At 63.2% G+C, this 56,319-nt stretch carries 52 protein-coding genes (1 of these 52 cut by a window edge); 17 read left to right on the plus strand and 35 right to left on the minus strand.

Annotated elements, in window-relative coordinates; genetic code table 11:
- Window positions 1–122: 122 nt before the first annotated feature.
- A complete protein-coding gene (locus AB0O87_RS13260) occupies window positions 123–1,001 on the plus strand; it encodes a bifunctional methylenetetrahydrofolate dehydrogenase/methenyltetrahydrofolate cyclohydrolase (protein WP_363516860.1) in 879 nt (292 codons plus the stop codon).
- Between the two features lie 20 nt (window positions 1,002–1,021).
- On the opposite strand, the gene AB0O87_RS13265 is transcribed toward AB0O87_RS13260, so the two are convergent.
- From AB0O87_RS13265 to AB0O87_RS13295, 7 genes are all read right to left on the minus strand, one after another.
- The gene (locus AB0O87_RS13265) at window positions 1,022–1,744 is read right to left on the minus strand and encodes a DUF6882 domain-containing protein (protein WP_363516863.1); all 723 of its coding nucleotides are present in this window, start codon (window positions 1,742–1,744) and stop codon (window positions 1,022–1,024) included.
- Between the two features lie 57 nt (window positions 1,745–1,801).
- On the minus strand, window positions 1,802–2,602 hold the full coding sequence (locus tag AB0O87_RS13270) for an aldolase/citrate lyase family protein (protein ID WP_363516866.1): 801 nt from the start codon (window positions 2,600–2,602) through the stop codon (window positions 1,802–1,804).
- Complete coding sequence (locus AB0O87_RS13275; RefSeq protein WP_363516869.1) at window positions 2,587–3,372, minus strand: fumarylacetoacetate hydrolase family protein; 786 nt, start codon at window positions 3,370–3,372, stop codon at window positions 2,587–2,589. The genes AB0O87_RS13270 and AB0O87_RS13275 overlap by 16 nt, the downstream gene beginning before the upstream one ends.
- Window positions 3,373–3,576: 204 nt before the next feature.
- Window positions 3,577–4,761 (minus strand): 3,4-dihydroxyphenylacetate 2,3-dioxygenase, encoded by a 1,185-nt coding sequence (gene hpaD, locus AB0O87_RS13280; protein WP_363516874.1) that lies wholly within the window; start codon window positions 4,759–4,761, stop codon window positions 3,577–3,579.
- A 164-nt stretch (window positions 4,762–4,925) separates the two neighbouring features.
- The gene (gene hpaE / locus AB0O87_RS13285; protein ID WP_363516877.1) at window positions 4,926–6,425 is read right to left on the minus strand and encodes a 5-carboxymethyl-2-hydroxymuconate semialdehyde dehydrogenase; all 1,500 of its coding nucleotides are present in this window, start codon (window positions 6,423–6,425) and stop codon (window positions 4,926–4,928) included.
- Window positions 6,422–7,108 (minus strand): GntR family transcriptional regulator, encoded by a 687-nt coding sequence (locus tag AB0O87_RS13290; RefSeq protein WP_363516880.1) that lies wholly within the window; start codon window positions 7,106–7,108, stop codon window positions 6,422–6,424. The genes hpaE and AB0O87_RS13290 overlap by 4 nt, the downstream gene beginning before the upstream one ends.
- Complete coding sequence (locus AB0O87_RS13295) at window positions 7,105–8,628, minus strand: fumarylacetoacetate hydrolase family protein (RefSeq protein WP_363516883.1); 1,524 nt, start codon at window positions 8,626–8,628, stop codon at window positions 7,105–7,107. Before AB0O87_RS13295 ends, AB0O87_RS13290 begins: the two co-directional genes overlap by 4 nt.
- A 98-nt stretch (window positions 8,629–8,726) precedes the next feature.
- On the opposite strand from AB0O87_RS13295, the gene AB0O87_RS13300 reads away from it, so the two are divergent.
- The gene (locus tag AB0O87_RS13300) at window positions 8,727–10,106 is read left to right on the plus strand and encodes an MFS transporter (RefSeq protein WP_363516886.1); all 1,380 of its coding nucleotides are present in this window, start codon (window positions 8,727–8,729) and stop codon (window positions 10,104–10,106) included.
- 219 nt (window positions 10,107–10,325) lie between these two features.
- On the opposite strand, the gene AB0O87_RS13305 is transcribed toward AB0O87_RS13300, so the two are convergent.
- Window positions 10,326–11,036, minus strand: a complete 711-nt coding sequence (locus AB0O87_RS13305) for a helix-turn-helix domain-containing protein (protein WP_363516889.1) — start codon at window positions 11,034–11,036, stop codon at window positions 10,326–10,328.
- Between the two features lie 149 nt (window positions 11,037–11,185).
- Between AB0O87_RS13305 and AB0O87_RS13310 the strand changes: the two genes are divergently transcribed.
- From AB0O87_RS13310 to AB0O87_RS13320, 3 genes are all read left to right on the plus strand, one after another.
- Window positions 11,186–13,057: an FAD-dependent monooxygenase gene (locus AB0O87_RS13310; protein WP_363516892.1), complete on the plus strand. Its 1,872-nt coding sequence runs from the start codon at window positions 11,186–11,188 to the stop codon at window positions 13,055–13,057.
- Window positions 13,058–13,145: 88 nt separating this feature from the next.
- Entirely contained in the window at window positions 13,146–14,120 is a 975-nt protein-coding gene (locus tag AB0O87_RS13315) for an ABC transporter ATP-binding protein (protein WP_363516895.1), read from the plus strand.
- Between the two features lies 1 nt (window position 14,121).
- Window positions 14,122–14,877 carry an ABC-2 transporter permease gene (locus tag AB0O87_RS13320; protein WP_363516898.1) on the plus strand — a complete coding sequence of 252 codons (756 nt, stop codon included), beginning with the start codon at window positions 14,122–14,124 and terminating at the stop codon, window positions 14,875–14,877.
- Window positions 14,878–14,919: 42 nt separating this feature from the next.
- Here the strand turns inward: AB0O87_RS13320 and AB0O87_RS13325 are convergent, their stop codons facing one another.
- The 4 genes from AB0O87_RS13325 to AB0O87_RS13340 form a co-directional block, all read right to left on the minus strand.
- Entirely contained in the window at window positions 14,920–15,777 is an 858-nt protein-coding gene (locus AB0O87_RS13325; protein WP_363516901.1) for an alpha/beta hydrolase, read from the minus strand.
- A gap of 44 nt (window positions 15,778–15,821) precedes the next feature.
- On the minus strand, window positions 15,822–17,315 hold the full coding sequence (locus AB0O87_RS13330; RefSeq protein ID WP_363516903.1) for a DUF222 domain-containing protein: 1,494 nt from the start codon (window positions 17,313–17,315) through the stop codon (window positions 15,822–15,824).
- Between the two features lie 140 nt (window positions 17,316–17,455).
- Window positions 17,456–17,890, minus strand: a complete 435-nt coding sequence (locus AB0O87_RS13335; protein WP_363516906.1) for an NUDIX domain-containing protein — start codon at window positions 17,888–17,890, stop codon at window positions 17,456–17,458.
- 41 nt (window positions 17,891–17,931) lie between these two features.
- On the minus strand, window positions 17,932–19,596 hold the full coding sequence (locus AB0O87_RS13340) for a thiamine pyrophosphate-binding protein (protein ID WP_363516909.1): 1,665 nt from the start codon (window positions 19,594–19,596) through the stop codon (window positions 17,932–17,934).
- 162 nt (window positions 19,597–19,758) lie between these two features.
- On the opposite strand from AB0O87_RS13340, the gene AB0O87_RS13345 reads away from it, so the two are divergent.
- A complete protein-coding gene (locus tag AB0O87_RS13345; RefSeq protein WP_363516912.1) occupies window positions 19,759–20,268 on the plus strand; it encodes a phosphoribosyltransferase in 510 nt (169 codons plus the stop codon).
- A 22-nt stretch (window positions 20,269–20,290) separates the two neighbouring features.
- On the opposite strand, the gene AB0O87_RS13350 is transcribed toward AB0O87_RS13345, so the two are convergent.
- The 8 genes from AB0O87_RS13350 to AB0O87_RS13385 form a co-directional block, all read right to left on the minus strand.
- Window positions 20,291–21,814, minus strand: coding sequence for an ATP-dependent DNA ligase (locus tag AB0O87_RS13350; protein WP_363516915.1), 1,524 nt, complete (start codon window positions 21,812–21,814; stop codon window positions 20,291–20,293).
- Window positions 21,815–21,867: 53 nt separating this feature from the next.
- Window positions 21,868–22,638, minus strand: a complete 771-nt coding sequence (locus AB0O87_RS13355; RefSeq protein ID WP_363516918.1) for an enoyl-CoA hydratase/isomerase family protein — start codon at window positions 22,636–22,638, stop codon at window positions 21,868–21,870.
- A 42-nt stretch (window positions 22,639–22,680) separates the two neighbouring features.
- Window positions 22,681–23,880, minus strand: a complete 1,200-nt coding sequence (paaE, locus tag AB0O87_RS13360; protein WP_363516921.1) for a 1,2-phenylacetyl-CoA epoxidase subunit PaaE — start codon at window positions 23,878–23,880, stop codon at window positions 22,681–22,683.
- A 1-nt stretch (window position 23,881) separates the two neighbouring features.
- Window positions 23,882–24,403: a 1,2-phenylacetyl-CoA epoxidase subunit PaaD gene (paaD, locus tag AB0O87_RS13365; protein WP_363516924.1), complete on the minus strand. Its 522-nt coding sequence runs from the start codon at window positions 24,401–24,403 to the stop codon at window positions 23,882–23,884.
- Window positions 24,397–25,353 (minus strand): 1,2-phenylacetyl-CoA epoxidase subunit PaaC, encoded by a 957-nt coding sequence (gene paaC / locus AB0O87_RS13370; RefSeq protein ID WP_363516927.1) that lies wholly within the window; start codon window positions 25,351–25,353, stop codon window positions 24,397–24,399. The genes paaD and paaC overlap by 7 nt, the downstream gene beginning before the upstream one ends.
- Window positions 25,350–25,655: a 1,2-phenylacetyl-CoA epoxidase subunit PaaB gene (gene paaB, locus AB0O87_RS13375; RefSeq protein WP_029262355.1), complete on the minus strand. Its 306-nt coding sequence runs from the start codon at window positions 25,653–25,655 to the stop codon at window positions 25,350–25,352. Before paaB ends, paaC begins: the two co-directional genes overlap by 4 nt.
- Window positions 25,655–26,629 carry a 1,2-phenylacetyl-CoA epoxidase subunit PaaA gene (gene paaA, locus AB0O87_RS13380; RefSeq protein WP_363516930.1) on the minus strand — a complete coding sequence of 325 codons (975 nt, stop codon included), beginning with the start codon at window positions 26,627–26,629 and terminating at the stop codon, window positions 25,655–25,657. The genes paaB and paaA overlap by 1 nt, the downstream gene beginning before the upstream one ends.
- Window positions 26,630–26,714: 85 nt before the next feature.
- Window positions 26,715–27,134, minus strand: coding sequence for a pilus assembly protein CpaE (locus AB0O87_RS13385; RefSeq protein WP_363516933.1), 420 nt, complete (start codon window positions 27,132–27,134; stop codon window positions 26,715–26,717).
- 92 nt (window positions 27,135–27,226) lie between these two features.
- On the opposite strand from AB0O87_RS13385, the gene AB0O87_RS13390 reads away from it, so the two are divergent.
- A complete protein-coding gene (locus AB0O87_RS13390; protein ID WP_363516935.1) occupies window positions 27,227–29,347 on the plus strand; it encodes a DEAD/DEAH box helicase in 2,121 nt (706 codons plus the stop codon).
- Between the two features lie 27 nt (window positions 29,348–29,374).
- Here the strand turns inward: AB0O87_RS13390 and AB0O87_RS13395 are convergent, their stop codons facing one another.
- The gene (locus AB0O87_RS13395; protein ID WP_363516938.1) at window positions 29,375–30,142 is read right to left on the minus strand and encodes an IclR family transcriptional regulator; all 768 of its coding nucleotides are present in this window, start codon (window positions 30,140–30,142) and stop codon (window positions 29,375–29,377) included.
- 154 nt (window positions 30,143–30,296) lie between these two features.
- Here AB0O87_RS13395 and dhaK point away from each other — a divergent pair, with 154 nt between their 5' ends.
- From dhaK to AB0O87_RS13430, 7 genes are all read left to right on the plus strand, one after another.
- The gene (dhaK, locus tag AB0O87_RS13400; protein ID WP_363516941.1) at window positions 30,297–31,289 is read left to right on the plus strand and encodes a dihydroxyacetone kinase subunit DhaK; all 993 of its coding nucleotides are present in this window, start codon (window positions 30,297–30,299) and stop codon (window positions 31,287–31,289) included.
- Complete coding sequence (dhaL, locus tag AB0O87_RS13405) at window positions 31,289–31,930, plus strand: dihydroxyacetone kinase subunit DhaL (RefSeq protein WP_363516944.1); 642 nt, start codon at window positions 31,289–31,291, stop codon at window positions 31,928–31,930. Before dhaK ends, dhaL begins: the two co-directional genes overlap by 1 nt.
- A complete protein-coding gene (ptsP, locus tag AB0O87_RS13410; protein WP_363516947.1) occupies window positions 31,930–34,455 on the plus strand; it encodes a phosphoenolpyruvate--protein phosphotransferase in 2,526 nt (841 codons plus the stop codon). Before dhaL ends, ptsP begins: the two co-directional genes overlap by 1 nt.
- 134 nt (window positions 34,456–34,589) lie before the next feature.
- On the plus strand, window positions 34,590–35,873 hold the full coding sequence (locus tag AB0O87_RS13415; RefSeq protein WP_363516950.1) for a hypothetical protein: 1,284 nt from the start codon (window positions 34,590–34,592) through the stop codon (window positions 35,871–35,873).
- Window positions 35,874–35,987: 114 nt separating this feature from the next.
- Window positions 35,988–36,416, plus strand: coding sequence for a hydroxyphenylacetyl-CoA thioesterase PaaI (gene paaI, locus AB0O87_RS13420; protein ID WP_363516953.1), 429 nt, complete (start codon window positions 35,988–35,990; stop codon window positions 36,414–36,416).
- A gap of 97 nt (window positions 36,417–36,513) precedes the next feature.
- Window positions 36,514–37,767, plus strand: coding sequence for a phenylacetate--CoA ligase PaaK (gene paaK, locus AB0O87_RS13425; protein WP_363517410.1), 1,254 nt, complete (start codon window positions 36,514–36,516; stop codon window positions 37,765–37,767).
- Window positions 37,768–37,791: 24 nt separating this feature from the next.
- Window positions 37,792–38,439, plus strand: coding sequence for a TetR/AcrR family transcriptional regulator (locus AB0O87_RS13430; RefSeq protein ID WP_363516956.1), 648 nt, complete (start codon window positions 37,792–37,794; stop codon window positions 38,437–38,439).
- 21 nt (window positions 38,440–38,460) lie between these two features.
- Here the strand turns inward: AB0O87_RS13430 and paaZ are convergent, their stop codons facing one another.
- The 8 genes from paaZ to AB0O87_RS13470 all read right to left on the minus strand — a co-directional run bounded on the left by paaZ (window position 38,461) and on the right by AB0O87_RS13470 (window position 48,515).
- On the minus strand, window positions 38,461–40,554 hold the full coding sequence (paaZ, locus tag AB0O87_RS13435) for a phenylacetic acid degradation bifunctional protein PaaZ (RefSeq protein ID WP_363516958.1): 2,094 nt from the start codon (window positions 40,552–40,554) through the stop codon (window positions 38,461–38,463).
- A gap of 14 nt (window positions 40,555–40,568) precedes the next feature.
- Window positions 40,569–41,435, minus strand: coding sequence for a 3-hydroxyacyl-CoA dehydrogenase family protein (locus AB0O87_RS13440; RefSeq protein ID WP_363516961.1), 867 nt, complete (start codon window positions 41,433–41,435; stop codon window positions 40,569–40,571).
- Window positions 41,432–42,187, minus strand: a complete 756-nt coding sequence (locus AB0O87_RS13445) for an enoyl-CoA hydratase/isomerase family protein (protein WP_363516964.1) — start codon at window positions 42,185–42,187, stop codon at window positions 41,432–41,434. Before AB0O87_RS13445 ends, AB0O87_RS13440 begins: the two co-directional genes overlap by 4 nt.
- On the minus strand, window positions 42,187–43,389 hold the full coding sequence (locus AB0O87_RS13450; RefSeq protein ID WP_363516967.1) for an acetyl-CoA C-acyltransferase: 1,203 nt from the start codon (window positions 43,387–43,389) through the stop codon (window positions 42,187–42,189). Before AB0O87_RS13450 ends, AB0O87_RS13445 begins: the two co-directional genes overlap by 1 nt.
- A gap of 151 nt (window positions 43,390–43,540) precedes the next feature.
- Complete coding sequence (locus tag AB0O87_RS13455) at window positions 43,541–44,860, minus strand: MFS transporter (protein WP_363516970.1); 1,320 nt, start codon at window positions 44,858–44,860, stop codon at window positions 43,541–43,543.
- Window positions 44,861–44,992: 132 nt separating this feature from the next.
- Window positions 44,993–46,369, minus strand: a complete 1,377-nt coding sequence (locus tag AB0O87_RS13460) for a dihydrolipoamide acetyltransferase family protein (RefSeq protein ID WP_363516973.1) — start codon at window positions 46,367–46,369, stop codon at window positions 44,993–44,995.
- Window positions 46,366–47,400, minus strand: a complete 1,035-nt coding sequence (locus AB0O87_RS13465; protein ID WP_363516976.1) for an alpha-ketoacid dehydrogenase subunit beta — start codon at window positions 47,398–47,400, stop codon at window positions 46,366–46,368. Before AB0O87_RS13465 ends, AB0O87_RS13460 begins: the two co-directional genes overlap by 4 nt.
- Window positions 47,400–48,515, minus strand: a complete 1,116-nt coding sequence (locus tag AB0O87_RS13470; RefSeq protein WP_363516979.1) for a thiamine pyrophosphate-dependent enzyme — start codon at window positions 48,513–48,515, stop codon at window positions 47,400–47,402. Before AB0O87_RS13470 ends, AB0O87_RS13465 begins: the two co-directional genes overlap by 1 nt.
- Window positions 48,516–48,665: 150 nt before the next feature.
- Between AB0O87_RS13470 and AB0O87_RS13475 the strand changes: the two genes are divergently transcribed.
- Window positions 48,666–49,103, plus strand: coding sequence for an Lrp/AsnC family transcriptional regulator (locus AB0O87_RS13475; RefSeq protein WP_363516982.1), 438 nt, complete (start codon window positions 48,666–48,668; stop codon window positions 49,101–49,103).
- Here AB0O87_RS13475 and AB0O87_RS13480 read toward each other — a convergent pair.
- On the minus strand, window positions 49,100–50,536 hold the full coding sequence (locus tag AB0O87_RS13480) for a PH domain-containing protein (protein WP_363516985.1): 1,437 nt from the start codon (window positions 50,534–50,536) through the stop codon (window positions 49,100–49,102). The genes AB0O87_RS13475 and AB0O87_RS13480 overlap by 4 nt on opposite strands.
- The gene (locus tag AB0O87_RS13485; protein ID WP_363516987.1) at window positions 50,529–50,906 is read right to left on the minus strand and encodes a PH domain-containing protein; all 378 of its coding nucleotides are present in this window, start codon (window positions 50,904–50,906) and stop codon (window positions 50,529–50,531) included. Before AB0O87_RS13485 ends, AB0O87_RS13480 begins: the two co-directional genes overlap by 8 nt.
- Window positions 50,907–51,519: 613 nt before the next feature.
- On the opposite strand from AB0O87_RS13485, the gene AB0O87_RS13490 reads away from it, so the two are divergent.
- Entirely contained in the window at window positions 51,520–53,118 is a 1,599-nt protein-coding gene (locus AB0O87_RS13490) for a DUF222 domain-containing protein (protein ID WP_363516990.1), read from the plus strand.
- Here the strand turns inward: AB0O87_RS13490 and AB0O87_RS13495 are convergent.
- The 4 genes from AB0O87_RS13495 to AB0O87_RS13510 are packed head-to-tail and all read right to left on the minus strand — an operon-like array spanning window position 53,038 to window position 55,391.
- The gene (locus tag AB0O87_RS13495; RefSeq protein ID WP_363516993.1) at window positions 53,038–53,451 is read right to left on the minus strand and encodes a DUF202 domain-containing protein; all 414 of its coding nucleotides are present in this window, start codon (window positions 53,449–53,451) and stop codon (window positions 53,038–53,040) included. The genes AB0O87_RS13490 and AB0O87_RS13495 overlap by 81 nt on opposite strands.
- Complete coding sequence (locus AB0O87_RS13500; protein ID WP_363516996.1) at window positions 53,448–53,804, minus strand: DUF202 domain-containing protein; 357 nt, start codon at window positions 53,802–53,804, stop codon at window positions 53,448–53,450. The genes AB0O87_RS13495 and AB0O87_RS13500 overlap by 4 nt, the downstream gene beginning before the upstream one ends.
- Before the next feature lie 54 nt (window positions 53,805–53,858).
- Complete coding sequence (locus AB0O87_RS13505) at window positions 53,859–54,509, minus strand: HAD-IA family hydrolase (protein ID WP_363516998.1); 651 nt, start codon at window positions 54,507–54,509, stop codon at window positions 53,859–53,861.
- A 9-nt stretch (window positions 54,510–54,518) separates the two neighbouring features.
- Window positions 54,519–55,391 (minus strand): SDR family oxidoreductase, encoded by an 873-nt coding sequence (locus AB0O87_RS13510; RefSeq protein WP_363517001.1) that lies wholly within the window; start codon window positions 55,389–55,391, stop codon window positions 54,519–54,521.
- 142 nt (window positions 55,392–55,533) lie between these two features.
- Here AB0O87_RS13510 and AB0O87_RS13515 point away from each other — a divergent pair, with 142 nt between their 5' ends.
- A protein-coding gene (locus tag AB0O87_RS13515) for an ABC-F family ATP-binding cassette domain-containing protein (RefSeq protein WP_363517004.1) crosses the window boundary here: on the plus strand, window positions 55,534–56,319 show its beginning. Its footprint extends 1,077 nt past the window's final position; only the first 786 of its 1,863 coding nucleotides appear in the window; the start codon lies at window positions 55,534–55,536; its stop codon lies off the right edge, out of view.

Consider the following 56,319-nt stretch of genomic DNA (forward strand, 5'->3'; position numbering starts at 1 on the left):
TGCACGGCTTGTTCACGTGAATAAGCCGTGCACTCGCACCCAAGGCGTGCACTCGGCGACGGGGGAGAGGGGGAGAGGGCGGGGGAGTTCAGACGTTGAGGAGAGGAAAGAAGAGGAAGAGTATGGTTGCGACGATTTTGGATGGAAAGGCCGCTTCGGCGGCGATTCGGGCGGAGCTTTCGGAGCGGATTGTCGCGCTGAAAGAGAAGGGCGTGACGCCGGGCATCGCTACCGTGCTCGTGGGAGCCGATCCGGCGTCCCAGCTTTACGTCGGCATGAAGCATCGGCAGTCTGAAGCGATCGGCATGAACTCGATCCAGCGCGAGCTGCCGGCGGATGCCTCACAGGCCGATGTCGAGGCGCTGATCGATGACCTCAACGCCGACCCCACCTGCCACGGCTACATCGTGCAGCTGCCGTTGCCGAAGCACCTCGACACCGACGCGATCCTCGAGCGGATCGACCCGGCGAAGGATGCCGACGGCCTGCACCCCACGAACCTGGGGCGGCTGGTGCTGAACGTGAACAGCCCGATCGACACTCCACTGCCCTGCACGCCGCGTGGTGTCATCGAACTTCTGCTACGTAACGGGTACGACCTTAACGGCAAGCATGTGGTCGTCGTCGGCCGAGGGGTCACCATCGGCCGTTCGATCGGACTGCTGCTGACCCGCCGCGACCTCAATGCCACCGTGACGCTCACCCACACAGGCACGGTCGACATGCCATGCTACCTGCGTGAGGCCGACGTGATTGTGGCTGCGGCTGGGGTCAAGCATCTGATCCGCGCAGAAGACGTCAAGCCAGGTGCCGCTGTACTCGATGTGGGTGTGACCCGCGAAACCAACGAAGAAACCGGCAAGAGTGTCGTCTTCGGCGACGTGCACCCCGATGTCGCCGAGGTCGCAGGCTTTGTCTCCCCGAACCCCGGTGGGGTCGGTCCGATGACGGTCGCGCTCCTTATGACGAACGTCGTAGAGGCGGCAGAGCGCCTTATCTAGTGGAGAGAGCCGCTGAGCGGTTACGCCTGACCGTTCAGCGTGCTTTCGATGCCGCTGATGCGCGCGTGCTCATCGAAGAGGAACGTTGCGGTGCCAGTGTCATCAGAAACCGTGGCTCCGGAGAACGCCTCATCTGTCCAGCTCAGGGTCCAGCCAGCGAGCCGCGCGAGATCCCAGACTGCTGTGCGCGCGTCGGTGAGGTTGACCGTTGCCAGCACGCCAGGCAGTGCGACGATCGCATCGGCGAGCGTCAATGGAGCGATCGGGGCGTCGAGGAGGAACACAGCGCGGGTTCCATTGCCGACGGGGGCGGAGTAGTAGGGAGAGCGTCCTGTGAGCTCGACTGCGACGCCGCCGACGGTGTGCGCAGCCTGCGCGATCCACTCATCATCACCGGTGGCATCGGTGGGGAACGGAAGCTCGGAAGCCGTCAGCTCTTCGATGCCGTGATCTGTCCCGTACGCCTGCAGCTGCGCGGCGACGCCGTGCGGGTCGCCGCTCGGATGCGCCCACGCCCAGAGGAGCGAGCGGGGCCCCGGAGCAATCGTCGCGACAAGATGTGCGCGCGTCACAAGCTGCCGCGTGGGATCGTCGTGCGCCGTAAAGGTGAGTGTTCCGGCGGCGGTGTCCGCATCCCAACGGTGCTCGCCGAGAGCATCGGCAGCAGCAGAGAGAGCGTCCTGTCGGAGTGCCACAAACAGGGCGGCACGGTCGGCGAGGGGCTGGAGCGCGGCGAAGGTCATGCCGACAGTCTCTCGGGAGTTGCTATGAATCCGCTAGTCGAACCTCATCTGGTGACGTCAGTAGCTGGCGCGGTCAGCACCGGTCGTCCCGAGAAAGCGAGCGGCCAGGGCCTCAGAGGCACGCGCCAACAACGCGACATCGGCGCCCACGGCGACGAAGTCCGCTCCAGCGGCAAGATAGGCATCTGTTGCTGTGGGGTCGAACGTGTTCACGCCGACGGGCTTGCCCGCAGACTTCACCGCCGCAAACACCGCAGAGACCGCGGCGGTGACATCCGGGTGGGCCTGCTGTCCGAGTAGTCCCATTGACGCTGACAGGTCGGCAGGGCCAACAAAAACGGCATCCACGCCATCGACCGCAGCGATATCGGCCGCTGCCGCGACACCGGCGGCCGTTTCGATCTGCACCGTCAGCGAGGTGTGCTGCGCGGAGTCCTGGAGGTACTGATCGACACGATTCCAGCGGGCGCTTCGCGCCAGCGCACTACCGACACCGCGCACGCCCTCCGGCGGGTAGCGCGTGGCGGCCACTGCCGCTGTGGCCTCTTCGACAGAGGACACCATCGGAACGATGAGGTTCTGCGCACCGAGGTCGAGCACCTGCTTAATCACGACGGTGTCGTTGGACGGCACACGCACGAGCGGCGTGATGGGGTAGGCCGCGATCGCCTGCAACTGGTGGAGCACCGAATCGAGCGTGTTGGCGGAATGCTCCATATCGATGAGGATCCAGTCCAGCCCTGATCCTGCGGTGACTTCGGCGAGGAGCGGGCTGCCTGAGCACACCCACATGCCGATAAACGGATGGTCGGACGCCGCCAGCTGTTCGCGGAAAGAAGGTGCTAAACGAAGCGGCATGTGATTGTTCCCATCGGTCCGTAGTCGCACAGCACTTCATCGCCGCGCGACACCCACATTGGGCGTGTGAATGATCCTGCCAGGATGATCTCCCCGGCCTCGAGACGCGCGCCGTGCTGGTGAAACTTGTTCGCCAACCAGGCAACCCCTGTCGCCGGATGACCGAGGACTCCCGCCGCAACACCCGTCTCTTCAATCTCGCCGTTACGAGAAAGAACACCAGGCACCCAGCGGAGGTCGATCTCATCCGGGCTCTTGTGGACAGACCCCAGCACCATCGCTCCATACGCGGCGTTGTCGCTGATCGTGTCGATAATCGTGCGCCCTTCGAGCTCAATGTGCGAGTTGAGCACCTCGAGAGCTGGCACGGCGTAGTCGATGGCGGCGAGGGCATCGTCCAAAGTGCAGTCAGGACCTTCCAGCGGGTGCTTGAGCACGAAGGCGAGCTCCACCTCGATGCGCACATTCGAGAAGTGATCGACCGGGATCGCCGCGCCCGATTCGTAGACCGTGTCGTCGAACATCACGCCGTAGTCGGGCTCGGTGATACCGGTGGCCTGCTGCATCGCTTTCGAGGTGAGTCCGATTTTGCGTCCGACAAGTCGTCGCCCCGCTGCGACCTGCGAGTCGCGCCAGACACCCTGGATCGCATAGGAGTCCTCGATTGTCGCATCGGGATAGCGCTGAGTGATGCGCGGGATCACCGAGTGCGTGCGGTCGGCTTCTGCCAGCTCTGCCGCAAGTAGCGTGATCGTTTCTTCTGACAACATCCGTGTCTCCTTGTGTGTCCTTCGACAGGCTCAGGAACCCATCGCGGGGACTGTCGTCCCCACGCCGGGGCCGCTGAGCTTCCCGGGGCCGCTGAGCTTCCCTGGGTCGCTGAGCCTGTCGAAGCGTCGTTCCATCTCGGGTCGCTGAGCCTGTCGAAGCGTCGTTCCATCTCGGATCGCTGAGCCTGTCGAAGCGTCGTCGGATTAGAGCTGGTGCCCCAGCTTGTACTCGCCCTGCTTGTATTCGGGCATCGAATCTTCGCCCTCGTCGGCGCGGGTATACGAGAAGCCATCAGCGCCGATCGTCACCGCCATCTCGCTGGAGTCGGTGCGTGCGATCACGGGCTGCGGGTTGCCGTCCAGGTCAAGCACGAGGGAGGCGTCGGTGTACCAGGAAGGTACGACGGGGGTTCCCCACCAGTCGCGGCGCTGGTTGTCGTGGACATCCCAGGTGACGACCGGGTTGTCTGGGTCGCCGGTGTAGTAATCCTGGGTGTAGATCTCGACGCGGTGGCCATCTGGATCGCGCAGGTAGAGGTAGAAGGCGTTGGACACCCCGTGGCGGCCAGGGCCGCGCTCGATCGCGTCGGACCGACGCAGCGCACCGAGCTTGTCGCAGATCGCGAGGATGTTGTGCTTTTCGTGCGTCGCGAACGCCACGTGATGCATGCGCGGTCCGTCTCCTCCGGTGGCTGCGGTGTCGTGGACTGTGGGCTTGCGACGCATCCACGCGGCATAGACGGTGCCTTCATCGTCTTGGATGTCTTCTGTGACGCGGAAGTCGAGGTCTTGGTAGTGACGCACGGCACGAGGGACGTCGGGGGTGACCTGGTTGAAGTGGTCCAAACGCACAAGTTCGCCAGGGGTGTGCAGGTCGTAACGCCAGGAGAGCCGCTCGACGTGCTCGGTGCCATAGAAGAATTCGTAGGGGAATCCCAGCGGGTCAACAACACGCACCGAGTCTCCGATGCCCTTGACGAAGCCATCCGCGTTGCGGCGCACATCGCATCCGAGTTCGGTGTAGAAATCGACAGCACGGTCGAGGTCTTCCGGCGTGCGCACGCGGTAAGAGAAGGCGGCGACAGCCGCGATCGGGCCTTGGCGCAACACCAGGTTGTGGTGGATGAACTCTTCGGTCGAACGCAGGTAGATCGCCTGCTCGTCTTCTTCGGTGATGTGCAGGCCGAGAACGTCGACGTAGAACTGGCGCGAGGCGGCCAGATCGGTAACGACAAGCTCCATGTAGGCGCATCGCAAAATATCTGGCGGCGTGCTCTTCGGTGTCGCTACGGGATTGTCTGACTGGATCTGGGCCTCCTGCGAGACGTAGTACCCCGAAGAGGTCAGCGTCTTGCCCGTGTTGCCTGTCTTGCCTGTCGAGTCGGTCATATCAGCGTCCTTGCGTGATGGTTTCCGTCGCACTTTCTGTCGCTTGCACGGCGCCGGAGCGACAGAAAGTGCGACGGGAGCGGAAAGGTGGGGGAGGTTTGGGGGAGGGGAAGGTGGGAAAGGTGGTGGAGGTTTGGGGGATGGAGAGGATAGAGGGAGGGGGGTCAGTGCTTGCCGAAGGTGGGGTTGTGGGAGGTGGCGGCGAGGGTGATGTGCACGCTCTGCTGATCGGTGTAGAAATCGATCGAGCGGTAGCCACCCTCGTGGCCGAGACCGGAGGCCTTCACTCCACCGAACGGAGTGCGAAGATCGCGCACGTTGTTGCTGTTCAGCCACACCATGCCGGCCTCCACTGACTGGGAGAAGTTGTGTGCGCGCTTCAGATCATTGGTCCAGATGTAGGCGGCGAGGCCATATTTGGTGTTGTTCGCGAGGGCCAGCGCCTCCTCGTCCGAATCGAACGGTGTGATTGCGACGACGGGGCCGAAGATCTCTTCTTGGAAGATACGAGCGTCAGGGGCAACATCGGCAAAGACTGTCGGTGCGACGAAGTTTCCCTCCTCGAAGCCTTCAGGGCGACCGCCTCCCGCAACCAGGCGGCCCTCTGTCTTGCCGATCTCGACGTAGCTCATCACCTTGTCGTAGTGCTCTGGATGCACCAGCGCGCCGACTTCGGTCGCTGGATCGTGCGGGTAACCGACCTTCACCCGCTGGGCCTGGGCGGCATACCGCTCTACGAACTCCTCATAGATGGAGCGCTCGACCAGGATTCGTGATCCCGCAGTGCAGCGCTCGCCGTTGAGGGAGAACACACCGAAGATCGTCGCATCCACCGCGGTTTCAAGGTCGGCATCAGCGAAGACGATAGCGGGCGACTTGCCACCCAGCTCCATCGACAGTCCTTTAAGGAAGGGGGCGGCATTGCCGAAGATGAGCTGTCCTGTGCTGCTCTCGCCCGTGAACGAGATGAGCGGCACATCTGGGTGCTTCACGAGCGCATCGCCCGCGTCTTCACCAAGTCCGTTGACGAGGTTGAAGACGCCCGATGGCAGTCCAGCTTCTTCGAAAATTCCGGCCCAGAGTGATGCGGAAAGGGGCGTGAACTCGGCCGGCTTCAGGACAACCGTGTTGCCAGTGGCGAGCGCAGGACCGAGCTTCCACGACTCCAGCATGAACGGTGTGTTCCACGGCGTGATGAGGCCGGCGACGCCGATCGGTTTGCGGTTGACGTAGTTCATCTGCCGACCAGGAACCTTGAAGGCGTCGTCTGACTGCGCCACGATCAGGTCTGCGAAAAAGCGGAAGTTCTCCGCGGCGCGGCGGGCCTGGCCCAGCGCCTGCGTGATCGGAAGCCCGGAGTCATACGACTCCAGCTCCGCGAGACGGGCATCGCGGGACTCCACGATGTCGGCGATGCGGTGCAGAACTCGTGAACGCTCACGCGGGAGCATGCGCGGCCACGGGCCCTCGTCGAATGCACGCTTGGCTGCGGCGACGGCGAGCTCAATGTCGGCCTTCTTGCCTGCAGAAGCTGTGGTGTAAGTCTTGTTGGTGACGGGGTCGAGCACATCGAACGTGTCGCCGTCGACGGAATCAACGAATGCGCCGTCGATGTAATGCTGGATGTGGTCTGGCAGGTCGGCCGGGATGCGTGACGCGGTCATGACAGTTCTCCTGAGGCTTGAGCGGTACGGGTATGTAGGGCGTCGAGGAACGCGTCCCTCGTGCGCCAACGGTGGTTGCGTGCGGCGAGTTCGATGTCGATCGACTCGGCACCTGATCTGATGAGTTCGAGGATCTGGGTGTGCTCGTCGACCGAATGGTGTGCGCGTCCTGGTACGTACGCGAACGTGGAGTCGCGGATGCCGGAGAGGCGGGCCCACCCGCGGTGCACGAGATCGAGGAGATGCGGGTTCGGGCACGGCAAGAACAGCACGGAGTGAAAGCGGCGGTTCAGCTCGGTGAAGGTGTGCGGGTCGAAGTGGTCGAGAAGGCGCGTCATCTGCTCGTTCACCTCTGCCGCTTCGGCGATCGCATCGGCGTCAAGAAACGGGGCGGAGAGGGCAGTCGCTGCCCCTTCGACGAGCCCGAGTGTCTGCATCGTGTGGGCGTACTCGCTCTCGTCGACGAGTGTGACCCTGGCGCCGACGTTGCGTTCAAATGTGACGAGCCCTTCGGCTTCCAGTCGGCGGATCGCCTCGCGCACTGGAACGACGCTCATGCCGAGTTCGTCGGCGATGGAGCCGAGCACCAGCCGGTACCCAGGGCCGAAAGCGTGGCTCGAGATGCGGGTGCGGATCCAGGTGTAGGCCTGTTCGGACTTGCTTGTCGTGACCAGCGTGCTCATACCGTGGTCCGCTCGGCCATGGCCGCGTTGTAGCGGGCGCGCCATTCGGCGTTCAGGGGGAAGAGCCCGTCGACGGGGTGGCCAGCGGCGACCTGCTCTGCGATCCAGGCGTCTTCGATCTCCTGCGCGACGGCGGCGGTGGCAACTTCATCGGCGAGAGCTGGGGGGATGACGATCACGCCGTCGCTGTCTCCGACGATGATGTCGCCGGGCTGGACTGTCGCGCCGCCGCAGGAAACGGTGACATCGACATCCCACGGCACATGCTTGCGTCCGAGCACAGAGGGGTGGGCGCCCTGGGAGAAGACGGGTAGTCCGATTTCGGCGACGGCATCGAAGTCGCGGACTCCACCATCCGTGATCACCCCGGCGGCCCCGCGGGTCTTCGCGCGCAGAGCGAGAATGTCCCCCAGTGTGCCGGTCGTGGCATCGCCTCGCGCTTCGATCACGATGATCTCGCCGTCTGCGACAGCGTCGAATGCCCGTTTCTGCGCGTTGTAGCCGCCACCGTGCGAAGCGAACAGATCTTCGCGGAACGGGACGAACCGCAGCGTCTTCGCTGTGCCGACGATCTTGGTGCCGGGGATGTTGGCGGAGACTCCATCGATAAAGCAGGAATGGTGCCCGCGTTTGCGCAACTGGGCGGAGAGTCCGGCGGTGGGAGCTTCCATCAGAGCAGCGTGGAGTTCGGGGGAGAGGCCTGCGGGCTGCTCTGCAGGAGGGAGGCCGGCTTCTTCGCGCGACCCCCATGCCTCGGTGCGCTGCAGGTCGTCCACTGCGGGCAGTGAGCCGAGGTCGCCGTCGAAGGGAATTTCCCCCTGTGTCACCGTCGTGATCAAGCGGCCCGAAGTAGGGGCGCCAGGGGCATGGGGAGCGTCAACTTCGATCTCGACCGTGTCGCCTGGCACGATGACCGAGGAGCCGGCTGGGGTGCCGGTGAGGATCACATCTCCCGGTTCAAGAGTGAAGTGCTGGGAGAGGTCGGCGACGAGCTGGGCGAGGGGAAAGATGAGCCCTGCCGTCGTGTCGTCTTGGCGCAGCTCGCCATTGACCCACGAGCGTACGCGCAGCGCTGCAGGGTCGATCAACTGGGCGTCGATGACCGACGGCCCGAGAGGGGTGTAGCCATCGCCACCCTTTGAGCGGACGTTGGAGCCCTTGTCGTTCGCTCGTAGATCGTAGAGTCCGAGATCGTTTGATGCGGTGACGCCGCCGACGTGCTTCCATGCGTCGTCGAGCGAGACATGACGCGCTGGCGTGCCGATGATGAGGGCGATCTCGCCTTCGAACGCGAGCAGTTCTGTGCCGGCAGGACGCTCGACCGTGCCACCAGTGACCGCCACGGAACTCGCCGGCTTGAAGAAGTAGGAGGGGGTGGCTGGGCGCCTACCGCGCTGGTCAGCACGCGACGCATAGCTCAGGTGGATCGCGATGATTTTGCCTGGGCGGCCAATGGTCTCCGTCATGGGGCGACTCCTCGCGCTCGTCTTCGTTGTCGTGCTGGACGCCTTGTGCGTCATATTTGAAATCATATATGATCCTGTCTATCGTCGGCAAGCATCGGATTCACATCCATTGCTTGCCGTGACAATGCCGTCACAATCAAAGGAGACACCCCATGAGTGGGCAGTCAGAGGGTGGGTTCACGCCCACCGGAACCATCGCGACAGCGGCCGACCGGCGCCGCGTCGTCTTTGCCACCGTCGTGGGAACCACGGTCGAGTGGTACGACTTCTTCATCTACGCCACGGCTGTCGGTCTGGTGTTCGGACAGCTGTTCTTCGAACCGCTCGGCGCCAATAGTGCGCTGATCGCCTTCGCCACCGTCGGTGTCAGCTTCCTCTTCCGGCCGCTCGGAGCTTTCCTCGCTGGTCACTACGGCGACAAGCTCGGGCGCAAAACAGTGCTCATGTGGACGCTGATCCTGATGGGGGCGGCGACCGCGCTCATCGGTGTCCTTCCCACCTACGAGACGATCGGGATCACGGCTCCGATCCTGCTGGTGTTGCTGCGCATCATCCAGGGAATCTCGGCGGGCGGTGAGTGGGGCGGAGCTGTACTGATGGCTGTTGAGCACGCTCCCCGCAAGAAACGCGGCCTTTTTGGTGCGTCGCCGCAGATCGGTGTGCCGCTCGGGCTGCTGCTCGCTTCTGGCGTGATGGCGCTCATGACCCTGATCGCCCCCGGTGACCAGTTCCTGTCATGGGGATGGCGGGTGCCGTTCCTCCTCAGTGTGGTGCTGATCTTGGTCGGCTACTACGTGCGACGCAAGGTGGAGGAGAGTCCGGTCTTCACCGAGCTCGCCGCACGTAAAGAGAAGGCGCAGATGCCGATCGCGCAGCTGTTCCGCAAGCACCTGTTGCTTGTGATCATCGCGGCCCTCGTCTTCGCAGGCAACAACGCCGTGGGGTATATGACCACTGGCGGATATATCCAGGGCTACGCCACGAACCCGGACGGCCCCATTGGTTTCGAGCGCGGCCCAGTGCTGTGGGCCGTGGCTGGGTCTGCGGTCACCTGGCTACTGACGACACTCATCGCCGGGTGGTTGTCTGATCGCATTGGTCGCCGCACCACGTACATCCTCGGTTGGGTGATGCAATTGGTTGGGGTGTTCACGCTTTTCCCGTTGGTGAACTCCGGTGAGATCGGTCTTCTGTTCGCGGGTCTCGCCATTCTCACCATCGGACTCGGGTTCACCTACGGGCCGCAGGCGGCGCTCTACGCAGAACTGTTCCCCGCCAGCATCCGGTTCTCTGGTGTGTCGATCTCGTATGCGATTGGTGCCATCGCCGGTGGGGCATTCGCGCCGACGATTGCGACGGCCATTGTGAGCGCAACAGGCTCGACCGATGCCGTCACCTGGTACCTGGCCGGTATGACGCTCCTCGGCCTCGTGGCGACGCTGCTGCTCCGTGACCGTTCCGGCATTCCGCTCGGACCCGACCACGAGGTCGAGCAGACCGTGAGCCCGATCTACGGTCTCACGAAGGCCTGACGCCCCGCCGCCTTCTTCCCCACCCCATCCCCTCCCATCCCATCCCATCCACCCCATCCACCCCATCCCCATCCCCATCCCCATCCCCATCCCCATCTGCTCCCGTCGCATTTTCTGTCGCTTGGCAGCCACGAGAGCGACAGAAAATGCGACGGGAGCCTGGGTATGGGTGGGTGGGTATGGGGGAGGGAGGGGGAGGGAGAAGGGGTGGGAGGGGGGTTAGCCGTCGAGGGCGTGGCGGATGAGGGCGGCCGAGTGCTGCAGTCTGGTGGCGATCGCTGCGTCGTCGAGGTCGCTGGCTACGTGCACGACGGCGATTGCTGACGGTCGTTGCCCGCGAAGTTGAAGGGGGACGGCAACGGACTGCACCGTCGGGATGACCTCGTCGTGACTTGTCGCGTACCCGTCGGTTGTGGCTGCGGCGACAGCGGCACGCAGTGCTTCAGATGCAGCTTCTGGCCACTGCGCTGCTGGCACCTGCGTGAGGATCGCTTTTCCAGGAGCACCGACGGTCACGGAGTGCCTGGCGCCGGGCCGTTGGGCAACGCTTGCGACCGCATGTCGGGGCTCGACGCTTGCCAGTGTGATGCACTCTGCGCCATCCAGCACGGCGAGAAAACACGTCATCCCGAGCTCATTCGCGACCGCGGTGAGTTCGGGGAGCGCTTCTGCCTGGAGATCGTGGGCAACTCCAGCCGCGAGCGCTGCCATCCGCGCCCCGAGACTCACCGTTCCTGCCGCATCGCGAGCAATAAGTCGGTGATCTTCAAGTGTTCGCAATAGTCGATAGGCGATGGAGCGATGCACATCGAGACGCTTCGCGATCTCGTCGATTGTCAGTGGTCCACGCGCGTCTGCCAGTACTTCGAGTATTCGGATGCCGCGGCTCAGGGTCTGTGAGGCAGGGGAGGGCTTTGAGGTCTCTGGCATGCGTGTGCTCCCTTGCGAAGGCGGATCCGTCAGAATATGATCTGTTCAATAGTAGAACGGCATGTTCGAATATAGAACACGCTGTCCCGGATGCAACACCTGTCCCGGATGCAACACCTGACGAAGACGTCTGGAAGGAATCGACGACGATGCAGTTCCACAACCACGGATATGTTTCTGCGGACCCCCGAGTGCAAGACGCCGCCGGGATTGGAGAGAATCGCCCCGCCGATCTTCCCGATGAGATCGACGTGCTGATCGTCGGTTCGGGCCCCGCAGGGATGCTGCTTGCCGCTCAGATGGCCCAGTACCCCGACATCTCCAGCCGCATCATTGAAAAGCGCGATGGCCGGCTGCCGCTGGGGCAAGCTGACGGCATTCAGCCGCGCAGCGTCGAAACTTTCCAGGCATTCGGCTTTGCCGAACGCATTGTCGCCGAGGCGTACAACATCGGCTGGATGAACTTCTGGGGCCCCAACCCGCAGAAGCGTGACGAGATTGTGCGCACATCCCGCACTGCCGATTACGCCTATGACATTTGCGAGTTTCCGCACCTGATCGTGAACCAGGCACGGGTGCTGGACTACTTCGCCGAGGCAGCGGCCAATGCCCCGGGACGCATCGTGCCTGACTACGGTGTCGAGTTCCTCGGACTCACCGTGCACGACGAAGGCGAGTACCCGGTTGAGGTGCGGCTGCGCCACGCTGCGGGGGAGCGCGCCGGCACCGAACGCACGGTGCACGCCAAGTTTGTTGTGGGTTGCGATGGAGCTCGTAGCGGGGTGCGGCAAGCGATCGGACGCACACACGTCGGCGCGTCCGCTGCCCACGCATGGGGCGTCATGGATGTTCTCGTCAACACTGACTTCCCCGACTGGCGCACGAAATGCGCCATCAATTCGGAGGCAGGAAACATCCTGCACATTCCACGCGAGGGCGGATATCTGTCGCGCATGTACATCGACCTCGGCGAGGTCGCAGACGATGACGACCATCGGGTGCGGCAGACGCCGATCGAGGAGATCATCCGCAAGGCCAACGAGATTCTGCACCCGTACACGCTCGACGTGCGCGAGGTGGCCTGGCACAGCGTCTACGAAGTCGGGCACAGAGTCACCGACGGTTTCGACGACGTGATCGACGACTCCGGTCGCACGCCGCGGGTGTTCCTCACCGGTGATGCCTGCCACACCCACAGCGCCAAAGCGGGCCAAGGCATGAACGTTTCGATGCAGGACGGTTTCAATCTCGGCTGGAAGCTCGGCTCTGTTCTCACCGGCCGTGCGCCCGAGACGCTGCTCGCCACCTACGGCGCAGAACGGCGCCCGGTAGCGCAACAGTTGATCGACTTCGACCGCGAGTGGTCGACCCTCATGGCCCGCAAACCAGAAGAAATCTCTGACCCCAGCGAACTGGCTACCTACTATCTGGCCACCGCAGAATTTCCCTCTGGATTCATGACGCAGTACACCTCGTCGATGATCACCGGCACTGACGCGCACCAGGCGCTCGCCGCCGGGTATCCCCTGGGCAAGCGGTTCAAGTCAGCGGAAGTGGTGCGCGTCGGTGACGGCAACGCCGTTCATCTGGGGCACCACGCCAAGGCGGACGGACGCTGGCGGGTCTACGCTTTCGCCGACCGCACCGGAGAGGCGCTCGCCGCCTGGGCGGCGCGGTCTGAACCCGTGTTCGCGCGACTCACTCCTGCGGCAGCAGATGTCGACTCCGTCTTCGATGTGAAGGCGGTGTACCAGCAGCCGTTTGAAGAGGTGGAAGTGACCGCGGCTCCGCAGCTGTTCCAACCCAAGACGGGACCACTCGGGCTCACTGACTGGGAGAAGGTCTATGCGGCTGGCCCCAGCAAGTGGACGGAGACGGATATCTTCGCGGCGCGGGAGCTGTCTCGAGATGGCGTGGTTATCGTGGTGCGCCCCGACCAGTATGTGGCGGCAATCCTGCCGTTAAGCGACAAATCCGAGTTGGAGAGCTTCCTCGCAGGAGCATTCCTGCCCGCACGCTGAGAAGCGGCGAGTTGAGAGACGTCGAACGGGGAGACGGCGAGTTGATCTTGCGGGAGCCAAGGCGCCGAGAATCCGGGAGACTGGAAGAATGACCCACTCTTCCGTGGAGCGGCCGACCACTCGGGCCGACGCACGATTAGCAGCCGCCGAACCGATCGATGGACCTCTCGCGCTGGAACTCAGCGCTGTGACGCGACACTTTGGCGCCGGAGATCGTCGCGTGCAGGCGGTCAGGGGAATCGATCTGTCGATTCGGCGTGGTGAGGTTGTCGCGCTCCTGGGGCCAAATGGGGCCGGGAAGACGACCACGCTCGACATGTTGCTCGGGCTGACGTCTCCCAGTAGCGGCACTGTTCGTGTGCTGGGGGCGAAGCCAGAGCAGGCCGCCGCGAGCGGTGCGATTGGCGCGGTACTGCAGACGGGTGGGCTCCTCAGTGACCTGACCGTGGGGGAGACCGTTCGTCTTATCGCCTCCCTGTTTGGTGCTGAGGCTCTGGGTCGCGTAGACGAGGTGATGGCTCGCGCTGACCTGGAGCATCTCGCTCGTCGGCGGGTGTCGAAGTGTTCTGGCGGAGAGCAGCAACGGGTCAAGTTCGCGATCGCAATGGTTCCTGACCCCGCCATTGTCGTCTTGGATGAGCCGACGGCAGGCATGGATGTCACCGCCAGACGGCATTTCTGGGACTCGATGCGAGCGGATGCCGATGCCGGACGCACGATCCTTTTCGCCACGCATTATCTCGAAGAGGCCGAACAATTCGCGCATCGGACGGTGGTGATGCACCGCGGCACGATCGTCGCCGATGCCCCGACGGCAATGTTGCGCGCGAGCCTGGGTCAGCGCACTGTCTCTGCGACAGTGCCCGCAGATTCGCACCAACTCGTTGAGCGCCTGCAAGCGACCGAAGGGGTCACTGCCGTGCGGTTGGACGGCGATCGGTTGAGCCTGCGCGCCGCCGATTCCGATGCGATCGCCCGCCTGCTTCTCGATAGCGGTGCTTCGTATCTTGAAGTTGCTGCCCCCAATCTTGAGACGGCCTTTACGGCCCTGACGGAGGACTGAGATGCTCGTCTCACCAACCATGCTGCGCATCGAAGGCGTGCGTCAGCTGCGCAATCCCTACACGCTCGGGTTCACGCTCGGCATGCCTGTCGCGTTGTATCTTCTGTTCGGCACCGGCGAGGACTATGACACACTCTCGGCGGGAAACGGAAACCTGTCGTTCTATGTGATGACCTCGATGGCCGCATACGGAACGGCCGTCGCGATGAGCACACTCACCTCCCTCGCCGCCGCCGAGGCAAAGCAGGGGTGGGGGCGCCAGCTGGCGATGACTCCGCTGACCACGGCAGGGTACGCGTTGACCAAACTCCTGACGGCGGTTACTTTCGCCGCCCTCGCTCTGGTGGCAGTGTTTGCGGCAGGGTTCCTCACGGGAGCGGCAGCCGACGACCTATGGCGTTGGGGGGCCACCGCGGCCATCATCCTCGGAATCGGCCTGATCTACGGACTCTTCGGGCTGGGGGTGGGACTCTTTTTCGGATCGGACCCCTCCGGAACTCTTGCCTCAATCTCGATGACGTTCTTCGCGTTCTTCGGCAACGTCTTCATGCCCCTCGACGGCGTGATGCTCGACATTGCACACTTCACCCCGCTCTATGGCTTCGTCGCCCTCAGTAGGTGGCCGCTCACTGAGGGGCTGCTCACGACAGGCCAGACCGACGAGATGTGGATGCTGATCCTCAACGTTCTCGTGTGGCTCGCGCTGTTTGCTGTGCTGGTGGTGCTGGGGGTGCGGCGCTCGCGGGCACGTCAGTAGAAGCTGACGTGGCACAGAGGTGCACCCCGAGCGAGGAGCAGGCTATGCGCCGGGTTTCATGCTTGTGAAGATCTCTTCGGCGTGGGTGAAGATGATCAGATGACCCTCGCTTGGATAGCGGACGAGTGAGGCATGGGGGATCTTGTGTTGCATGGATTGTGCCCATTGGAGGGGCACGTTGTTGTCGAGTTCGCCCTGCCAGAATGTGGCGGGGACATTTATCTCTTCTAGGTCGAATCCCCAGTCTCTGACGAGAAGGTGTGAGATTTCATAGGCGACGCCATCGCTGCCGTTGCGGAATGCTTCGGTGAACATTTTGGCGATGACGTCCATGACCTGAGGGTTCTGCAATACGGCTTGGTCAGGAGCGCTCATGATTTTCAGAAACCCGCGGAGTGCTTTGTCGGGGTTTTTGTGGAGTCCAGCGGCTTGGGTTTTCAGCATGCTTTTCAGGAGCCACGGTGCCGAGCGTGCGAGCCCGAGCATCACTCGCACATCTTTGCTGAGATGTTCTCTGCTCTCTGAGGTGTAAGGGGCGAAGCCGCTGATGATCCCGACTTTGCTGACCTTGTCCGCATGAAGGTGCGCGATGCCGAGCGCGAAAGGGCATCCTGCGGACATGCCGACGACGGCGAAGTCGTGAACATCGATGGCTGCCATGAGCTGACCGACATCGTCAGCGAAGCTCAGAATCGATCCGGTGGGATTGAGGTCAGAGAGCCCGTGCCCTGGGCGATCGACCGTGATGATGCGAAGGCCATGATCGGCAGCGAAGGCCATGTCGTAGTGCATCTCTAACCGCGAGCTTTGGGAGCCGTGGCAGTAGAGCACCGGGTACCCGGCCGGATCACCGTGCTCGGCGTACTCCAGAGCCCGGTCGTCGCTGAGTGTGATCTTCATGCTTTTCATCCATCTTTCTCTGTTATCGCACTCGGATAGTGGCACTATCTTAGAGCGAGTTGATGTGAACGGGGTGCAGTGGGTGTGCGCCATTTGTGGGTGGGGTCCCACCATCCGGGTCCTTGGATTTGGGGGATGCCGTGTTTCATGCGGATGTGCCATCCGCTGGTGTCGAGGGTGCGGTGGTGGTGCCAGCAGAGGGCGACGCCGTTGTCGGTGTGGGTGGGGCCGTTGTTGGTGTGTTCGGTGACGTGGTGGATTTCGCACCAGGTGGCCGGGACGTGGCATCCGGGGATGAGGCATGTGTGGTCGCGGAGGGTGATCGCACGGCGTTGGTGGGCAGTGAAGATACGGTCGGTGGTGCTGATGCCGATGATGCGTCCTGCGGGGTCGAATAGCACTCGTTGTACCCCACCGGCGCAGGCGGTGTGGGCGGCGGTGCGCACAGGGACGGGGGTGTCGATGCCGTCGATGTGTGCCCAGCCGGAGTTCGCGGCGTAGTCTTCTGCGGTCACCGACACGATCAGGGTCGGGGCTGCACCACCCAGTCGGGGCATGTCGTCATGTCGGGCCGCGATCCCGAGTGCTGCCGCGAGCGTGTCGTGCTGTTTCTGTGCACGACTACGCGGGTCCACCATGTGTCCTGGATCGCCTTCGGGCAACAACCCGGCTTCCATGTCGTCCGTGTCGTCCGTGTCGCCCCGAACGCCGGAATCCGTGTCGTCTGAGGGGCGGAAGGTAACGCCGGGGAGTGGGGGGCCGTCGACTTTGGGGTTCAAGTACGCGTCGAAGATGCGTTGCAACTGCCCCGCCGTCTCTGGGAGTAACCCGCCTCTGATCGGGATGACACCATCTTTGGCGCGTCCGAGCACAATCCCGCGGGCACGCATCGCAGTGTCTTCGGCGGGTTCTGCCCCGTCAGGATCCAGGTATTGCACGATCACCAACGACAGCACCCGCAAATCTTCCGGCGTCGCCACCGGCCCCGCACCACTGTTCGGATTATCTTCTGCAGTGTCGAGGTCTGCAACAAGCCCCCGCGCATGCGCAGCAAGTTCCACGTCGGCCCGTAACCGGTCCTCGACACGAACCCGGGCCCCGGCCTGCTCCACAGGCCCGATTGCCGCCAACACGCCCGTGACCCCGACAACACCATCGACCATCGCAGACCGCAGTGCAGGCCACCGCGCCGGCAACCACTCCCCAGAAGAAATACAGATCTCGCGGCGCACTGCTTTCGCGGCTTTCACTACCCGACCCGCACCGGCTGCATCGACTCGCAACACCCGTTGCAACAGCTCGCCGACGCTCCGGCAGCCAAACAGCCCGCAGAAACCAGCTTCACCCGACCCCGCAGGCCGCGCATCTACCGACGCCACCGTCTCAACGATGACCGCTTCCACGCGACGTTGCACCTCACCAGCCGCACGCAACAACTCCATCTTCGCCGCCACCGACAACCCGGCAACCACGTCAGAACGCAACACCACATCAAGGTCAGACGAGACCTTCTCAAGAAGCTGCACCGGGTTGCTCATACCCCTCAGTCAACACAGGGCCACCGACATTCCCACCCCAATAACCCCAGCTCAGAGCAATATTCCAGCACACGCGAAAGAACCCACTCGTCCTCCACAAACGCGCCGAACAGCACCGACCGAAACGATCCAGGGAATGGTCAAAAACTGGAGGCTTGAGGGAGCAATTCCGGCGCTCCAACGGGGAACAACGGTCGATCTCCGGTGAGTACTTCATTGAAGGGGAACCACCGCACCGGGCTGCCCTCGTCGAGGATGTGCAATGTAGCGTCAAGCGGAATCGCATCGAGCTCGGCCGAGTGAAGTGCGAAGATGTGCGCAATCTCGTGCCCAGCGACGCCTTCGTACGTGAAGATGTCCTCGCGCACTCCGAGCAACTCGACAGCATCGAGATGAACGCCTAGCTCTTCCATGAACTCCCGATGAAGAGCGTCTTCTGCGCGCTCTCCGAACTCAATTCCGCCGCCGATTGCGCGGAAGAAATTGAGTCCGCGAGCATGATCGGTGCCTTCGAGAGCGAGTACGTGACCCTGTTTACAGGGGAGCCCCACGGCGATGTTGCGAATAGTAGGCACCCGGACACACTATCTGCGCTGCCACGCTCACCACCGTGCGGCTACGAGTTCACGCGAATGATCTCCTCTTGGTACGGCGCGATGACGTCGCCAGATATGCGCAAGTCAAGCAAGAGGAAGCGGCGGGAGTTCGGGTCTTCTTCTGCCCAGGTCGCAAGGCGCTCAAGATCGGCGAGAGTGCGCACCGCCACGCCTTCCGCTCCGACAGCGGCACCGAAGGCGGCGAAGTCCACCTCGGGGATGCGCATCGGCCCGTCGGCCAGCCCCTTCAGGCCGTAGAGGTTAACCTCGGCGCCGTAGGCTGCGTCATTCCATACGACCGCGATACCGCGCCCGCCAGCCGCGCGGACCGCCGACTCCAGGTCGGCAATCGCCATCAGCCCTCCGCCATCGCCGGTTGTCAGCACGACCGTCGACTCGCGGCGAGCGAGCGACGCACCCACAACGCTCGGCCAGCCCAGCCCGATCGACTGGAAAGCTGTGCCGACCATCATCATGCGATCCGGCGCCGCGACCGGCCAATACATGTTGGCCCACCCGATGAAATGTCCGCCGTCTGAGACGACGACCCTGTCTTCCGGGAGCAGCTCAGCTATGCGACGGGCAGCGGCCCGAGGGTCCAGGCGGCCATCGGCAGCGAACTCCTCGCCGGCATCGTAATTCCGCGCGCCGGCGACATCGACGCTTTGGCGCCAGGGAGTCGCGGGGGCGTCGTGCTTCGCTGTGTCCGCACCGACGCGAGAAACGAGAGCTTCTGCGGCGAGGCGGGCATCGGCCCGCACGAACCCGCCGACGTGCGCGTGGGTTGCAGCGGGCGTGACATCGATTTGGAAGACGCGTGTTGTGGGAGCGAAAAGGTCGCCGAACCGCATCGTGAACTGGTTCAACGCGGCGCCAAAGACGACAACAACGTCGGCTTCACGGATGAGCTCCATGGCGCCATGCGCTCCAAAACCTCCGGTCACTCCGAGGTCATACTGCGTGTCAGGAAAGACGCCACGACCGAGTGCCGTCGATGCGGTCAGCGCGCCTGTGAGGGTAGCCAGCTCGCCGAGCGCGGCACTTGCGCCAGACAGCCATGCGCCGCGACCAGCCAGGAGGAAAGGCCGTTGTGCGCCAGCGAGCGTTTCGGCAATCTCGTCGAGCATTCCCTCCGCGAACTCGCCGCGCGGAGCGAGCGGTGCGGGAACGCGCGGAGACGGTGCCTGGGGCACTTCTCCGGCCTCAAGGGCAGCAACGTCGTAGGGAATTGCGAGCACCACGGGGAGGCGGTAGGTGAGGGCGTGCTCGATGGCGATGACCGTCGTTGCCGCGGCGTCGGCATGGCCGACAGTGTAGGTGCGGGCTCCGACGGCCGAGGCCAGGGCGATCTGGTCGACGTCCCAGGGGCGGGGGCCAGAGGTCGGCTCGTCGCCGACGACGAGTACGAGCGGCACGCGTGCCTGCACCGCTTCAGCAAGCGCTGTCAGCGTGTTCGTGAATCCTGCACCATAAGTGGAGGTGCCTGCGGCGATGCGTCCTGAGGCGCGAAAGTGGGCATCGGCCGCGACAACAGCGCCCTGTTCATGCCGGACCGCCGTGAACACTGCGTCCGTCTGCGTTTCAATGGCATCGAGAAAGTAGGCGTTGCCATTGCCCATAACGCCGAAGACGGCATCGGTGTGCTGGGCGAGAGTGAGGGCGACATGCGCGGATACGTTGGGCATACGAGAGCCTTTCGAGACAGGGACGGAATAGCGGAGGATCCGTATGTGTCTCGCCTTCGCGCCTACGCGAAGATGCTTCGTGCCTCTTTTTCAGGCACCGGCAGGGCCGGACTGGCCCAGTATACCGGCGGAGGGCTTCGCAGTATGGGGGAGAATGCAGGAATGACTGATGCAGCGATCGAGCGGGAGACTCTCACCTGGGACGGCTTTGGGGAAGCGACGCGTGACTTAGCGCGGAACATTCTTGGCAGTGGATTTGTGCCGGAAGTCGTCGTGGCGATCGCGCGCGGCGGACTTCTCCCGGCAGGAGCAATCGCTTACGGGCTTGGCGCCAAGAATTGCGGCGCGATCAACGTCGAGTTCTATACAGGGATTGGCACCGTGCTCGATGCTCCAGAGGTGCTCCCCCCTGAACTGGACATGGCCTATCTTGACGGTCGCCGCGTATTACTCGTCGACGATGTCGCTGACTCGGGCCGCACCCTGGCTCTCGCCGTGCAGCTTTTGAAAGACAAGGGCGCTGACGTGCGTTCGGTCACGATCTATACCAAGCCGTCGACGATCATCCAGCCAGATTTCGCGTGGAAAGACACCGATCTCTGGATCAACTTTCCCTGGTCGTTTCGCGGCACGGTCGCGGAAGAAGATCAGGGGCTCGATCCCTCCGCCTGATCCGATTCACCTACAGCCAGCCTTACTCGCGCAGCAGCGCACGAAGAGTCTGAATCGTGTCGGCTTCTGCCACGGTCTTGTCGGGGCGGTACCCCTTGACGCGCGCGAACCGCAAGGCGATGCCACCGGGATAGCGGGGCGAGCGTTGCACACCATCGATCGCTATCTCGACGACGATCCCTGGGCGAAGAAAAACAGTGGATGCTGTGCGACGGGACTCATGCTGGGGGAACTCTTCGGTTTGCCAACGCAACAGCGCATCGGTGAGCCCTTTGAACGTCTTTCCGACCATGACGAATGCAGCGGGATCTCCGAATTCACCGGACGGATCGCGGGCGCCGAGGTGCAGGTTCGAGAGCAAGCCGCTGCGGCGGCCTGAACCCCATTCCGCGCCCAAGACGACGAGGTCGAAGGTCAGCACAGGTTTCACCTTGACCCATGACTTGCCTCGACGTCCCGCCATGTACGGCGCATCGATGGCCTTCACCACAACCCCTTCGTGACCGGCCTTCAAGGCGTCGACCGAGAGCTGTTCTGCGGCGGCGGGATCTGCGGTGACGATGCCGGGCATGCGCCACTCTCCGGCTACCCGATCAAGCTCGACCAGCCGTGCGCGGAGCGGCTCGTCGATGAGATCCCTTCCGTCGATGTGCAGTACGTCAAAAAACCAGGGGCGCAGCACGAGCTCGCGCGCGGCATCTGCGCCAAACCGAGACATGGTTTCTTGGAACGGCCGTGGTCCGCCGTCTTCATCGAGCGAGAGCGTCTCGCCATCGAGGATGATGTCGTGCACAGGCAATGAGCGCACGATCTCGACCAGCTCAGGTACCCGATGTGTAACGTCGGCAAGGCTTCGGGTGAACACCCTGACCTCTTCGCCATGCCGATGCACCTGGATGCGGGCTCCGTCGAGCTTGTACTCCACAGACGCGATGCCCGTGATCTCGAGCGCTGCAGACGCGGTGGCCGCCGAGGACGCCAGCATCGGCGATACCGGACGCCCTACCTGAAGACCGACAGCACTCAGCTCATCTTCCGAGCTGTGGAGGGCGACCAGCGCGGTCTCGCCGAGGTCTCCGGAGAGCATCGCCGCGCGCCGAACAACCGCGATCGGTCGATTCGATGCGCGGGCAATCGCGTCAAGCATCACCCCAGCCAGTGCGCCGGTTCGCAGCTCACCGAGCATCGAGCGGGAGAGGAAGTCCCATTCGGCCGTGGTAGCGCGAGCGGCGAGTTCGCCAAGCACACGACTACGCGTGACAGCGGATCCTGAACCTGAGGTGGACACGAGGGCGTTGAGCGACTCGTCGACGTCGGCGATAGTGAGCGAGGAAGTGTTTGCGTGCGTGACAGTGAGAGCTTCAAGGCCGCGCCACCCCACGCCGAGCTTGCCCTGTCGAGGAGCCGCGAGAAGTAGACCGACCACAGCGGTGACTTCTGAAGGCTGAGCGCGCGACAGAACTTCTGCGATGGCCTCGATTTTGGCAAGTCTCGACGGCGTCGCGGCGACGCGATCGGCGGTGGAGACGAGCTCGGTGAGCTTCATCTTTGTATTGTGGCACCGGCCTCCGACATCCGGTTCTGGGGCCGGATCGCCTTCTAACGCCCCTGAAACTCTGGCTTCCGCTTCTGCTGAAAGGCGGCGAAGCCTTCGCGGTAGTCGTCGGTGTCGCAGAGGGCAGCCTGTGCCGCATTTTCGATGTCGACGGAATCCCAGAGCGCCAGTCGCTCATCTCTCATGCGCGCGATGAGGTCCTTGCTCGCGAGGAATGCCGCGGTGGCCCCTCGCGCCGCGTTGGCTGCGGCCTCTGTCGTTGCGTGCACTACTTCTTCATCGGGGAAGACCCGCGAGAACAGCCCAGAGGTGACGGCTTCGGAACCACTCATCAACCGACCGGTGTAGATCAAGTCGAGCGTTTTATGTGCGCCGAGACGTTCTAAGAAGAGCGCATGCCCTCCGGAGTCGAGCGTCGCGCCGAGCGCAGCGAAAGGCGAGCCGATCTTTGCCGATTCAGCGACGTACACGACGTCGGTGGCGATGAGGAGGCCAAGGCCAACACCAAGGCACGCCCCGTGGGCGACGGCGAAGGTGGGAGCAGGGAATCTCGCCATCCGCTGCAGAAGGGGAGTAACGAGGCCGCCGAGGTAGCCCTGCACATCGTCGTTGCGGGGATCGACGCCAGAGATGTCGCGTCCGGCGCAGAATGCTCGCCCCTCGCCGCGCAGCATGAGGGCACGCACGCCGGCAACCTCTGCCGTTTCGTACGCCGCGTCTAAATCGACGAGCGCCTGCTCGTTGAGTGAATTCAGCTTTGTGGGTGCATTCAGCACAACGGTCGCGACGTCGTCGGCGATGGTGAGGTCGATCATGAAATCTCCTGTTCAAACGCCGTGTGTTCAGACGTCGTGTGTTCAGACGTCGTAATCGACAACAACGCGTTCGCTGGTCGGGTGCGACTGGCAGGTGAGCACGAAGCCGCGATCGATTTCGTCTGGCTCCAGCGCGTAGTTCTCCGTCATCGTGACGCTGCCCTCGATGACGCGTGCCCTGCAGGTGCCGCAGACGCCGCCTGCGCAGGCGAACGGCGCATCTGGTCGCACGCGCAGCGCCGCGTTGAGTACAGACTCGTGTGCGTCAACTGGGCTCTCGACGGTCGATGAGACACCATCGAGCGTGACCTCGATGCGGACGGTTTTCTCGCCTTTTCGCACTTCTACCGGACGCGCGGTTCTGGCTGGTTCGTCGCCGGTGGTGAACAGCTCGAAGCGGATGTGGGAGCGATCGACATCCATATCAGCCAGTACCTCGCGGCAGAGGTCGACGAGAGCCAGGGGCCCGCACAAGAACCACTCGTCCACGCTCGCTGGCGGGATGAGGCCAGCGAAGATAGTCCGCAACTTCTCTTCGTCGATGCGGCCAGAAAACACAGGTGCCGTGCGCTGTTCGCGCGACAACACGTGATGAAGGACAAGGCGAGTCGGGTAACGGTCTTTCAGATCAGCGAGATCTTCAAGGAACATCACATCGAGGGTGGCTCTGTTTGTATAGAGCAACGTGAACCGTGATGTGTCTGACCTGGTGAGAACGGTGTGGGCGAGTGACATCAGTGGGGTGATGCCTGACCCCGCCGCGATCCCCACGATGTGCCGGTTGTCGAGGTCATCGAGCGTCGAAGTAAAGGTGCCTTGAGGGCTCATGACATCGATCTCGAAACCGGCGTGGAGCCCGGTCTGCGCCCAGGTGGAAAAAAGTCCGCCTTCATCGCGTTTTACGGCGACGCTGAGTCGAGTGTCTCCACCGTCGTTGCGATGCTCCGGTGCGCGGCACAGGGAGTAAGAGCGACGCACTTCGACGCCGTCGAGCGTGGTGCGCAAGGCGACGTACTGACCGGGGAGATGGTCGTATTCGTCGGCGAGTGCCGCGGGCACTGTGAAGGTGACTTCGACCGAATCGTCTGTCAGTGGTCGCACGTCTTCCACGGTGAGAGTGTGAAAGCGGGCGCGCGTGCGAGCGGCGGCGGTTGGGGTTGTTGGTGCTGTCGTTGCTGCTCGTGGTGGCGTTGTTGCTCGTGGTGGCGTCACGGGCGCCGGAGCTGAAGTGAAGAGTGGCATGTCAGTGCACCTTGAAATGGTCGAAGGGCTCGAGGCACGCGCGGCACTCGAACAGCGCCTTGCACGAGGTGGAGCCGAAGTGTGAAACCTCACGAGTGTCGAGCGAGCCGCAACGGGGGCACCGCACGCTCAGCGCGAGCTTGATAGGACCATTCGTGCCCCGGGATCCGACAGCGGCGCTGCCAGAAGGCGGCGCGATTCCATAGGCTGTGAGCTTTGCTTTTCCGGCGTCAGACATCCAGTCGGTCGTCCACGCGGGGGAGAGGACGAGCCGCACATTGACCTCGTCGTATCCGGCAACCGTCAGAGCGAGAATGACATCGTCACGGATGGTCTCCATCGCAGGGCACCCGCTGTAAGTGGGGGTGATATCGACGTGAACGCGTGCACCGTCGACGACTACCGCGCGGAGCACCCCGAGGTCTTCGATGGTGAGGACTGGCACTTCGGGGTCTGGCACAGCCGCCGCAATGCGCCACGCCTCGGCCTGGCTCGTGGCTTGTGAGTGGGCGGGGGTCACCATGATGCCCCCGGGTGCCGCCGCGCGAGCACCTGCATTTCGGCAAGAATGTGGCCGAGAGGCGTCGCGTGCGCCCCCTGCCGTCCGCCGGCAGACGAAGCAGCGATCTTTGCGAGACCGAGGGTTTCATCGAGAGTGGCCTCGGAGAGAACGGTGTCGACGACCCGATCGAATTCCACGCGCAGGCTGGAGGGTCGCACCGCAGCGTCACCCAGACGATCGATCAGATCGTCGTCGCGGAACAATTCCTCGACGTATGGCCACACATCGCGAAGCGCACGAATGATGCGCGTGCGCGATTCTTCGGTCCCGTCACCGAGACGCAGCACCCACTGCACAGCATGGTCGCGGTGGTAGTCGACCTCTTTGAGTGACTTCTCTGCGATTGCCGCGAAGGTCTCGTCGCTGCTGCTTCGCAGGGCCGAGTACAGCTCGAACATGTAGCTGGCGACGACGAACTGCCTGGCGATCGTCTGCGCGAAGTCACCGTTTGGCTGCTGCACGATCCATGCGCAACGGAACTCTGGTTCATCGCGAAAGAAGGCGAGATCGTCTTCGCTGCGCCCATCGAACGAGCCAGCGTAGTGCAGAAACGAGCGCGCATGGCCGAGAAGGTCGAGGGCGATGTTGCCCAGCGCCACGTCTTCTTCGAGCTCAGGGGCGTTGGAGATCCAGGCGCCCAGCTGTTGGGAAAGGATGAGGGCGTCGTCGCCCAATCGCAGCGCGTACTCGGCGATATCGGCTGATGCCGCAACCGCACCGGTCCCCGAAAGCTCCTGTGCGAGGCTGAGCGCGTCGACAGCCACATCTCCGTGGATGTCGAAGTCTTCGCCTGCGGCGTCGTCCGGTCCCTGAGCCTGTGCGATTTCGTCCGGTCCCTGAGCCTGTCGGACTTCGTCCGGTCCCTGAGCCTGTGCGATTTCGTCCGGTCCCTGAGCCTGTCGAAGGGTCATAGGTGAGGCACCCCCTCCGATGCCGTGTAGTACACGGCGTGGCGGTAGTTCTTACCCGCAGGGCTCTCGAAGTATGCGCCCTTGGCGTCGGGGTCGCTCGTGGTGATTGCCTCGGCTGGAGCGACCCAGATGGATACGCCTTCGCCTCGGCGCGTGTAGAGGTCGCGTGCGTTGCGGATCGCCATCTCGGCATCCGGCGCATGCAACGATCCGACGTGCACGTGGCTGAGCCCGCGGTTGGCGCGCACGAAGACTTCCCACAGTGGCCACGGTTCGCGTTCGTCTGCGCCGGGGGTCGCCATCATGCCACCACCTTCGACGTCGAAGAGCGCTTGCGGGCGTATTCCGCCGCGGCCTCGCGCACCCAGGCGCCTTCTTCGTGTGCGGTGCGTCGGCGCTCAAGTCGCTCGGCGTTGCATGGCCCGTTGCCGCGCAGAACTTCATAGAACTCGTCCCAGTCGATTTCGCCGATCTGGTATTGCCCCGTCGTCTCATCGAAGCGCAGGTCAGGGTCTGGCAGGGTGACGCCGAGCATCTCAGCCTGCGGCACCAGCATGCCAACGAAGCGCTGGCGGAGTTCGTCGTTCGAGAACCGCTTGATTTTCCACTTCATCGACTGTGCCGAGTTGGGGGACTGGTCATCGGGCGGCCCAAACATTGCCAGGCTCGGCCAGTACCAACGGTTCACCGCGTCCTGTGCCATCTGACGCTGTTCTTGCGTGCCCTGCATCAGGGTGAGAAGGATCTCGAATCCTTGACGTTGGTGGAAAGACTCTTCTTTGCACACCCGCACCATCGCACGACCGTATGGTCCGTACGATGCGCGACAGAGCGGAACCTGGTTACAGATCGCCGCTCCGTCAACGAGCCAGCCGATCGCGCCCATGTCGGCCCATGTCGGGGTGGGGTAGTTGAAGATGGACGAATACTTCGCCTTGCCGCTGATGAGCTGGTCCATCATGTCGTCGCGGGTGGCGCCGAGCGTCTGAGCAGCGGAGTACAGGTAGAGGCCATGGCCCGCTTCGTCTTGCACCTTCGCCATCAGAATGGCTTTGCGCTTGAGACTGGGTGCACGGGTGATCCAGTTTCCCTCCGGCTGCATACCGATGATCTCGGAGTGCGCATGCTGGGAGATCTGCCGCACGAGGCTTTTGCGATAGGCGTCTGGCATCCAGTCGCGTGGTTCGATGCGTTGCTCGTTCGCGATGAGTTCGTCGAACAGGAGCTCCTCATCGGAGACCTCGCTCACCAGGGACAGGTCTGCGGGACTGGTCATCATCGACTCCTCAGAATCCGGCCTACTTTACTGACCGATCGTTAGGTAATTCTGACACAGAGCACGACGCTATTCAAGATGCGGTTTAGCGGGAGCGCGAGATCAGTTCCAAAAGCGCTTGTCCGTAGGCCTCAGCGGGGTCAGGGTGCTCAAACACGAAACGTGTGTCTGCGATCTCGATCTCCACACTGAAGGTGTCCTCCAGGCGTACGAGCGTTCGAAACGTACCGCGCAGCAGGTCACGCAACTGGTCTTCGCGGGGTAGCCAAACGGCGTCAGCGAGCGTGACCGCATCGAGCGCCCACTCGGTGGTCCCGTTGAAGGCGAGATCAGTGCCGCTCGGCGTCTGGCGTGCCTCAATCGTCATCTCGCTGACGGTGAAGACGTCGGCCTCTGCCTCCAGCTCCACCTCTTCCGGCAGATCCAGCTGGAAGCGGTCTCCTTCGGCCGGGTGCCAGATCAGCCCGGATTCTCGGAGGGCGACCGCTAACTCGCGCGTGATCATCCTTTTACGCTAGACGACTGCGGCCACCCCAAGGTCGGAGGAACGGGGACAAACAGCGTCGGCATGTCGGTCGTCTGAGGCAGAGTGGGGGAATGAGTTCCACAGCCGCAACCGACACGCGTGAGGCAGCGCTCGCCGCACTTCGTGAACTCGTCGGACGCACAGACGTCGACTTTCATGATGGGCAGTTCGAGGCGATCGAGGCGCTGGTAGAGAGCCGCCGCCGTGCGCTCGTGGTGCAACGCACCGGGTGGGGCAAATCTGCGGTGTATTTCGTGGCGACGCTGTTGCTGCGAAGGCAGGGCGCGGGGCCGACGGTGTTGGTGTCGCCTTTGCTGGCGCTGATGCGCGACCAGATTGCTGCCGCAGAGCGGGCAGGCGTCCGCGCGGTCGCCATCAACTCCACGAATGCGCACGAGTGGTCTGATGTGTTGCAAAAACTCGACCGCGATGAGGTCGACGTACTTCTGGTGTCGCCAGAACGACTGAACAATCCTGCGTTTCGTGAGCAACAACTCCCCGCCCTTGTGCGTCGGATCGGGATGTTGGTGGTCGACGAGGCGCACTGCATCAGCGACTGGGGTCATGATTTTCGTCCGGACTACCGGCGGTTGCGCGACCTCATCGCGCAGATGCCGGCCAACGTACCGGTGCTTGCGACAACGGCCACAGCGAACAGTCGTGTCGTCGCCGATGTGGCAGAGCAATTGGGCAGTCTTTCCGACGAGGGTGCCGGGACGGCGTCTGTCTTGACGATCCGCGGGCCACTCGCGCGCACGTCATTGCGGATGGGGGTGCTCCGGCTTCGTGACTCGGCGAGCCGCTTGGCCTGGCTCCTCAGTCACCTCGACGATCTGCCTGGCTCTGGCATCATCTACACGCTGACCGTTGCCGCTGCGGTGGATACCGCGCGACTGCTCCGCGATCATGGCCACGAAGTGCGGGCGTACACGGGTCAAACAGATACCGAAGAGCGCGCAGAGTCAGAGGGAATGCTCAAGCGCAACGAGGTGAAGGCGCTGGTGGCCACCAGTGCGCTGGGGATGGGGTTCGACAAACCCGATCTGGGATTCGTGCTGCATTTGGGTGCGCCGTCGTCTCCTGTGGCGTACTACCAGCAGGTCGGTCGTGCGGGGCGTGCGAGCGAAAGCGCCGACGTCCTGCTGTTGCCCGGCGTTGAAGACCGAGACATCTGGCACTACTTCGCAACCGCATCAATGCCGGATCGTGAGCGGGCGGAGCGCGTGATCGGCGCGCTCGGAACTGCCCCGATATCGACCCCGGCGTTGGAAGCGATTGTCGATATTCGTCGCACACCGCTGGAGCTGCTCCTGAAAGTGCTCGACGTGGATGGTGCGGTGCGCCGGGTGCAGGGCGGCTGGGTGGCAACGGGGGAACCCTGGAGTTATGACGCCGAGCGCTATCAGCGCATCGCCGCAGAACGCGTCGCAGAACAGCAACACATGATCGAGTACGAGCAGACAGACGCATGTCGGATGGCGTTCTTGCAGCGTGCGCTCGATGACGACACAGCCGCGCCCTGTGGTCGCTGTGACAACTGTGCTGGCGGCTGGTTCCCTCGCGAAATCGGAGAATCAGCGAGCGCTCAGGCCGCAGAGTCGCTTGACAGGGTGGGGGTTCCGATTGAACCGCGTCGTGCGTGGCCGACCGGTGCAGAGCGCCTTGACGTGCCGGTCAAGGGACGCATTCCCGCAGGAGAACAAGCGAGTGAGGGGAGGGCGCTCGCACGGCTCACCGATTTGGGGTGGGGCGGAACGCTCCGCGAGCTGTTCGCGGCTGGTGCCGCAGACGCCGCCATCACGCCTCAGCTCCTTCAGGCCTGCATTCGGGTGCTCGCGGGGTGGGAGTGGCAAGACCGGCCAGTGGCTATCGTCGCCATGCCTTCACGTTCGCGGGCATTGCTTGTCGACTCCCTCGCTCGTGGCCTCGCCGAGGTCGGACGCCTGCCGTACCTCGGGGCACTCGAACCTGTCGATGGCGGACCCACGGGGCAACCGGGCGGAAACAGCGTTTTTCGGCTGGCAGGCCTCTGGGGGCGTCTCGGCGCCACCCACCTCGAAGTACCAGCGGGACCGGTACTACTGGTTGACGACTTCGTCGACAGTCGATGGACGATGACCGTCGCCGCACGCACCCTTCGCCAGGCCGGAGCTTCGGAGGTATTGCCGTTCGCCCTCGCCTTACGTGGATAACGCCGTTCGCGAATAACGCCGTGCGGCCTAGTCTTCGGCAGGGGCGACGCGTGGCGGCCACGAGGTTGCGCCGAGTTCACGGGAGATGTTGCGTGCCGTTTCCCTCAGCGCGTTGAGAACTGCGTCGGATGCGGGTGTCTGTGATGTCGGGAGAACCACCGCTACCGCGGCCACAATGTCGTTCGACGCGTCGGCGACTGGCGCGGCGATCGACGATTCCCCGAGCACCGCTTCATCGAATTCTCCTGCGGTGCCCCGTTCGGCGATTGCCGGGAGTTCCAGCGTCAATCGTGCGATATCGGTGACGGTGTCACCGGTGAGGCTGCGAAGAGGCGCGGCAAAGACAGTGTGCTGAAAGCCCAGGTCGTAGGCGAGGAGCACTTTGCCCATCGCCGATGCGTGCGCGGGAATAGCCACGCCGGTTTCGAGCATCTGCTGGCTGTCATCCGGGCGCAAGTTGTGATGAATGACGAGCACATCCGCAAAGTGCGGAGCGCCGAGGCGCACCGAGAGATTGGTGCGGCGCGCAAGCTCCTGGGTCCATCGCATCGCCCTGGCGCGCACATCGAGCGTGTCGAGATAGACGTTGCTCAGCCGCAGAAGTGTCGGACCGAGCATGTAACGCTGGCCACCGCGTTCCTTGGCAACCAGGCCATGCGATCGCAGTGATTTCACCAGCCCGTGCACAGTCGACGGCGGCAGGCTGAGTGCAGCCGCAAGGTCGGTAATGCCGAGGTGGCGTGCTCCCTGGAGCAGTTCGAGGATCTTTGCCGCGCGATCGATTGCCTGAATCACGGTCCCCTCCTTCCGGTGCGTCTTCGAGCCGGGGTGAATTCTGCCGGGCTTCAGGATTGATCTTGACAACCAGGCAGGCTCCGAGCATATTCGACATTAACGAATTGCTTTCCGATTTTTGCGAAAATCATGATGGATCAAAGGAGATCGAACGATGAAAAAGCTCATCAACGCCCCAGAAGACGTACTCGTCGAGTCGCTGAAGGGCGTCGCGCTCGCTCATCCCGAGCTCTCGGTCGACCTGGAAAACCACGTCATCACGCGCACGACGCCGAAGGCTCAGGGCAAGGTGGCGATTGTTTCCGGCGGCGGATCCGGGCACGAGCCACTGCACGGCGGTTTCGTTGGCGCCGGGATGTTGGATGCGGCTGTGGCTGGCGAAGTCTTCACCTCGCCGACTCCTGACCGCGTGCAGGTGGCGACGAAGGCTGTCGATCGAGGAGCCGGCGTCCTGCACATCGTCAAGAACTACACCGGTGACGTGTTGAACTTCGAGATGGCGGCCGAGCTCGCCTCGATGGAGGGCATTGAGGTCGGCAGCGTCGTGGTTGACGACGACGTCGCTGTGCAGGACTCGCTGTACACCGCCGGGCGCCGCGGAGTGGGGCTCACCGTGTTGCTGGAGAAGATCGTCGGCGCGGCAGCAGAGGAGGGTCGCGACCTCGCCTCGATCGTGGAACTGGCCAAGAAGGTCAACGGGCAGGGGCGCTCGATGGGCATGGCGCTCACCAGCTGCACCGTGCCTGCGGCAGGAAAACCCACATTCGAGCTGCCAGACGACCAGATGGAAATCGGTATCGGCATTCACGGCGAACCCGGCCGTCACCGCGAACCCCTTGCCCCGGCATCAGAGATTGCACGACAGCTCGTCGAGCCGATTCTCGCGGACCTCGATGCGAAGGGCCCCTCGATCGTCATGATGAACGGCATGGGTGGCACACCCCTCATCGAGCTCTACCTGATGTACAGCGAGGTAGCGGCGATCCTCGAGAAGTCCGGCGTACAGATCGCCAGGAACCTGGTGGGTAACTACATCACGTCCCTCGACATGGCCGGTTGCTCTGTCACTGTGCTCAAGGCGGACGACGAGCTGCTGCAGCTGTGGGACGCGCCAGTGAACACGCCAGGACTGCGGTGGGGCGCCTGATGGCCGCTGTTGACACTGCTGTCCTCGCTGACTGGGTTTCCCGTTTCGGCGCTGCTGTGACGGAAAAACGCGATTGGCTGACCGAGCTTGATTCCGCGATCGGCGACGCCGATCACGGAGCCAATATGGCGCGCGGGATGGGCGCTGTGAGCGAAAAGCTCGCCGCGGGAACACCTGCCACCGTCGACGAGTTGTTGAAGACCGTCGGGATGACGCTTGTGAGCTCGGTTGGCGGCGCAAGCGGACCGCTCTACGGCACATTCTTCCTCCGGATGGGAATGGCATCTGGTGCCGTCACAGAACTCGATGGGCCAGCGTTGGGAGCATCGCTGCGCGCAGGCCTCGACGGCATCGTCGCCAGAGGCAAGGCCGAGGCTGGCGACAAGACAATGTACGACGCGATGGCACCGGCAGTGGATGCCTTCGATGCGGCGCTCGCCGCGGGGTCGTCTCTTTCTGATGCCGTTGCAGCAGCGTCGGACGCTGCCGCATCTGGTCGCGATGCCACCCTCGCGCTTGTCGCTCGCAAAGGCAGGGCGAGCTACCTCGGAGAGCGCAGCGCCGGGCACCTCGATCCAGGCTCTGCATCGACGGCAATCCTCTTCGAATCGCTCGCAGCGGCGGTCGTTGGTAACGCCTGATGATCGGGATCGTCGCCGTCTCCCACAGTGCACGACTGGGTGAGGCAGCTCTGGAGCTTGCCATGCAAATGGTCCAAGGAGGGGGAGCGCGGGTGCTGGTCGCCGCAGGCGCTGGCGTCGATGCAGACGGCGCACCTATCCTCGGCACCGATGCGGTAGCGGTGGCGACAGCGATCGACGAGCTCGCGGCGGACTGCGACGGAGTGCTGGTCTTGATGGACCTTGGATCCGCTGTCCTCAGTGCCGAGCTTGCCTTGGAACTGCGCGTCAGCGATGTGCCGGTACGGCTCGCGCCAGCTCCGTTCGTTGAAGGATTGCTGGCGGCCGTTGTCGCCGCTGCCGCTGGCGGAGAGCTTGACGCCGTCGCGGCAGAGGCGGGTGCTGCTCTCGGTGCGAAGGCCGGGCAGCTCGACGTGCCAGAAGCTGCGCCGGAGGCTGAACAAAGCACTGCGCCGGATACTGCACCGGATGTAGCGTCGGATTCCGCCGCAGCGGGGACCCTTGTGCGGCGTCTCGTCGTGCGCAACCCCTTGGGGATCCACGCGCGTCCTGCGGCGCTGATCGCCGAGGCTTCGGCCGGTGCCGATGTGCGTCTGCGACGACTTCCCGATGGTCCGGATGCCCCGGCCTCAAGCCTCTCTCGCGTGCTTATCCTCGGCGCACGACAGGGCGATGAGTTGGAAGTGACAGCGACAGGGCCGCACGCGGTAGCTGTGCTCGATCGGCTGAGTGAACTGTTCGTCGATGGGTTTGGTGAGGGCACAGAAACCGTCCGTACGAAGAGCCAGAAGGCGGCGCCATCGGCGAAGTCGCAACAGACAGCACCGCCACTGCAACACAACGCCCCGGTGGTGGAGGCGGGGACTGTGCTGCGCGGACGTGGCGTGAGCCCAGGGCGGGTGGCGGCTCCCGTCGTCTATCTCGCACCAGCCGTGGGGGAACCCGATGCGAACACCCTCGTTGCCGAGCAAGACCGCGACGCCGAAGTGTCGGCAATCGAGTGGGCCGCTGTTGCCGTGGCCGATCAGCTCCGCGTTCGTGCAGAGCAGGCGACAGGCGAAGCCAAAGATATTCTCGATGCGTCTCGGTTGATGGCCGCTGATCCGGAATTGGTTGCAGAGGCAGCGGCTCTCGTTCGTTCCAAGGGGCGCACCGCCGCACGCGCTCTCTGGGAGACCGCCGCAAAACACGAGCAAGGACTCGCCGCACTCGGTGGGCGAATGGCGGAGCGTGTCGCTGACATTCGCGATGTCCGAGACCGCATCGTCGCCGAGATTCTCGAAGTCGATATGCCGGGGGTGCCAGAGCGCGACGAACCGTTTGTGCTCGTGGCAACCGACCTCGCGCCTGCCGATACCGCTTCACTTTCTGGAGGCCAGTGCGTTGCACTGGTGACGGAGCAGGGCGGACCAACGTCACACACCGCGATCATCGCGCGTTCGCTGGGGTTGCCCGCTGTGGTTGGCGCCACGGGGGCAACGGGGATTCCCATCGGAATGACTGTTCTCGTCGATGGCAGCGACGGCACCGTCGAGGCCGAACCGACGGAGTCGCGTATTGCCGAGGCAGTTGCCGCCGCCAGAATCGTCGAGTTCGACGGCGCGGGAACCCTTGCAGATGGGCACCGGGTGGCATTGCTGGCAAATGTGGGCGGAGCCCCAGATGCGGCCAACGCCGTCGCCGCTCGCGCAGAAGGCGTGGGTCTTTTTCGCACAGAGTTCTGCTTTCTTGATCAGACAGAAGCGCCGTCTGTGCAGGAACAGGCCGCGGCCTACCGGGGGGTAGTCACGGCCTTCCCCGATCGCAAGGTGGTCGTGCGCACCCTCGATGCCGGGAGCGACAAGCCGCTCCCGTTTGCGAACGACGATGAGGAAGAGAATCCGGCGCTGGGTATCCGCGGACTGCGTATCGCTCGTCGCCGTCCCGAGCTGCTGCACGACCAACTCGCTGCCCTCGCATCAGCCGCCGCAGGGCAGTCAGCGCACGTCGAGGTCATGGCCCCGATGGTGGCCACAGTCGACGAGGCAGCGGAGTTTGCCGAGCGTGCGCGTGCTGCCGGGATCGAACGGGTCGGCATCATGATCGAAACACCCTCGGCCGCACTGCTCGCCGCAGAGCTTTTTGAGGTGATCGATTTTGTGAGTCTCGGCACCAACGATCTCGCCCAGTACACGCTTGCGGCAGATCGCATGCTCAGCGAACTCGGTGATCTGAACGACCCGTGGCAACCCGCCGTCCTTCGGCTCATCGGAGTCGTCGGTGACGCCGGGCGCGCAGCGGGCAAGCAGGTAGGGGTCTGCGGCGAAGCCGCAGGCGATCCGGCGCTGGCAGGTGTGCTCGTGGGACTCGGTGCGACCTCGCTGTCGATGACTTCGCGCTCACTGGGGCGAGTGGCTGAAGTGCTCGCGGGAGTGACGGAGGCGGACTGCCAACGCGCGGCAGAGGCTGCTGTTGCCGCGCCGACGGCAGAGAAAGCGCGAATGGCTGCGCGAGCGATACTCGGAGCGGCGGCCGGGGCGCAATAGTGATATATGCGGCGGGTGGAATCCGTTGTGTCTCGTTCGGATATCGACATGCCTCCACGCGCTTTATTCACTTCGATGGCGTCTACGATTTTCCCAATGGCTCGTTCGTGCCATTGGGAACTCCGGGGGGAAACATGTCAAAGTCGATGCCGTTTGTGCGAGGTCTCCTCGGAGCTCTCACGGTAGGAGCATTGGCGGTAGTCGCCGGGTGCGCGACCACCCCTGAGCCGCAGGCTACTTCGACGCCCTCTGCATCGGCGGCGCCAGAAACACCGGAACCCTATGCGGGGCCCATCGCCTTCGTCGGCGACGAGCTGGAGTGGTTTCTGTTCAGCGCAGACGAAATCACTGCCATCTTCCCCAACGTGGGGAACGTGAATGCGCCTGACGCGGCTTTCGAGCAGATTTCTGACGGTGGGGGACCGAACCCCGATCCGGAAATCTGCAGTGCGCTCATCGCTGAGCCCTCGCTGGGTTCGATCGGTACGCGGTCAGTGAGCTGGACCAGTTCCGCCTCAGACGACCAAGACGGAAGGCTGGAGGTGCTGCAGTTCGCCGACGAAGAAGCGGTGCAATCCCGTATGGATCAATACGTCAAAGCGGCGTCGCAGTGTGGCGAGTTCCGTTTCAACAACGCCTCGACCTTCGATTCGACCGTTCTGGATTCGGAAGACGGCGTGCAAGCGATTGCTGGATCCCTGGTGATCGATTCCGGCTCGTACCAGTCGTATCAAGGGTATGCCGCCGTCGGCAACGTCCTGGTGAGTTTCTGGCAACCATTCACGGGTGATTCTGCCCTCGATAGCGATGCGGTGGCGGCGTCGTTGATGGAACGTGCCAGTGAGGCAAAGACGAAGCTGATTGACGAGCTCACAGCTAACCCGCCTGTGCCAGCCGAGGTTCCGTCCGAAGTCGACGCGTCTGCTCCCTGGAGCGAGTGGCAGATCACCGCGGCAGGAGTCGGACCGATCCGTCTGGGAGTCGAGTTGGATGAGGCGATTGCTTCCGTTCCCGACGCGCGTGTCGAAGAGCCGGAGTGGGAGGGCGGCCCGACGCGACTGGTCTCTCCAGACGGCAATGCCTCCGTTGTGCTGCAGCGTGCAGAGGGACAATCTGCCGTCTCGGCGATCGCGGTTGGGTTTGCAAACGTCGCTGGCGATAGGAACCATGACGGCGCCGCGCTCCCTTCGGCAGACGGTGTTCGCGTCGGCGATCCCGTTGCTGCCGCCGTTGAGGCGTTCCCGGAAGGCACGATGCTGCGCGTCGTCTCCTCGGCCGAGGACTTCTATGTCTGGTCTACGCGTGAGGGCGTGCTGTTGCGTTTTCGTGCTGATCGTGACGTGACAGAGGAAGGCGCCGTCATCACAGGGATTCAGGTAGAAGACGCCACTCTTCAGAAGGCCCCTGTCTTCGGGTAGCTCTTTCGCGTCACCGAGAACTTCTGCAAAAGACTTCTTTACTGACCGATCGGTCGGTTAGTATGGGCGCACGGGCGTCGCTGTTGCGGCGTCCGTGCGACAAGGAGGTCGACGATGGCAGAGTCTGCAGAAACAACGGAGACGGCAACGCACTCCACGCGTGCCATGATGCAGCGTGATCGTGCATCGGCGTCTCTGGGACTCGTCGTCGAGCGCGACGATGCCGGCCACGCCGTCGTGTCGATGCTCGTGCGAGACGACATGACCAATGGATTCCACATCACGCACGGCGGATTCGTCTTTGCGCTGGCAGATACGGCTTTCGCTATCGCCTGCAATGAAGACGAGAGGGTGACAGTCGCCGCCGGAGCAGACATCTCGTTCCTGAAGCCCACGACCGCAGGCCAAAGGCTGACAGCCACCGCGATACGTCGTTCTCGAACGGGGCGCTCTGGCATCTATGACGTCACCGTCACCGATGAGCAGGGCGACCCTGTGGCGGAGTTTCGAGGTCGCTCACGCACCACCAACCAGACCTTCTGACCGCACACCGACGTACGGAGCAATCGTGTCAACGACGACCGCAACAACCTCCCGCATCCACCCGCCCGTCGCCGATGAGCTCGACGCCGCTGAGCGGATGAGCCGCGCAGAGATCGAAACGCTGCAACTGGAGCGGCTTCAGCAGACGGTGCGCCACGCCTACGCAAACGTGCCGCTGTACACGCGCAAGTTCGACGAAGCAGGAGTGCATCCTGACGACATCCGCTCGTTGGATGACGTGCAGCGCCTCCCGTTCACGACCAAAGAAGACCTGCGCGAGACATATCCGTTTGGGATGTTCGCCGTTCCGATGGCCGACGTCGCGCGCATTCATGCGTCCAGCGGCACAACGGGGCGGCCGACCGTGGTCGGGTATACGAAGGGCGACCTCGAACGGTGGGGGTCGCTCGTGGCGCGCTCGCTGCGAGCCAGCGGTATCCGTGCGGGCATGAAGGTGCATAACGCCTACGGGTACGGGCTGTTCACCGGAGGACTCGGCGCACACGCGGGGATCGAGTCGTTGGGGGCCACTGTTATCCCGATGTCGGGCGGGCAGACAGCGCGCCAGGTGCAACTGATCTGTGATTTCGAACCAGACGCCATCCTGTGCACTCCCAGTTACTTGCTCACCATTGCCGATGCGATGGCCGCGCAGGGTATCGATCCTCGTTCCACATCGTTGAAAGTCGCTGTCCTGGGGGCAGAGCCCTGGTCGAACGAGATGCGGAAGGAGCTTGAACAGCGCCTCGGCATCGATGCGCTCGACATCTACGGCCTCAGCGAGGTCATGGGCCCTGGTGTCGGAAGCGAATGTGTGGAGACCAAAGACGGCCCGCATTTGTGGGAAGACCATTTTTTGCCTGAGGTCATTGGCGCGGAGACGCAGAGCGCCCTGCCGGACGGCGAGTTGGGTGAACTCGTTTTCACCTCTCTGACCAAAGAGGCTTTTCCTGTCATTCGCTACCGCACCCGCGATCTCACCCGGTTGCTCCCCGGCACTGCTCGTCCAGGGATGAGGCGGATGGAGAAGATCACAGGACGCAATGACGACATGATCATCTTGCGCGGTGTGAATCTGTTCCCCACCCAAATCGAAGAGCTCGTGTTGGGGATCGAGCAGTTGACGCCGCACTTCATCCTGGAGCTTTCCAGGGAGGGGCGGATGGATGCTCTCACGGTCCGCATTGAACGCCACCCTGAGCTCTCTGTCGAGACGTGCCAAAGCGCTGCAGCGGTCCTCGCACAGCGGATCAAGATCTTCGTCGGATCCACGGTTGCTGTTCATCTGGAAGAGCCGGGGGCGCTGCCTCGCAGCGAGGGCAAGTACAAGCGGGTCTACGACCTGCGGTAACTCTTTCTGGGAGACTGAGGGGTGATGTCAGAGATGCAGAGCACGCGACGCGGCCGCCCCGGTTATGACCAGCAGGGAATCCTCGCTGTCGCTATTGCCGCGTTCAACGAGTACGGATACGACGCGACCTCGATCGGCATGCTCGCTGAGCGCCTCGGCTTGTCGAAATCGGCGATCTACCATCACTTCGGCTCGAAAGACGAGATGCTTGCGCTCGCGCTCGACTCCGCCCTCAGCGGGCTCGAAGCCGTCGTAGAAGATCCGTTACCAGCCACCGCAGATGGCGAGGGTGAAACCAGCGCCGTCGATCGGCTGGAGGATGTCCTGCGCGGCGCCGTCCACGTCTTAGTGGAGCAGTTGCCAGCGGTCACGCTTTTGCTCCGGGTGCGGGGCAACACGGAGGTCGAGCGCAGCGCCCTGCTGCGACGACGCGCCTTCGACCGCCGCATCACTGCGCTTGTATCCGAGGCGCAAGACGAAGGAACTCTGCGTGGCGATATCGATGCGAGTGTTGTGGCACGTCTCGCGTTCGGAATGATCAACTCCATCGTCGAGTGGTATCGGCCTGGCGGACGCGAAGGCGCTGACAGGCTGGCCGACGACGTGGTCGCCATCGCCCTTGACGGACTCCGCAAGCGCGGCGGCGCAAACGCCGAAGCCCCGGTCAGCTGACCGAGGCCTCGACTCCGCGTTTTACGCCGTCTGTTCCTTCGCGACCAGGGTGAGCACGTCGTAGGTGGCGACGGTGTCGTCATGCTGGTTCTTCAGCACCGCATCCCAACGCACCTCGCCATACTCATCCGTCTCGCGAGGGGTAATCTGTTTGGCCGTGAGCTCGACACGAATCTCATCACCGGGGGAGACTGGGGTCATAAACCGCAGGTTCTCCAGCCCGGAGTTTGCGAGGACAGGGCCTGGTGCTGGTTCGACGAAGAGGCCAGCAGCCCACGACACCAACAGGTAGCCGTGCGCGACGCGTCCGGGGAAGAACGGGTTGGCCGCCGCCGCTGTCTCATCCATGTGCGCGTAGAAGGTATCGCCGGTGAACGCGGCAAAGGTCTCGATGTCTTCCAGCGTGACGGCCCTGGAACCACTGGCAACCTGGTCGCCCACATGGAGTTCGGCGAGCGACTTGCGGAAGGGGTGCACCCCACCACTCTCCTGATACGGGCGTGCGGCCGCACCCTGGTGCCAAACTCCGGTGAGCGCAGTGAGCATCTCGGGAGACCCCTGCACTGCGGTGCGCTGCATGTGGTGCAGCACGGCGCGAATGCCACCGAGCTCTTCGCCGCCGCCTGCGCGGCCAGGGCCACCGTGTACGAGGCCAGGAAGAGGGGATCCGTGCCCGGTAGAGCTGCGCGCATCGTCTCGGTCGAGGAAGAGGATGCGCCCGTTGTACGCCGCCATTCCTTCGGCTAGCGCAACCGCGACCTCTGGATCGTGTGTGGCCACGCTCGTCACGAGTGATCCGCCGCCGCGGGCAACCAGAGCGCTCGCCTCTTCGACGCTCCGATAACCGACAATGCTGGAGACCGGCCCAAAAGCTTCGATCTCGTTGACGGCGTCGCTCTCGGCATCGCGAAAACGCAACAGCATCGGCGCAACGAAAGCCCCGTCTGGTGCGGGTGCCTCACTCCCGTCGAGGTGACGAACGTCGGGGACGTCGGTCGTGCCGATCACCAGCTCACCGCCGCCAGCCTGCAACCGGCCCACCTGACGCAGCACCTCTTCGCGCTGCGCTGTGGATGCGAGTGGTCCCATCGTGACGCCTTCCGCGCGCGGATCACCCAGAACCACGCGCTCCGTGAGACGTGCGCGCACTGCTTCGATCACCTCGTCGACGGCATCCGCTGGTACGATCGCTCGACGAATGGCTGTGCACTTCTGTCCGGCCTTCGTCGTCATTTCTGCGACGAGCTGCTTGACGTAGGCCTCGAACTCCGGTGTCCCCGCAGTCGCATCTGTGCCGAGAATCGATGCGTTGATCGAATCTGTCTCACTGGTGAAGCGCACGCCTCCCGTCTGCACAGCGTCGTGGGAGCGCAGGCGCTCAGCAGTCGATGCAGAGCCGGTGAAGGCGACCAGGTCACCCAGACGCATCTCATCGAGGAGTCCTGGAACGCTCCCAGAGACAAGCTGCAGAGATCCGGAGGGAAGAAGCCCGGATTCGACCATCACGCGCACCATCGCCTCGGCGAGGTAGCCGGTTGGCGTGGCAGGCTTCACCACAGTGGGCACACCGGCGAGGAACGCGGGAGCGAACTTCTCCAGCGAACCCCACACCGGAAAGTTGAAGGCGTTGATCTGTACGGCGACACCTTTGAGTCTTGAGTAAATATGGCGCCCCAGGAATGAACCGTCTTTGGAGAGGTTCTCCACTGCGCCGTCGACGTACACCTTCGCGTTCGGCAACTCTCGCCGACCCTTGCTGGAGTAGGCGAAGAGCACACCGATGCCGCCATCGATATCGACCCAGGAGTCTTGCTTCGTGGCTCCGGTACGGCTCGAAATCTCGTAGAGCTCCGCCTTGCGCTCGGTGAGTACCAACGCCAGTTTCTTCAGCAACACAGCGCGCTGGTGGAACGTCAGTTCACCGAGCGATGTCTGACCCACCGTCCTGGCATAGTGCAGCGCACCGCCAAGATCGAGTCCGGCTGTCGATACCCGTGCGACGACCTCTCCGGTGGATGCATCGCGCACCTCGGCGGCCTCAATGGAGTCAGCAGCGGAGTCAGCGGTAGGCGTCCACCACTCTCCCTGAACGTAGCTGGGGAGGATCTCGGTCATCTCAGTTCCCTTCATCAGGCGTCCCATTCATAAAATCCGCGCCCGCTCTTGCGGCCAAGGTGGCCTTCAGCCACGAGCTGGCGTAGCAAAGCGGGGGGCTCGAAGCGCTCGCCGAGGTGGGCGGCGAGATACTCGGCAATACCGAGGCGTACATCGAGGCCCACGATGTCGGTGAGGCGGAGCGGCCCGATCGGATGCTTGTACCCCAGGGTCATCGCGGCGTCGATGTCTTCTGCGCTGGCGACGCCCTCTTCGAGCATGCGGATTGCTTCGAGTCCGATCGCAACGCCGAGCCGCGACGACGCGAAACCTGGAGCGTCGGCGACAACGATCGGAGTCTTTCCTATCGACTCCACCCATGCGCGCGCCGACTCCATGAGCACAGGGGCGGTTGCAGCACCCCGCACGATCTCGACCATGGTCGACGCGGGTACCGGGTTGAAGAAGTGCATGCCCAGGAACCGCGCTGGCCGTTCGAGCACTGCCGCGAGCTCGTCGATTGAGATCGAAGAGGTGTTGGAAGCCAGTACTGTTTCTGGACCGATCTGTGCCTCGACGCGAGTGAGCGCTTCGATCTTGAGGCCAAGGTCTTCCGGCACCGCCTCGATGACCAGGTCGCAGGAAGCGAATTGTGCGGCATCGATGCCTGTGCTGAAGCGCGTGCGGTACGAATCCAGCGACTCGGTCGCGGTGCCGCGGGCGATTGATGAATCTACGGATGCGAGAACACGAGCGGCTGCGGCCGCCGCCGCGTCATCGTCGCGCTCGATCACCACCACCTCGCATCCGGCAAGGAGAAAGGCGTGGGCAATACCGGCGCCCATTCGGCCGCCACCCAGCACTCCGACGTGCGCGGGGGCAGCGGGAGGAGTCGTACTCATCGTGATTTCCGCTCCAAAAAGTCGGTCATGCGTCTGAACTTTTCCGGGCTCTCGAACAGCTCGGCCTGTGCCTCCAGATCGACGGCGGGGTGCGCGGCGCGCGGCGCGCGGAACACCCGTTTGGTGGCGATCGTTGCTGCCTGGTCGTTGCGCGCGACGCGGTCAGCAAGAGCGTGCGCTGCAGTGAGAAGTTCGGTCGGCTCGTACAGCGCGGAAACGAGGCCTATCTGCAGAGCTTCCGCGGCTTTCACCGTGCGCCCTGTCAGCAGCAACTCCATCGCTCTGGCGTCTCCGATGATCTCTTTCAGGCGCCAACTTGCTCCTGCCGCTGCGAGGATTCCTAAGCCTGTTTCCGGGTTTCCGATGGCGAGCGACGAGGTGGCGATGCGGATGTCTGCGGCGTAGGCGAGTTCGGCGCCTCCGCCGAGGGCATAGCCGTCGATGGCCGCGATGACAGGCATGGGAAGCTCGGCAAGCCGCACGAACGCGTGGGCATTGATTCCTCGCAACGCATCGGCCGCTCGGCGTTCGCGGAGCTCAGCGATGTCGGCGCCAGCGGCAAAAACACCGCCGGCGCCGGTGAGGATAAGCGTGCGAGGATCCGACTCGAGCTCAGCGCAGAGCGTGTGCAACGCATCGATGGTGGCTTGGTCGATGGCATTGCGCTTGTGCGGACGGTTGAGCGTTGCGATCACACGGTCGCTCTGTCGCTCGATGAGCAGGGGATGCTCAGAGGGAGAATCTTCTGGCATCACATTTTCTCCACGATGAGGGCTGCGCCCTGTCCGACGCCGACACACATGGTCGCCAGACCGTAGCGTGACTCTTCGCGTTCCATGCGGCCGAGCAGCGTGACCAGCAGGCGGGAACCAGACGAGCCGAGCGGGTGCCCGAGGGCGATAGCGCCACCGTCAAGATTTACACGCGATTCGTCGATCCCCAGGCGGCGCATGCAGGCGATCGACTGGGTGGCGAAGGCTTCGTTGAGTTCGACGGAGCCGATGTCATCGATGGTGAGTCCCGCTCGGTGCAACGCCTTTTGCGTTGCGGGGACAGGGCCGAGGCCCATGATCTCCGGCGCGAGACCTGCGCTGGTCCCCACCACAATTCGCGCACGTGGCACAAGGCCATACCGCTCAACAGCGTCTGCGCTGGCGACGACGATCGCCGAAGCGCCATCGTTGAGCGAGCTGGAGTTGCCGGCTGTCACCACCTGCCCTCCCGCAACGACGGGTCGCAAGCGCGCGAGCGCCTCCATCGTGGTCTCAGGGCGAGGCCCCTCATCGATGAGCACTTCGTCGGACGCTCCCGAGGTGCCCACCGAAACTCCGACGATCTCCGATTCAAACCTGCCGCCAGCGATAGCTGCTGCAGCGCGTTGCTGCGATCGCACCGCAAAGGCATCTGCCTCGTCGCGGGTGATCCCGTCGACCCTGGCGACTTCTTCTGCGGTCTCTGGCATCGAGAAGGTGGCCTTTTCTCGCGCGATCAGCTGGGGGTTCGGAAACCGCCAGCCGATCGAGGTGTCAAACGTTGCGCCGGGTTTTGCCCATGCCTTCTCCGGCTTTGCCTGTACCCAGGGCGCGCGCGTCATGGACTCGACCCCACCGGCGAGAATGAGATCGGCATCGCCAGCCCTGATCGCTTGGGCGGCCATCGTGATGGCAGACATGCCAGAAGCGCAGAGGCGATTCACGGTGATGCCAGGGACGCTATCGGGAAGACCGCCCAGCAGCACCGCCATCCTGGCGACGTTGCGATTATCTTCGCCTGCCTGGTTTGCTGCGCCCAGGATGACTTCGTCGATATCGGCCTGGTGCTGATCGATCCCCGCTCGCCGCACCGCCTCGCGGACGACGAGGGCGGCGAGATCGTCTGGACGTACGCCAGACAGAGCGCCGCCGTATCGCCCGACTGGCGTGCGAACGCCTCCGACGAGGTATGCCTCTGCCATGCGGATCTCCTGACTGCGTTGTCTCGACGGTGGCCCGTTGCCCTACCGCTCAATCCTGAATTGATGAACGTCAATCCTGAATTACTGAACGATCGTATAGTAATTATGACATAGGCGCGGGGCCACCGCTGTGGCGAGTTTCTCTCTGCTGTTAGGAGAAGAGGTCGACGTCCTTCGTCTCCTTGACCAGTGACACTCCGATAAGCGAGATCACGGAGGCGACGGCGATATACACGCCGATGGTCCAGGCCGCTTCAAAGCGGTTCAGCAGAAGCTCGGCGATTGTCGGAGCGAAAGCGCCACCCAGAATCGCACCGAGGGCGTAGCCGATCGACACGCCGGAGTAGCGCACGTTCGCCGGGAACATTTCGGCGTACAGCGCAGCCTGTGGTCCGTATGAGAGGCCGAGTGCAAACGTCATCACAAACAGAGCGACGAAGTACCACAGGATGTTGGCCGTATCGATGAGGAACCACATGGGGACCGCCCACACCGCGAGTGCGATGTAGCCGATCTGGAAGGTGCGGATGCGCCCGAGTCGATCAGAGAGGTGGCCACCCCACAGGGTGAAGATCAGCCATCCGAACGATGCGAGCGTTGTCGCCAGCAGTACCGGAGGGCGGTCCATGCCGAGGGCCGTGACAGCGTAGGTCGCGAAGAAAGCGATGAGCAGGTATCCGGCTGCGTTGTTGGCGATGAAGATGATGGCCGTGAGGATGACCTGCTTGCTGTTGTTCTTGAACAGGCGACGCAACGGAGCCGAAGCTTCTTTGCGGCGACGCTGGAGATCTTCGAAGACCGGGCTTTCATCAACCGCACGACGAATCATGTAGCCGACCGCGATCAGCACGATCGACAGCAGGAACGGAATGCGCCAGCCCCACTCGAGGAACGCTTCGGGGGACATCGAGCTGGTGAGTACCCACAGGGTTGACGTCGCGAGGATCATGCCAACGGGCACGCCGATCTGGGGGAAAGCGCCGAAGAGGCCTCTCCGGCCACGCGGTGCGTGCTCGACGGCCATCAGCGCGGCACCGCCCCACTCGCCACCAGCAGAGAATCCCTGCAGGATGCGGAGCAGGATCAGCAGAATCGGGGCTGCGACTCCGATCGCGGCGTACGTCGGCAAAATGCCGATGAGCGAAGTAGAAAGCCCCATCATGATGAGGGTGAAGACGAGCATCTTCTTGCGTCCGAGTTTGTCGCCGAGGTGGCCGGCAACGATGGCTCCGAGCGGACGGAACAGGAAGGAAATGCCGATCGTGGCGAACGAGATCACCTGGGCAAAGCCCGGGCTCTCCTCTGCGATGGGAGCGAGAAACAGCGGGGCGAGTACGAGCCCGGCCGCCTGGGCGTAGATGAAGAAGTCGTACCACTCGATCGAGGTGCCGACCAGGGTGCTGGCAAGCACCCTCCGCTCTTCGGCTGGCATCCGTCCGGTGGATGGGTTTTCGGAGACTGCTGACGTCATGCGAACTCCATTGTTCTGCGATTCGGGAAAGGTGACATAGCACCGCGGGTATTCATAACCGAATGATCGGTCAGTAATTGCCGAGCGTAGCGCATCGACCCCATCGAGATCGAGACTTTTTGGCGGATTCGATCAGACTCTCCCGAACGCGCGCAGTGGATGTTCGATGAGCTCGGTGACGCGACGGATAAAGCCAGCCGCGTACCCGCCGTCACACACGCGGTGGTCGAAAGCGAGCGAGAGCTGCATGATGCGTCGGGGCACGATGGCGCCCTCCACCACCCACGGGCGTTCGATAATGCGGCCGATCCCCAGAATCGCAACGTCAGGGTGATTGATGATCGCGGCCGACCCGTCTACTCCGAGTCCGCCGTAGTTGTTCAGCGTGAAGGTCGAGCCGCGCAGGCGCTCTGGCGGCATGCTTCCTGCGCGCGCGGTAGCGGCGAGTTCGCGGAGCGCTGCATCGAGCTGCTCCACACTCAACGCATGTGCCTGAGGAATGACGGGCACCATCAGGCCGCGTTCAGTGTCGGCGGCGACCCCCAGATTCACTCCCTCGAAAGAGATGAGCTCGTCGCCGTCGTCGCTCAGCCGCGATGCCAGCACGGGGTAGTCCTCTAGCGCCAGAAGCACAAAGCGAGCGAGCAACGAGGTCACAGACGGCGCCTTTTCTCCTGCGGGAGCCATCTCTGAGCGGAGATCCCACAGCGCAGTGGCATCGACATCGACCCACACCGTCGCCTCGGGAATCTCTGACCGGCTGCGGGTGAGTTTTGCGCTGACGGCTCGACGCAGCGGCGACATCCGCTCGCGTGAGACCACAGGGAGGCCGTCCACGACGTGGCCAGCTCCCGCCGCGGAGCGGTGCTGCTCGTGCGCGCCATCGACCGCCGTGTCGACGGCGGCGCGCAACACATCGGCGCGGGTGATTGCACCGTCGGTGCCGGTCGCGGTGATGCTGCGGACGTCGACGCCGAGGTCTCGCGCAAGCCGACGCACAATGGGAGAGCGAACGGCGATGGGGGATCGAGCGGCGATGGGGGAGTCCGTTCGCTCCACGGGAGCTGGCGCTGACGCAGCAGCATCGGGGCGGCGTTCTCTGCTCGAAGATACGGCGGGACGCCGTCGTCCCTTTGTGGTGTTGCTCGTGGTGCCGTACCCGATCAACACATTGCCTGAGCCGGCGCGTTCTTCCTGGCGATAGTTTTCGTGCTCCACGTCGGCTGCGTCTGCGGCTGCGGCTGCGGGATCAGCGACTTCCAGAACGGGAGCGCCGACGTCGATGGTGTCGCCAGCGTCACCATGCAACGCGGTCACGACTCCGGCGAACGGCGATGGCAACTCGACGATGCTCTTCGCCGTCTCTACCTCAGCGATGGGCTGGTCGGTGGTGATGGTGTCGCCGACAGCGACGAGCCACTGCACGAGCCCTGCCTCGGTGAGCCCCTCGCCAAGGTCGGGAAGACGGAAAACCTTCGCGGTGCTCTGCGGTTTTACGTGGGTGCTCATGCGTCCTCATCAAAGTGCAGCGTGTCGATCGCATCGAGTACGCGATCGATGTCTGGGAGATACCAGTGCTCGAGCTTGGGGGGTGCATATGGTGTGTCAAAACCCGTGACCCGGCGTACCGGTGCTTCAAGAAACTCGAAGCACCGCTCGAACACCCGTGCTTGAATCTCGGACGCCACGCTGACGTAGCCTGGCGCTTCGGCGATCACAACAGCGCGGCCAGTCGACTTCACCGCCGCCATCACCGTGGCGTCATCGAAAGGCGAGAGCGAGCGCACATCTACCACCTGCACGCTTCTTCCCTCACTTTCCGCGACCTCGGCCGCTTCGATCGCAAGTGATACGGCTGCCCCGTAAGCAAGCAGGGTGACGTCTGTCCCCGCACGAGCGATGCGAGCCGTGCCCAGCTCGGCCGTGACCGAGGTGTCGACTTCGCCCTTAGTCCAGTAGAGCTTTTTCGGCTCAAGAAAGATCACAGGGTCGGCAGACGCAATAGCGGCCCGCAGCAGCGAGTATGCATCTTGCGGTGTGGAGGGGCTGATCACCGTGAGGCCGGGAGTGTGCGCGTAATAGGCCTCAGACGAATCGCAGTGGTGCTCCACTCCGCCGATGCCGCCGCCGTAGGGAATCCGGATAACCAGCGGCATCCGCATGCCGCCTCGTGTGCGGTTGCCGAGTTTGGCCACGTGGCCGACGATCTGTTCGAACGCCGGCAGCGCGAAGGCATCGAACTGCATCTCGATGACCGGGCGCATACCGTTCATTGCCATGCCAACCGCGGTGCCGACGATGCCAGCCTCGGCAAGGGGCGTATCGAAGCAACGCTCTTCACCGAACCGAGCAGTGAGCCCATCGGTGATCCGGAAGACACCACCCAGTGCCCCGACGTCTTCTCCAAAAACGACGACGTCTGGGTCATCGGCGATGGCGTCGGCGAGTGCCCTGTTGAGTGCCGCGGCCATGCTCATCGTGGTCGTGTTCATAGTTCCGATCGCGCTGTCGGTGCGAAGGTCGTCCTGGGTCCTCGTCATCACTTGCCTCCCGGAGCCGTGGCGTCTGCATCCGCGAGTTGCGATCGCTCGATCTCGTCGCGGAGCAGCTGCCACTGCTCATCGAGCTGCGAGGAGCGCTCGGCGGTGACGAAGCGGAACAGATCTTCTGGGTCGAGGTCGGCATCGGTGTTCAATGCCGCCCGCATAGCTGCGGCGATCTCTTCGGCGCCTGCGGCGAATCTCTCTTCTGTGGCGGTGTCAAGAGCGCCAGCGGCGGTGAGGTGCGCTCGGAGGCGAAGCAATGGGTCGCGGGCAATCCATGCCTGCACCTCATCGCGCTCGCGGTACCGCGAGTCGTCATCTGCATTGGTATGCGCCTGCATCCGGTAGGTGTGCGCTTCGACAAGCGAGGGTCCGCCGCCTGAGCGAGCACGGTCGACGGCTTCTCCGAGGACTGCCAAAACGGCGGCGACGTCGTTTCCGTCAACACGCTGTCCCGGCATTCCGTAGCCGATCGCCTTGTGGGCGAGGGAGGGGGCCGCGGTCTGACGCGAGAGGGGAACGGAGATCGCAAACTCGTTGTTTTGCACGAAGAAAACAACGGGAACGTGGAAGACGGCGGCGAAGTTCATGGCTTCATGGAAGTCACCCTCGCTGGTAGCTCCATCGCCGCAGAGAGCGAGCACTACGGTGCCTTCGCCGCGATACTTCGCCGCTTGGGCGAAGCCGACGGCATGAAGAAGCTGTGTGGCCAGTGGAGTCGCCTGAGGGGCGACGCGGTGCGCGCGCACATCGTAGCCAGAATGCCAATCGCCCTTGAGGAGCACGAGCGCATCTGCCGGTGCGACTCCGCGCGCAATCACGGCGACCGAGTCGCGGTACGTCGGAAACAGCCAGTCCGCATCTCCGAGAATCATTGCCGCACCGATCTGACACGCTTCCTGTCCGTGTGATGACGGGTAGACCGCAAGGCGTCCCTGGCGCACCAAAGCGCCAGCCTGATCGTTGATGCGTCGTCCCTCGACGAGGCCTCGGTAGGCGGCGAGCAACGTCTCGGTGTCGGGGAGTGCGTAGTGTGCGTCCGCTACCGTCTCGCCGTGCTCGTCGATCAGTCGTACCGCTGTGTCTCGCGGGAGTAGATCTGGGTGCTGCATGCGCTCGCCTTCCTTGCCGAACTCGATGAAGACAGCATGACTCCGACGCGACAGTCATCCAAGATCTTTCGGTGAAGTATGGATAGAACGACACTTTGTGATGCATTCTTGAACGAAGTGTCAGAAATACTGCGCTGCGGGGAGGGTGTCATGGTCGCTCTGGACGACACAGATCGCGCGATTCTCGAAGAGTTGCGGCGCGATGCGCGTGCGTCGATGACGGCGGTCGCTGAGGCCGTGCATATCTCGCGTGCAGGCGCGCACGCCAGGATCAAACGACTCACCGACGCGGGTGTTATCACCGGATACTCGGTGCGCACCGACCCCGTGCTGCTGGGGCATCATGCGAGTGCCTACGTAACTTTGGCTATCGAGCAAGCCACCTGGCAATCAGTGAGTGAGCGGTTGCGGGCGATCCCTGAGATCGAACATATGGCGCTGGTCGGGGGCGACTTCGACGTGATTCTTCTCGTGCGAGCCAACGATGCCCGCGATCTGCGGCGCATCGTCTTAGAAGACATTCAGGCGATCCCGTCGATCCGTTCGACCAGGACGACCCTCATTTTTGAGGACTATCCGCGGGACTAACCTTCGTCTAGCTGGGTATCCAAGGCTCGGGCGTATCGATAGCTCCCCACATGGGGAAGCTGAGCAAGAGCGCGGTGAATATCCCTGAGCTCGACACCGCTCAGCGCTCGAATAGAGATCTCTCGAACGCCTCGATCTGCAATTGTCAGCCGAACGCGATTGGTGGGTATCCAGCGTCCGAAAACACTCCTCACCGACTCGTAGTGCAGGATCGAAGACGCGCGAAAGATCAACCTCTTGTGCACCTTCAGGCCACGCTGAATCTCGACGAGGTCTTCGGGGCCAAGCAAGAATCGCGATCTGGTTCGTATGGCCCACAGCACCATAAGCGCCCCAGTGATAAAAACAGCGGAGAGCGTCCATGCGTTGCGAAACAATGCATGGCTGATTACGGTGACCGCGATCCACGGCATGCTCACCAAAATGAGGCCAACGGGTGAGGAAGCGCCGAGGTTCTTGGTTCGGCGGTAGTCAGAGAAAACAGACCGCACGAGTGCGGATGTTTCTCTTCTCGTCGAATCCAAGGAGAGAAAATAGGGGGTTTGACCGTCTCCAGAGCCGCCTGACACGAGCACAATAGAACGACGCATCATCCGGAAAAGGAGTGGTCGTTGCACTTCCACGACGGTGACATCGCTGGTTTTGATGGTTCGAGTTCGAGTGGAGATGAGCCCCTGCCGCGTCTCGATAAGATCCGATGTGTGTCGCACTCGAAAGTTCGCCATCTGCGCAGATTTCGAAATGTAGCCAATTGTGAGCGCTACACACAAGACGCCGAGGGTCGAGAGCACGATAACGGAGGTTTGCATCGCGACCAGTCGCTCCCACACATAAGTGGAAGTCTGCAAGAGATCTTTCTGCAGCAGCCGAGAGAGGAGCCCGAGTATTGCGACGAGAAGAGGGAAGATGAAGTACCACTGGGCGTGCGCAAAACAGTACAGAGACGTTCTCACGTATCTGAATTCGCTCGTCTCTTGCGAGGAATCGAGACCCTCTACCCGCCCGTTCTCAATACTTGTACGCAGCTCGGCCACTTTCGAGGCACTCAGCGCCTTGAGGTGAATTTCGCTCGCGCGACCAGCGCCATGCATTATGCGCACTTCGGAGCGCCGCCACACGCGCAGCAGCCATGGTGCTTCGACGTGCATGCCTCTGACACTCGACCACGGAATGTGAAGCGAGGTGGAGTTGAGTCTGCCTGATCTGTACTCGAGTTCTGCGTTGTGAATTTCGTATCTCGTTGTCCACCATTCTGTGATCACCAAGATGAGGCGCACAGTGAAGGCGAGGGTCACGATTGCATAGACGGCGAACGGCACGGGCCTCTCGACGAGCGCGCCGATGGCAAGGGTGGCTCCCACGCCGAGAGTTGCGCTCAGGAGCGACCGTGCGGCGACGGTCCCGACCATCGCACGGCTGTTTCGCTCAACCACGGTCGTGCTGGCTCAGGATCGAGCGGACTTCTTCTTGCAGCACAGCAAACGCGTCTTCAGTGACCCCGTCGATGTCGACGAACGTGCCCGGTACCTGTAATCGAATGCTCACGAGTCCGTAGGTGCGCAGAATCGGTCCCTGGTTCTTCTCGATCACCAGGAGTTGCTGCATCGGGACGAAGCAAGTCTTCGTGGTGAGTACGCCCGAAGAGGTATGGATGCCATCCAGCGCTACCGTGTAACGAAACCGTCGCACAGCTGCGGGTGTGAGCAATACGAGCTCAACGATGATCGCGAGAGAGATTAGCCCCACCACCGCATAGGTGAGTGTCCCTTGCAAAACGGGGAAGAATATGACGATGGTTGCCATGAGAATCATCAGCAGAAGGGCGCTAAACACGCCTCGCCACGTTCTTACCACGACAGCTTTTGGTGCGAGTTGCATTTAAGTATTTCCTGTTTGCGCACACAAATAAGTGGCGCCTGTGAGTAAATCTCACAGGCGCCACTTATAAGGAACTAGCCAATCACAAAGTACGTGGCTACACGCGAAACTTCCTGAATACCAGCGCCAACGATTCGTGCCAAATAAACCAGCATGCCAACCTCCCCCCGGTTGTCTACTAGGCCTCCCACAGACCTGACTTTGTCACTTATTACACATTTGACTAGGCCACATGTGCATGCTGCCCGCTACCTCTCCGGACGTGATTTAGCCTAGCGGCTGGGATTATTCGATTCACTTTCTTTGTCATTGTTTAGCCGCAGGTCATGGCTTCTCTTGCAGACCCTGCCTCGTGATTCTGGCCGAACATGCAGACTGTCAACCTTCGTCTAAAGGGCGATGCTCGGATGTTGGGGAGATAGCGGGGCGCGCTCTCTTTCGGTACAACTTTTCGCCAGCGAGGTCGTGTGCTGGAATATTGCTCTGAGCTGGGGTTATTGGGGTGGGAATGTCGGTGGCCCCGTGTTGACTGAGGGGTATGAGCAACCCGGTGCAGCTTCTCGAAAAGGTCTCGTCTGACCTTGATGTGGTGTTGCGTTCCGACGTAGTTGCGGGGTTGTCGGTGACGGCGAAGATGGAGTTGTTGCGCGCGGCCGGTGAGGTGCAACGTCGCGTGGAGGCGGTGATCGTTGAAACGGTGGCATCGGTAGATGCGCGTCCTGCAGGGTCGGGTGAAGCTGGTTTCTGCGGGCTGTTTGGCTGCCGGAGCGTCGGCGAGTTGTTGCAACGGGTGTTGCGAGTCGATGCGGCAAGTGCAGGCCGAGTAGTGAAAGCGGCGAAAGCAGTGCGACGCGAAATCTGTATCTCCTCCGGGGAATGGTTGCCGGCCCGGTGGCCTGCCCTGCGGGCGGCGATGGTCGACGGGGTTGTCGGGGTCACCGGGGTGTTGGCCGCGATCGGGCCTGTGGAGCAGGCCGGGGCCCGGGTTCGTGTCGAGGACCGGTTACGAGCCGACGCAGAACTTGCCGCGCATGCGCGGGGGCTTGTTGCAGACCTCGACACTGCAGAAGATAATCCGAACAGTGGTGCAGAGGTGGGGCCGGTGGCGACGCCGGAAGATTTGCGGGTGCTGTCGTTGGTGATCGTGCAATACCTGGATCCTGACGGGGCAGAACCCGCCGAAGATATTGCGATGCGTGCCCGCGGGATTGTGCTCGGACGCGCTAAAGACGGTGTCATCCCGATCAGGGGTGGACTGTTGCCGGAGACAGCGGGGCAGTTGCAACGCATCTTCGACGCGTACTTGAACCCCAAAGTCGACGGACCCCCACTCCCCGGCGTCACCTTCCGCCCCACCGACGACACGGACGACACAGACGGCGCAGGCGCCGGGTTGTTGCCCGAAGACGATCCAGGACACATGGTTGACCCGCGTAGTCGTGCACAAAAACAGCACGACACGCTCGCGGCAGCACTCGGGATCGCCGCCCGACATGACGACATGCCCCGACTGGGTGGTGCGGCCCCGACCCTGATCGTGTCGGTGACCGCAGAAGACTACGCCGCGAACTCCGGCTGGGCACACATCGACGGCATCGACACCCCCGTCCCTGTGCGCACCGCCGCCCACACCGCCTGCGCCGGCGGAGTACAACGAGTGCTATTCGACCCCGCAGGACGCATCATCGGCATCAGCACCACCGACCGCATCTTCACTGCCCACCAACGCCGCGCGATCACCCTCCGCGACCACACATGCCTCATCCCCGGATGCCACGTCCCGGCCACCTGGTGCGAAATCCACCACGTCACCGAACACACCAACAACGGCCCCACCCACACCGACAACGGCGTCGCCCTCTGCTGGCACCACCACCGCACCCTCGACACCAGCGGATGGCACATCCGCATGAAACACGGCACCCCACAAATCCAAGGACCCGGATGGTGGGACCCCACCCACAAATGGCGCACACCCACTGCACCCCGTTCACACCTACGCGCACACACGCACGGTCGTTCAGCGCTCTCGCTGCCCGTTGAGGAGGAGACTCGGCTAGCTGGCGACGCCCACGAAGAACACCACTGCGACGATCGCGATGGCCAGGGCGCCGAACACAGTCGCCAGCAGCGTTAGGGCGAGAAGCATCCCCGCGCCCGGCGGTCTCACAGTCGGCGATGTTGCCTGGCGGTCACCGTCGATACTCGCGTGGGGTTCAGACATTGTTGAACCCAACCAGGCCGTCAGTTGCGCCTGTCGGCGGCGGGAGCCAAACCAGAGAGCGCAGGCCGCGACTAACCCAATCGCCCCTGGCAACAGCCCCCAGTTCGCAGCGTTTTCCGGCAACATCAGCGGGAAGATTCGCAAAGAGACCAGAGAGCCGACAGCAATCGCGAGGGCAGTGCGACGCCATGCCAGTTCAGTGCGCTCCGGTTGCAGTCCCGGATCAAGCGGACCCTGGCTTGTCACCGCCAGAGCACCCCTGCGACGACGAGCAATCCGACAGTCGCGACGACAACAGCAAGCACGACAGAAGAGAACGCGCCAGGCAAAGGGCGTGACTGGCGCATTGCGCGCTCGGCTCGCATCCATTCCCACCACGCCAGCGGTGCGACAGCGGTGCCAGCGATGATCAGCAGAAGAGACGCCGCGAGCCGCAGCCCAGGGTGCAGGTCGAGACCAAGTACCTCAAGCGCGACGCCACCGGCGATGAGGGCGAGTCCCGTGCGGGTCCACGCGAGGAACGTGCGCTCGTTCGCCATGGAGAACCGCGGATCAGGCTCTTCTCCTACGCCAAACACCGAAGCTGGAAAACGTCGCATCGACTCATCGTAGCGGCGCAACGAGTTCTCAGAATCAGCGCGTTGGCGACAGTGCTAGCTGATCGTCAGCTCGAAGCCGTCCGCGGCCGCTGCGACCGAAACTTGCGAGAGGTCACGGACGAGCACCGTCGGATGGTGGGCAGCAGCGTGCGGGCCGACGCCCACCACGCGCATGCCAGCGGCAAGGCCCGCCTGGATTCCTGCACCGGAGTCTTCGAAGACAATGCACTCAGATGGGGTGATTCCCAACATCTTCGCTGCGCGGAGGAAGCCCTCAGGATCGGGCTTCGACGCGGACACATCTTCGGCCGTCACATGGAGCGCCGGCACAGTGAGTCCGGCTGCACCCATCCGCGCAGTCATCAATGCGAGGTTTGCTGAGGTGACAATCGCATGGGGGTAGGGGAGTAGCGCATCCAGCAGCTCCCGTGCTCCGGGGATTTCGATGACACCGTCGACATCGCCCGCTTCATTCGCGAGCATGACATCGTTCTCGCGTAGGTTCACCGCATGATCGCGCTCCGGGAGCATGATGGCCATGCTCTGATGGCCTTGGCGTCCGTGTACCGTGCGCAACACCGTCTCTGGGTCGATGCCGTGCGGCTCGGCCCAGGCGAGCCAGAGGCGTTCCACGACGGCGGTCGAGTCGACAAGGGTGCCGTCCATGTCGAGAAGGGCAGCGCGTGCGGAGAGAGTCTGGGTCACCACGCCAGGCTACTGCGAGAGGCTGAAACCACCATCGCTGGTGAGCACCTGCCCGACTATCCAGCTTCCGGCTGATGTGGAAAGCCATCCGATTAGCTCCGCTGGATCAGCAGGCACCCCGAATCGTCCGAAGGGGGTTGTCGCCAAGTACTGGTCGAGCTCGCCCAGTGGCCGATCCGTCGTCTCCGGGTCCATGTAGCCAGTGTTCACTGGTCCGGGGTTCACCGTGTTCAAGACGATGCCGAGTTCCAGCAGTTCAGCGGCGACCGAGGCGGTGACCCCCGCGAGGGCCGCTTTGCTGGTGGCATACGCGATCTCCCCACGCATCGGACCGTGCCCTTGTCCTGAAGTCATCCAAAACACATGACCCTGGGGTGCAGTGAAGGGCTTCTGGCCGGAAAGTCGCTCTCCCGGGCGTCTTGCCGTGTCTGCGGCGGAAGTCTTGCGTCGCGCAAACTCAGCCGTCAGCAGGAGAGTTGATCGTGTATTCACATCCCAGAACGCGTCGAGCCGCTCGGGAGTCATGTCGAGGATGCTGCCGTCGTCACCGCTCTTTGCATGGTTGCAGACCAGAATGTCGATCGAGCCGTTGAGGCCCGCGGCGGTTTCAACGACCGACGAAACGGACGCTTCGTCGGCGAGGTCCGCTCCGACGTCATCGATACGGGCGTCGCCGACAAGGCATGTGCGGATGCCCTCTCGCACGGCGGAGAGATCATCACCGCCCCACGGCTGGGCGAGGTCGTGTTCGTGATGGTGCTGAAACACGACGCTGGCCCCGAGAGAGGCGAGTTTCGAGGCGATGCCGAAACCGATACCTCGACGACGGGAGACGCCGGTGACGAGAGCAGTCTTGCCGCTCAGAGGAAAATTCTCATGCATAGGTGAACCCTTCAGACGCGCCAGAAGACGGCGCACGGACGTGAGGAGAAGGCGTCACAGGCATTTCATGAAGACGATGCTAGCGCGGAGAACCCTCGCCCACGTCGGTGTTCCGCGCAGGGTCACCTACTCTGGAAGGAACATGGCACATCTTCTCGGGGCAGAAGCCCTCCACCTCGAATATCCGACCAGAGTCGTTTTTGACTCCGTGACCCTCGGCATCGAGGAGGGGAATCGTATTGGCATCGTCGGTCGCAACGGCGACGGCAAGTCCAGCCTGCTGGGAATGTTGGCTGGCATAAAGGAACCGAACTCCGGACGCGTCACCGTGCGCAAAGGCACGACTATCGGTGTCCTTGACCAGGCAGACAACCTGCCAGACGACCTCACCATCAGCGCCGCAGTTGTCGGCGACACCCCGGAATACGAATGGGCTGGAGACGCGCGCATCCGCGACGTGATCGACGGCCTTCTCGCTGACCTCCCCTGGGACGCGGAGATCGGTTCGCTCAGCGGCGGACAACGACGCAGAGTCTCGCTCGCCAAACTCCTCACCGGGGATTGGGACGTGATTGCCCTCGATGAGCCCACAAACCACCTCGATGTCGAAGCCATTACCTGGCTCGCAGGACACTTGAAAAAGCGCTGGCCCACGAACTCAGGTGCGCTCATGGTCGTGACACACGACCGGTGGTTCCTCGACGAGATCTGCACCGAAACCTGGGAAGTGCACGACCGCCTTGTCGAACCTTTCGAGGGCGGATACGCCGCATACATCTTGCAACGCGTTGAGCGCGACCGGATGGCGGCGACCGTCGAGGCAAAGCGTCAGAACTTGGCGCGCAAGGAGCTCGCCTGGCTTCGCCGCGGAGCCCCAGCGCGGACGGCCAAGCCGAAGTTCCGCATCGACGCCGCCAACGACCTCATC

Source organism: Microbacterium sp. NPDC076768 (assembly GCF_040687205.1).
GTDB lineage: Bacteria > Actinomycetota > Actinomycetes > Actinomycetales > Microbacteriaceae > Microbacterium.

What these genes read in the sequence shown, in the direction of transcription:
- AB0O87_RS13260 (WP_363516860.1), top strand. Translation starts at nt 123, where the DNA reads ATGGTTGCGACGATTTTGGATGGAAAGGCCGCTTCGGCGGCGATTCGG.
- AB0O87_RS13265 (WP_363516863.1), bottom strand. Translation starts at nt 1,744, where the DNA reads ATGACCTTCGCCGCGCTCCAGCCCCTCGCCGACCGTGCCGCCCTGTTT.
- AB0O87_RS13270 (WP_363516866.1), bottom strand. Translation starts at nt 2,602, where the DNA reads ATGCCGCTTCGTTTAGCACCTTCTTTCCGCGAACAGCTGGCGGCGTCC.
- AB0O87_RS13275 (WP_363516869.1), bottom strand. Translation starts at nt 3,372, where the DNA reads ATGTTGTCAGAAGAAACGATCACGCTACTTGCGGCAGAGCTGGCAGAA.
- hpaD (WP_363516874.1), bottom strand. Translation starts at nt 4,761, where the DNA reads ATGACCGACTCGACAGGCAAGACAGGCAACACGGGCAAGACGCTGACC.
- hpaE (WP_363516877.1), bottom strand. Translation starts at nt 6,425, where the DNA reads ATGACCGCGTCACGCATCCCGGCCGACCTGCCAGACCACATCCAGCAT.
- AB0O87_RS13290 (WP_363516880.1), bottom strand. Translation starts at nt 7,108, where the DNA reads ATGAGCACGCTGGTCACGACAAGCAAGTCCGAACAGGCCTACACCTGG.
- AB0O87_RS13295 (WP_363516883.1), bottom strand. Translation starts at nt 8,628, where the DNA reads ATGACGCACAAGGCGTCCAGCACGACAACGAAGACGAGCGCGAGGAGT.
- AB0O87_RS13300 (WP_363516886.1), top strand. Translation starts at nt 8,727, where the DNA reads ATGAGTGGGCAGTCAGAGGGTGGGTTCACGCCCACCGGAACCATCGCG.
- AB0O87_RS13305 (WP_363516889.1), bottom strand. Translation starts at nt 11,036, where the DNA reads ATGCCAGAGACCTCAAAGCCCTCCCCTGCCTCACAGACCCTGAGCCGC.
- AB0O87_RS13310 (WP_363516892.1), top strand. Translation starts at nt 11,186, where the DNA reads ATGCAGTTCCACAACCACGGATATGTTTCTGCGGACCCCCGAGTGCAA.
- AB0O87_RS13315 (WP_363516895.1), top strand. Translation starts at nt 13,146, where the DNA reads ATGACCCACTCTTCCGTGGAGCGGCCGACCACTCGGGCCGACGCACGA.
- AB0O87_RS13320 (WP_363516898.1), top strand. Translation starts at nt 14,122, where the DNA reads ATGCTCGTCTCACCAACCATGCTGCGCATCGAAGGCGTGCGTCAGCTG.
- AB0O87_RS13325 (WP_363516901.1), bottom strand. Translation starts at nt 15,777, where the DNA reads ATGAAGATCACACTCAGCGACGACCGGGCTCTGGAGTACGCCGAGCAC.
- AB0O87_RS13330 (WP_363516903.1), bottom strand. Translation starts at nt 17,315, where the DNA reads ATGAGCAACCCGGTGCAGCTTCTTGAGAAGGTCTCGTCTGACCTTGAT.
- AB0O87_RS13340 (WP_363516909.1), bottom strand. Translation starts at nt 19,596, where the DNA reads ATGCCCAACGTATCCGCGCATGTCGCCCTCACTCTCGCCCAGCACACC.
- AB0O87_RS13345 (WP_363516912.1), top strand. Translation starts at nt 19,759, where the DNA reads ATGACTGATGCAGCGATCGAGCGGGAGACTCTCACCTGGGACGGCTTT.
- AB0O87_RS13350 (WP_363516915.1), bottom strand. Translation starts at nt 21,814, where the DNA reads ATGAAGCTCACCGAGCTCGTCTCCACCGCCGATCGCGTCGCCGCGACG.
- AB0O87_RS13355 (WP_363516918.1), bottom strand. Translation starts at nt 22,638, where the DNA reads ATGATCGACCTCACCATCGCCGACGACGTCGCGACCGTTGTGCTGAAT.
- paaE (WP_363516921.1), bottom strand. Translation starts at nt 23,880, where the DNA reads ATGCCACTCTTCACTTCAGCTCCGGCGCCCGTGACGCCACCACGAGCA.
- paaD (WP_363516924.1), bottom strand. Translation starts at nt 24,403, where the DNA reads ATGGTGACCCCCGCCCACTCACAAGCCACGAGCCAGGCCGAGGCGTGG.
- paaC (WP_363516927.1), bottom strand. Translation starts at nt 25,353, where the DNA reads ATGACCCTTCGACAGGCTCAGGGACCGGACGAAATCGCACAGGCTCAG.
- paaB (WP_029262355.1), bottom strand. Translation starts at nt 25,655, where the DNA reads ATGGCGACCCCCGGCGCAGACGAACGCGAACCGTGGCCACTGTGGGAA.
- paaA (WP_363516930.1), bottom strand. Translation starts at nt 26,629, where the DNA reads ATGACCAGTCCCGCAGACCTGTCCCTGGTGAGCGAGGTCTCCGATGAG.
- AB0O87_RS13385 (WP_363516933.1), bottom strand. Translation starts at nt 27,134, where the DNA reads ATGATCACGCGCGAGTTAGCGGTCGCCCTCCGAGAATCCGGGCTGATC.
- AB0O87_RS13390 (WP_363516935.1), top strand. Translation starts at nt 27,227, where the DNA reads ATGAGTTCCACAGCCGCAACCGACACGCGTGAGGCAGCGCTCGCCGCA.
- dhaK (WP_363516941.1), top strand. Translation starts at nt 30,297, where the DNA reads ATGAAAAAGCTCATCAACGCCCCAGAAGACGTACTCGTCGAGTCGCTG.
- dhaL (WP_363516944.1), top strand. Translation starts at nt 31,289, where the DNA reads ATGGCCGCTGTTGACACTGCTGTCCTCGCTGACTGGGTTTCCCGTTTC.
- ptsP (WP_363516947.1), top strand. Translation starts at nt 31,930, where the DNA reads ATGATCGGGATCGTCGCCGTCTCCCACAGTGCACGACTGGGTGAGGCA.
- AB0O87_RS13415 (WP_363516950.1), top strand. Translation starts at nt 34,590, where the DNA reads ATGTCAAAGTCGATGCCGTTTGTGCGAGGTCTCCTCGGAGCTCTCACG.
- paaI (WP_363516953.1), top strand. Translation starts at nt 35,988, where the DNA reads ATGGCAGAGTCTGCAGAAACAACGGAGACGGCAACGCACTCCACGCGT.
- paaK (WP_363517410.1), top strand. Translation starts at nt 36,514, where the DNA reads ATGAGCCGCGCAGAGATCGAAACGCTGCAACTGGAGCGGCTTCAGCAG.
- AB0O87_RS13430 (WP_363516956.1), top strand. Translation starts at nt 37,792, where the DNA reads ATGTCAGAGATGCAGAGCACGCGACGCGGCCGCCCCGGTTATGACCAG.
- paaZ (WP_363516958.1), bottom strand. Translation starts at nt 40,554, where the DNA reads ATGACCGAGATCCTCCCCAGCTACGTTCAGGGAGAGTGGTGGACGCCT.
- AB0O87_RS13440 (WP_363516961.1), bottom strand. Translation starts at nt 41,435, where the DNA reads ATGAGTACGACTCCTCCCGCTGCCCCCGCGCACGTCGGAGTGCTGGGT.
- AB0O87_RS13445 (WP_363516964.1), bottom strand. Translation starts at nt 42,187, where the DNA reads ATGCCAGAAGATTCTCCCTCTGAGCATCCCCTGCTCATCGAGCGACAG.
- AB0O87_RS13450 (WP_363516967.1), bottom strand. Translation starts at nt 43,389, where the DNA reads ATGGCAGAGGCATACCTCGTCGGAGGCGTTCGCACGCCAGTCGGGCGA.
- AB0O87_RS13455 (WP_363516970.1), bottom strand. Translation starts at nt 44,860, where the DNA reads ATGACGTCAGCAGTCTCCGAAAACCCATCCACCGGACGGATGCCAGCC.
- AB0O87_RS13460 (WP_363516973.1), bottom strand. Translation starts at nt 46,369, where the DNA reads ATGAGCACCCACGTAAAACCGCAGAGCACCGCGAAGGTTTTCCGTCTT.
- AB0O87_RS13465 (WP_363516976.1), bottom strand. Translation starts at nt 47,400, where the DNA reads ATGACGAGGACCCAGGACGACCTTCGCACCGACAGCGCGATCGGAACT.
- AB0O87_RS13470 (WP_363516979.1), bottom strand. Translation starts at nt 48,515, where the DNA reads ATGCAGCACCCAGATCTACTCCCGCGAGACACAGCGGTACGACTGATC.
- AB0O87_RS13475 (WP_363516982.1), top strand. Translation starts at nt 48,666, where the DNA reads ATGGTCGCTCTGGACGACACAGATCGCGCGATTCTCGAAGAGTTGCGG.
- AB0O87_RS13485 (WP_363516987.1), bottom strand. Translation starts at nt 50,906, where the DNA reads ATGGCAACCATCGTCATATTCTTCCCCGTTTTGCAAGGGACACTCACC.
- AB0O87_RS13490 (WP_363516990.1), top strand. Translation starts at nt 51,520, where the DNA reads ATGAGCAACCCGGTGCAGCTTCTCGAAAAGGTCTCGTCTGACCTTGAT.
- AB0O87_RS13500 (WP_363516996.1), bottom strand. Translation starts at nt 53,804, where the DNA reads ATGCGACGTTTTCCAGCTTCGGTGTTTGGCGTAGGAGAAGAGCCTGAT.
- AB0O87_RS13510 (WP_363517001.1), bottom strand. Translation starts at nt 55,391, where the DNA reads ATGCATGAGAATTTTCCTCTGAGCGGCAAGACTGCTCTCGTCACCGGC.